Source organism: Rhodococcus sp. NPDC056516, from assembly GCF_042794655.1.
Classification (GTDB): domain Bacteria; phylum Actinomycetota; class Actinomycetes; order Mycobacteriales; family Mycobacteriaceae; genus Rhodococcus_F.
This window is the reverse complement of the sequence record NZ_JBHTTG010000005.1, coordinates 115,344-173,014: the sequence shown is the minus strand read 5'-3', so window position 1 is coordinate 173,014 and position 57,671 is coordinate 115,344. Positions and strand designations below refer to the sequence as shown.

45 protein-coding genes and 3 pseudogenes (2 of these 48 cut by a window edge) are annotated in these 57,671 nt (G+C 61.8%); 23 read left to right on the top strand and 25 right to left on the bottom strand.

The window, feature by feature from the left end:
• From ACFQ6Y_RS16620 to ACFQ6Y_RS16610, 3 genes are all read left to right on the top strand, one after another.
• Window positions 1-991, top strand: partial view of an ABC-F family ATP-binding cassette domain-containing protein gene (locus ACFQ6Y_RS16620; protein ID WP_378634716.1) — the 3' portion only. The gene continues 611 nt to the left of window position 1, outside the view; the window shows 991 of its 1,602 coding nt (coding positions 612-1,602); its start codon lies off the left edge, out of view; the stop codon is at window positions 989-991.
• Between the two features lie 50 nt (window positions 992-1,041).
• Window positions 1,042-1,485, top strand: coding sequence for a hypothetical protein (locus ACFQ6Y_RS16615; RefSeq protein WP_378634713.1), 444 nt, complete (start codon window positions 1,042-1,044; stop codon window positions 1,483-1,485).
• Window positions 1,486-1,722: 237 nt separating this feature from the next.
• Window positions 1,723-2,493: an alpha/beta fold hydrolase gene (locus ACFQ6Y_RS16610; protein WP_378635677.1), complete on the top strand. Its 771-nt coding sequence runs from the start codon at window positions 1,723-1,725 to the stop codon at window positions 2,491-2,493.
• Window positions 2,494-2,511: 18 nt separating this feature from the next.
• Here the strand turns inward: ACFQ6Y_RS16610 and ACFQ6Y_RS16605 are convergent.
• Window positions 2,512-4,248 (bottom strand): annotated as a pseudogene (locus ACFQ6Y_RS16605) (heavy metal translocating P-type ATPase); the annotation flags it as partial.
• A 1,650-nt stretch (window positions 4,249-5,898) separates the two neighbouring features.
• Between ACFQ6Y_RS16605 and ACFQ6Y_RS16600 the strand changes: the two are divergent.
• The 5 genes and pseudogenes from ACFQ6Y_RS16600 (at window position 5,899) to ACFQ6Y_RS16580 (ending at window position 13,645) form a co-directional block, all read left to right on the top strand.
• A complete protein-coding gene (locus ACFQ6Y_RS16600; protein WP_378634710.1) occupies window positions 5,899-6,159 on the top strand; it encodes a hypothetical protein in 261 nt (86 codons plus the stop codon).
• 58 nt (window positions 6,160-6,217) lie between these two features.
• Window positions 6,218-6,472 (top strand): hypothetical protein, encoded by a 255-nt coding sequence (locus ACFQ6Y_RS16595; protein ID WP_378634707.1) that lies wholly within the window; start codon window positions 6,218-6,220, stop codon window positions 6,470-6,472.
• Window positions 6,473-7,248: 776 nt separating this feature from the next.
• The gene (locus ACFQ6Y_RS16590) at window positions 7,249-10,800 is read left to right on the top strand and encodes an AAA domain-containing protein (RefSeq protein ID WP_378634704.1); all 3,552 of its coding nucleotides are present in this window, start codon (window positions 7,249-7,251) and stop codon (window positions 10,798-10,800) included.
• A gap of 167 nt (window positions 10,801-10,967) precedes the next feature.
• Window positions 10,968-12,518: pseudogene (locus ACFQ6Y_RS16585) on the top strand (S1 RNA-binding domain-containing protein); the annotation flags it as partial.
• Between the two features lie 674 nt (window positions 12,519-13,192).
• Window positions 13,193-13,645 carry a toll/interleukin-1 receptor domain-containing protein gene (locus ACFQ6Y_RS16580; protein WP_378634701.1) on the top strand — a complete coding sequence of 151 codons (453 nt, stop codon included), beginning with the start codon at window positions 13,193-13,195 and terminating at the stop codon, window positions 13,643-13,645.
• Window positions 13,646-13,866: 221 nt separating this feature from the next.
• Here the strand turns inward: ACFQ6Y_RS16580 and ACFQ6Y_RS16575 are convergent, their stop codons facing one another.
• The 3 genes and pseudogenes from ACFQ6Y_RS16575 to ACFQ6Y_RS16565 all read right to left on the bottom strand — a co-directional run bounded on the left by ACFQ6Y_RS16575 (window position 13,867) and on the right by ACFQ6Y_RS16565 (window position 15,348).
• Window positions 13,867-14,151, bottom strand: a complete 285-nt coding sequence (locus ACFQ6Y_RS16575; protein WP_378634698.1) for a hypothetical protein — start codon at window positions 14,149-14,151, stop codon at window positions 13,867-13,869.
• A 107-nt stretch (window positions 14,152-14,258) separates the two neighbouring features.
• Window positions 14,259-14,585: pseudogene (locus tag ACFQ6Y_RS16570) on the bottom strand (heavy metal translocating P-type ATPase); the annotation flags it as partial.
• A 112-nt stretch (window positions 14,586-14,697) separates the two neighbouring features.
• Entirely contained in the window at window positions 14,698-15,348 is a 651-nt protein-coding gene (locus ACFQ6Y_RS16565) for a DUF305 domain-containing protein (RefSeq protein WP_378634695.1), read from the bottom strand.
• A 212-nt stretch (window positions 15,349-15,560) separates the two neighbouring features.
• On the opposite strand from ACFQ6Y_RS16565, the gene ACFQ6Y_RS16560 reads away from it, so the two are divergent.
• Both ACFQ6Y_RS16560 and ACFQ6Y_RS16555 read left to right on the top strand, forming a co-directional pair.
• The gene (locus tag ACFQ6Y_RS16560) at window positions 15,561-16,274 is read left to right on the top strand and encodes a response regulator transcription factor (RefSeq protein ID WP_378535398.1); all 714 of its coding nucleotides are present in this window, start codon (window positions 15,561-15,563) and stop codon (window positions 16,272-16,274) included.
• An 11-nt stretch (window positions 16,275-16,285) separates the two neighbouring features.
• The gene (locus ACFQ6Y_RS16555) at window positions 16,286-17,377 is read left to right on the top strand and encodes a sensor histidine kinase (RefSeq protein ID WP_378634693.1); all 1,092 of its coding nucleotides are present in this window, start codon (window positions 16,286-16,288) and stop codon (window positions 17,375-17,377) included.
• Here the strand turns inward: ACFQ6Y_RS16555 and ACFQ6Y_RS16550 are convergent.
• A complete protein-coding gene (locus tag ACFQ6Y_RS16550; protein WP_054800678.1) occupies window positions 17,361-17,651 on the bottom strand; it encodes a YiaA/YiaB family inner membrane protein in 291 nt (96 codons plus the stop codon). The two genes, ACFQ6Y_RS16555 and ACFQ6Y_RS16550, sit on opposite strands and share 17 nt — an antisense overlap.
• A 164-nt stretch (window positions 17,652-17,815) precedes the next feature.
• On the opposite strand from ACFQ6Y_RS16550, the gene ACFQ6Y_RS16545 reads away from it, so the two are divergent.
• Window positions 17,816-19,024: a macrolide family glycosyltransferase gene (locus ACFQ6Y_RS16545; RefSeq protein ID WP_378634690.1), complete on the top strand. Its 1,209-nt coding sequence runs from the start codon at window positions 17,816-17,818 to the stop codon at window positions 19,022-19,024.
• 509 nt (window positions 19,025-19,533) lie between these two features.
• On the opposite strand, the gene ACFQ6Y_RS16540 is transcribed toward ACFQ6Y_RS16545, so the two are convergent.
• Window positions 19,534-20,940, bottom strand: coding sequence for a PLP-dependent aminotransferase family protein (locus ACFQ6Y_RS16540; RefSeq protein WP_378448832.1), 1,407 nt, complete (start codon window positions 20,938-20,940; stop codon window positions 19,534-19,536).
• Between the two features lie 137 nt (window positions 20,941-21,077).
• Here ACFQ6Y_RS16540 and ACFQ6Y_RS16535 point away from each other — a divergent pair, with 137 nt between their 5' ends.
• Window positions 21,078-22,298, top strand: a complete 1,221-nt coding sequence (locus tag ACFQ6Y_RS16535; RefSeq protein ID WP_283306920.1) for a pyridoxal phosphate-dependent aminotransferase — start codon at window positions 21,078-21,080, stop codon at window positions 22,296-22,298.
• A 77-nt stretch (window positions 22,299-22,375) separates the two neighbouring features.
• Here the strand turns inward: ACFQ6Y_RS16535 and purQ are convergent, their stop codons facing one another.
• Complete coding sequence (purQ, locus tag ACFQ6Y_RS16530; protein ID WP_050655460.1) at window positions 22,376-23,053, bottom strand: phosphoribosylformylglycinamidine synthase subunit PurQ; 678 nt, start codon at window positions 23,051-23,053, stop codon at window positions 22,376-22,378.
• A complete protein-coding gene (gene purS / locus ACFQ6Y_RS16525) occupies window positions 23,050-23,289 on the bottom strand; it encodes a phosphoribosylformylglycinamidine synthase subunit PurS (RefSeq protein WP_003945817.1) in 240 nt (79 codons plus the stop codon). The genes purQ and purS overlap by 4 nt, the downstream gene beginning before the upstream one ends.
• A 165-nt stretch (window positions 23,290-23,454) precedes the next feature.
• Between purS and ACFQ6Y_RS16520 the strand changes: the two genes are divergently transcribed.
• Window positions 23,455-24,102 carry an MBL fold metallo-hydrolase gene (locus tag ACFQ6Y_RS16520; protein ID WP_378634684.1) on the top strand — a complete coding sequence of 216 codons (648 nt, stop codon included), beginning with the start codon at window positions 23,455-23,457 and terminating at the stop codon, window positions 24,100-24,102.
• A 9-nt stretch (window positions 24,103-24,111) separates the two neighbouring features.
• Here the strand turns inward: ACFQ6Y_RS16520 and ACFQ6Y_RS16515 are convergent, their stop codons facing one another.
• The 4 genes from ACFQ6Y_RS16515 to ACFQ6Y_RS16500 form a co-directional block, all read right to left on the bottom strand.
• A complete protein-coding gene (locus tag ACFQ6Y_RS16515) occupies window positions 24,112-25,482 on the bottom strand; it encodes an Ig-like domain-containing protein (RefSeq protein ID WP_378634679.1) in 1,371 nt (456 codons plus the stop codon).
• Window positions 25,483-25,709: 227 nt separating this feature from the next.
• Window positions 25,710-26,414, bottom strand: a complete 705-nt coding sequence (locus ACFQ6Y_RS16510) for a DUF2334 domain-containing protein (RefSeq protein WP_378535379.1) — start codon at window positions 26,412-26,414, stop codon at window positions 25,710-25,712.
• Between the two features lie 125 nt (window positions 26,415-26,539).
• Window positions 26,540-27,037 (bottom strand): glutathione peroxidase, encoded by a 498-nt coding sequence (locus ACFQ6Y_RS16505; RefSeq protein WP_378634675.1) that lies wholly within the window; start codon window positions 27,035-27,037, stop codon window positions 26,540-26,542.
• 47 nt (window positions 27,038-27,084) lie between these two features.
• A complete protein-coding gene (locus ACFQ6Y_RS16500) occupies window positions 27,085-28,020 on the bottom strand; it encodes an ABC transporter substrate-binding protein (protein ID WP_378634670.1) in 936 nt (311 codons plus the stop codon).
• A gap of 277 nt (window positions 28,021-28,297) precedes the next feature.
• Here ACFQ6Y_RS16500 and ACFQ6Y_RS16495 point away from each other — a divergent pair, with 277 nt between their 5' ends.
• From ACFQ6Y_RS16495 to ACFQ6Y_RS16485, 3 genes are all read left to right on the top strand, one after another.
• Window positions 28,298-29,122 carry a sucrase ferredoxin gene (locus tag ACFQ6Y_RS16495; RefSeq protein ID WP_378634667.1) on the top strand — a complete coding sequence of 275 codons (825 nt, stop codon included), beginning with the start codon at window positions 28,298-28,300 and terminating at the stop codon, window positions 29,120-29,122.
• A gap of 125 nt (window positions 29,123-29,247) precedes the next feature.
• A complete protein-coding gene (locus tag ACFQ6Y_RS16490; protein ID WP_378535373.1) occupies window positions 29,248-30,525 on the top strand; it encodes an acyl-CoA dehydrogenase family protein in 1,278 nt (425 codons plus the stop codon).
• Window positions 30,522-31,745, top strand: coding sequence for an acyl-CoA dehydrogenase family protein (locus ACFQ6Y_RS16485; protein ID WP_378634627.1), 1,224 nt, complete (start codon window positions 30,522-30,524; stop codon window positions 31,743-31,745). The genes ACFQ6Y_RS16490 and ACFQ6Y_RS16485 overlap by 4 nt, the downstream gene beginning before the upstream one ends.
• A 131-nt stretch (window positions 31,746-31,876) precedes the next feature.
• On the opposite strand, the gene ACFQ6Y_RS16480 is transcribed toward ACFQ6Y_RS16485, so the two are convergent.
• Complete coding sequence (locus ACFQ6Y_RS16480; RefSeq protein WP_378448841.1) at window positions 31,877-33,289, bottom strand: cation:dicarboxylate symporter family transporter; 1,413 nt, start codon at window positions 33,287-33,289, stop codon at window positions 31,877-31,879.
• Between the two features lie 119 nt (window positions 33,290-33,408).
• On the opposite strand from ACFQ6Y_RS16480, the gene ACFQ6Y_RS16475 reads away from it, so the two are divergent.
• Window positions 33,409-34,995, top strand: coding sequence for an ATP-binding protein (locus tag ACFQ6Y_RS16475; RefSeq protein WP_378634624.1), 1,587 nt, complete (start codon window positions 33,409-33,411; stop codon window positions 34,993-34,995).
• Window positions 34,992-35,681 carry a response regulator gene (locus ACFQ6Y_RS16470; protein WP_003945570.1) on the top strand — a complete coding sequence of 230 codons (690 nt, stop codon included), beginning with the start codon at window positions 34,992-34,994 and terminating at the stop codon, window positions 35,679-35,681. Before ACFQ6Y_RS16475 ends, ACFQ6Y_RS16470 begins: the two co-directional genes overlap by 4 nt.
• A 44-nt stretch (window positions 35,682-35,725) precedes the next feature.
• On the opposite strand, the gene ACFQ6Y_RS16465 is transcribed toward ACFQ6Y_RS16470, so the two are convergent.
• From ACFQ6Y_RS16465 to ACFQ6Y_RS16455, 3 genes are all read right to left on the bottom strand, one after another.
• Window positions 35,726-37,840 carry a S9 family peptidase gene (locus ACFQ6Y_RS16465; protein ID WP_378634620.1) on the bottom strand — a complete coding sequence of 705 codons (2,115 nt, stop codon included), beginning with the start codon at window positions 37,838-37,840 and terminating at the stop codon, window positions 35,726-35,728.
• Window positions 37,837-38,730: a phosphoribosylaminoimidazolesuccinocarboxamide synthase gene (locus ACFQ6Y_RS16460; RefSeq protein WP_050655449.1), complete on the bottom strand. Its 894-nt coding sequence runs from the start codon at window positions 38,728-38,730 to the stop codon at window positions 37,837-37,839. Before ACFQ6Y_RS16460 ends, ACFQ6Y_RS16465 begins: the two co-directional genes overlap by 4 nt.
• Window positions 38,731-38,885: 155 nt before the next feature.
• Window positions 38,886-39,920: an ABC transporter substrate-binding protein gene (locus ACFQ6Y_RS16455; protein ID WP_378634617.1), complete on the bottom strand. Its 1,035-nt coding sequence runs from the start codon at window positions 39,918-39,920 to the stop codon at window positions 38,886-38,888.
• Between the two features lie 249 nt (window positions 39,921-40,169).
• On the opposite strand from ACFQ6Y_RS16455, the gene ACFQ6Y_RS16450 reads away from it, so the two are divergent.
• On the top strand, window positions 40,170-41,102 hold the full coding sequence (locus tag ACFQ6Y_RS16450; RefSeq protein ID WP_378634615.1) for a tyrosine-protein phosphatase: 933 nt from the start codon (window positions 40,170-40,172) through the stop codon (window positions 41,100-41,102).
• A gap of 92 nt (window positions 41,103-41,194) precedes the next feature.
• On the opposite strand, the gene ACFQ6Y_RS16445 is transcribed toward ACFQ6Y_RS16450, so the two are convergent.
• The 3 genes from ACFQ6Y_RS16445 to fepB all read right to left on the bottom strand — a co-directional run bounded on the left by ACFQ6Y_RS16445 (window position 41,195) and on the right by fepB (window position 44,275).
• The gene (locus tag ACFQ6Y_RS16445) at window positions 41,195-41,857 is read right to left on the bottom strand and encodes a response regulator (RefSeq protein ID WP_378634612.1); all 663 of its coding nucleotides are present in this window, start codon (window positions 41,855-41,857) and stop codon (window positions 41,195-41,197) included.
• Window positions 41,854-43,131, bottom strand: a complete 1,278-nt coding sequence (locus tag ACFQ6Y_RS16440) for a sensor histidine kinase (protein WP_378634608.1) — start codon at window positions 43,129-43,131, stop codon at window positions 41,854-41,856. Before ACFQ6Y_RS16440 ends, ACFQ6Y_RS16445 begins: the two co-directional genes overlap by 4 nt.
• Before the next feature lie 148 nt (window positions 43,132-43,279).
• Window positions 43,280-44,275: a Fe2+-enterobactin ABC transporter substrate-binding protein gene (gene fepB, locus ACFQ6Y_RS16435; protein WP_378634603.1), complete on the bottom strand. Its 996-nt coding sequence runs from the start codon at window positions 44,273-44,275 to the stop codon at window positions 43,280-43,282.
• A gap of 66 nt (window positions 44,276-44,341) precedes the next feature.
• Between fepB and fes the strand changes: the two genes are divergently transcribed.
• Window positions 44,342-45,577 (top strand): enterochelin esterase, encoded by a 1,236-nt coding sequence (fes, locus tag ACFQ6Y_RS16430; RefSeq protein WP_378634598.1) that lies wholly within the window; start codon window positions 44,342-44,344, stop codon window positions 45,575-45,577.
• A 42-nt stretch (window positions 45,578-45,619) separates the two neighbouring features.
• Here fes and ACFQ6Y_RS16425 read toward each other — a convergent pair whose 3' ends face one another.
• The 5 genes from ACFQ6Y_RS16425 to ACFQ6Y_RS16405 form a co-directional block, all read right to left on the bottom strand.
• Window positions 45,620-47,008, bottom strand: coding sequence for a DUF1254 domain-containing protein (locus ACFQ6Y_RS16425; protein ID WP_378634592.1), 1,389 nt, complete (start codon window positions 47,006-47,008; stop codon window positions 45,620-45,622).
• A gap of 55 nt (window positions 47,009-47,063) precedes the next feature.
• Entirely contained in the window at window positions 47,064-47,477 is a 414-nt protein-coding gene (locus ACFQ6Y_RS16420; RefSeq protein ID WP_378634587.1) for an HIT family protein, read from the bottom strand.
• A 66-nt stretch (window positions 47,478-47,543) separates the two neighbouring features.
• Entirely contained in the window at window positions 47,544-48,965 is a 1,422-nt protein-coding gene (gene purB / locus ACFQ6Y_RS16415; RefSeq protein WP_378634584.1) for an adenylosuccinate lyase, read from the bottom strand.
• Between the two features lie 55 nt (window positions 48,966-49,020).
• The gene (locus tag ACFQ6Y_RS16410) at window positions 49,021-49,626 is read right to left on the bottom strand and encodes a TetR/AcrR family transcriptional regulator (RefSeq protein ID WP_378634579.1); all 606 of its coding nucleotides are present in this window, start codon (window positions 49,624-49,626) and stop codon (window positions 49,021-49,023) included.
• 64 nt (window positions 49,627-49,690) lie between these two features.
• On the bottom strand, window positions 49,691-50,851 hold the full coding sequence (locus ACFQ6Y_RS16405; protein ID WP_378634575.1) for a pyridoxal phosphate-dependent aminotransferase: 1,161 nt from the start codon (window positions 50,849-50,851) through the stop codon (window positions 49,691-49,693).
• Window positions 50,852-51,013: 162 nt separating this feature from the next.
• Between ACFQ6Y_RS16405 and ACFQ6Y_RS16400 the strand changes: the two genes are divergently transcribed.
• Genes ACFQ6Y_RS16400 through ACFQ6Y_RS16390 form a run of 3 tightly spaced genes read left to right on the top strand, consistent with a single transcriptional unit; the run spans window position 51,014 to window position 57,465 of the window.
• Window positions 51,014-52,624: an ABC transporter substrate-binding protein gene (locus ACFQ6Y_RS16400; RefSeq protein ID WP_378535338.1), complete on the top strand. Its 1,611-nt coding sequence runs from the start codon at window positions 51,014-51,016 to the stop codon at window positions 52,622-52,624.
• A 54-nt stretch (window positions 52,625-52,678) separates the two neighbouring features.
• Complete coding sequence (locus tag ACFQ6Y_RS16395; RefSeq protein ID WP_378634572.1) at window positions 52,679-56,047, top strand: serine hydrolase; 3,369 nt, start codon at window positions 52,679-52,681, stop codon at window positions 56,045-56,047.
• Window positions 56,048-56,049: 2 nt separating this feature from the next.
• Window positions 56,050-57,465: a serine hydrolase domain-containing protein gene (locus ACFQ6Y_RS16390; RefSeq protein ID WP_378634569.1), complete on the top strand. Its 1,416-nt coding sequence runs from the start codon at window positions 56,050-56,052 to the stop codon at window positions 57,463-57,465.
• Between the two features lie 51 nt (window positions 57,466-57,516).
• Here the strand turns inward: ACFQ6Y_RS16390 and ACFQ6Y_RS16385 are convergent, their stop codons facing one another.
• On the bottom strand, window positions 57,517-57,671 hold the end of the coding sequence (locus tag ACFQ6Y_RS16385; RefSeq protein WP_378634564.1) for a hypothetical protein. It continues 655 nt past the right edge of the window; 155 of the gene's 810 nt are visible here — the last part of the coding sequence; the start codon falls outside the window, past its right edge; it ends in the stop codon at window positions 57,517-57,519.

Below are 57,671 nucleotides of genomic sequence, written 5' to 3'. Positions count from 1 at the left end.
CGACCGGGAACTGCTCGACACCGCGGAGTACACCGTCGAACTACGTCGAGGGGATCTACGCGTGTTCGGCGGCAACTACTCGCACTACCAGGAGGTCGTGACCGCTGAGCAGGAAAACGCACTCGCCACCGTTCGCGACGCCAAGGCCGATCTGGCGAAGCAGAGCCGCGAGCTGATCGACGCTCGAACAAAACTGGACCGACGTAAGCGCTATGGGCAGAAGATGTTCGAGAACAAGCGGGTGCCACTGATTATCGCGCAGGAACGAAAACGCCAAGCCCAAGTTTCGGCCGGAAAGCTGGCCCTCAACCATATCGGGAAGGTGGGCGAGGCCAAGTCCGCCCTGTCGGAGGCAGAGGAACTCCTTCGAGACGATCGCGAGATCCGCCTGGACCTTCCTGCTACAGAGGTTCATCCGGGGCAGCAGGTTGCGCGGCTCGACGAGGTGACGTTGCGGAGCGGCCAAGGGGTATCGCTCCAGATCACCGGGCCGGAGCGGATTGCGCTACTGGGACGCAACGGAATCGGCAAGACAACGTTGCTCGATGCACTCGCTGCGTCGACTCCGTTCGTTGCCTCTCGTGCGCTCCCCCAACGTCTCGACGTGTTCGACGAGGATCTCTCGGTGGCAGACAACGTCGCTTTGGCCGCGCCACACGCGACAGCCGAGGAAATTCGCGGGCAGTTGGCACGGTTCCTTTTCCGGGGAACGGATTCCGACGTGTTGGCTTCTGCGCTCTCCGGCGGTGAACGATTGCGCGCGGCGTTAGCGACGATCCTTCTGGCCGAACCCGCGCCCCAGTTGCTTCTTCTCGACGAGCCGACCAACAACCTGGACCTACCGAGTCTCGCTCACCTCACGCAGGCACTTTCCGATTTCCGCGGTGCCATGGTGGTGGTGAGTCACGATCTGCCGTTTCTGCGCGACATCGGCATAACGCGGTGGATCAGCATGGACGAGACTGGTATTCGAGACATCGATCCCGAGTAGGCCGACGGTTGTCGCCAACGGTGCTTGACGGTCCGGCCTACCGTGGGGCGATGTGCCTTCACCTCGACGCAACCGCTGCGCTGTCGCTCGCAGGTTGGGTTCGCGAAGAACCTACTCGATCGGCCTCTGCCCCAGTTCCGCAACCACTGGTCGGCGGTTGTGACCAACTCATAGTGTGGGCGAGTTCGTTCTCCGTACTTGCCAGTTCCGACGACCAGGTGTGGTTTCTCTCGGCAGAGAACTATGCCGGTGGTGTTGGCGTCAGCGATGAGGCGTTTCCCTGGAATGCGTTCCGGCACGAGAGCCTGGCGGTCGCTTCCGGGCCGGCGGAGCGCGCGGCGATCAACGCCTTCTGGTCCACTCACCTCCCGGTCCTGATGTCGGTACGCAATGGGTACGAGTACCTGGCGCTCGCACCCGACGGTCAGGTTGCCGCGGGAGAGAGCCGGAGTTCGAGGAGGTCACCATCGTCGCCGCTGATTTCGAGGCTCTGATTCGGGGAATAGCAGCAGGCGTCAGCACTGCAGACCCCTTCACCGATGCACTGCTTGGAACAGTGGGCACTGCCCCGCCGGGCAGTGACCGGTAGCTCTGAGGGAGGCCGAGTTGATGGCCCGACTGTTCGTGAAAGTCCACGGCATCCGTCGAATGTGTCCGGAGGACTACTCGAGTTCACGTGCGTAGCAACTGGCACCCATACTGGACGGGTGTTGCACGACGTGAGAAACCCGGTGGACGGTGCGCGAATCGCCTATCAGATCGTAGGCGATGGCCCACCCCTGTTGATGGTGCACGGCACGGCGTTGTCGCGCTCCATCTGGCGTGGCTTCGGGTACGTCAAGGCACTCCAGGACCGGTACCGTCTGATCCTCGTCGACATGCGGGGTCACGGACGCAGCGACAAGCCGCACGACTCCGATTCGTATGCAATGGATCTGGTGGTCGCTGACCTTCTGGAAATTCTCGATACGGAGTCTCCGTTCGAACCGGCTCACGTCCTCGGATACTCGTTCGGCGGGCGTTCGGTGATGTCACTGGCAGTAGAGCACTCCGAACGGGTGCGGTCGTTGACCGTCGGGGGCGGTAGTAGCCGACCGATGACGGGTGCGTTCGACGCATTGTTCTTTCCCGGTTGCATCGAGGCACTCGAAAGCGGCGGTATCGAAGGGTTCCTGTCCGGTTGGGGCGCTCGGCGCGGAAAACCGGTGGATCCCCAGACTGCGACCGCGTTTCGAATCAACGACGCACTCGCACTCGCGGCATACATGCGGCGAGCGGAGAAGGAGAAGGGCGTCGACGACGCGGTGCTTCAACGGATCACCACGCCGACTTTGTTGTTCGTCGGATCGAGAGATCGCGAGCGCCTACCGGATACCGAGCATCTCGCGTCGATGATCCCGGACAGTGCCTTGACCGTGATCGAGGGCGCTGATCATGCGAGCGCAGTCGCGGACTCCGAAGCTGTGCTGCGTGCGCTCATTCCGTTCCTGAGCCGTCAGTAGTCCGGCTACACCCGACTGCTACTGAGGTGTGAGCACTTTCGACTCGAGTGCAGTCACCGGTGGTTGCCGCAAGTCCAAGCGCCGCAGCAACTGCGCATTCGCGGCAACTACCACGGTGGACACCGACATCAGGATTGCTCCGACCTCCATCGGCAGCACGAACCCGACGGGCGCCAGCACTCCCGCAGCGAGGGGAACCGAGATCGCGTTGTATCCCGCTGCCCACCAAAGGTTCTGGACCATCTTCCGGTAGGTGGCGCGGGACAGCTCGATGACCGAGCTCACCGATCGCGGATCATCGCTGGCCAGAACAACTCCCGCCGACGCGATCGCCACGTCCGTTCCGGCACCGATCGCGATGCCCACATCCGCCTGGGCGAGCGCCGGCGCATCGTTGACCCCGTCGCCGACCATCGCCACGCGGTGGCCCGCAGCCTGAAGCCCCGATACCTGCGCCCCCTTGTCCTGCGGAAGCACCTCGGCGAAGACCTCGTCGATCCCGAGCGTGCGGGCAACCGAATGTGCCACGGCCTCCGCGTCTCCGGTGACCATGGCTACGCGCACACCGCGAGAGTGGAGGGCGTCGACAGCCAATACTGATTCCGGGCGGATCTCGTCGGCCAATGCCAATGCACCGATCACCTTCTCGTCACGCACCACGTGCAGAACCGTCGACCCGTCGCTGAGCCACTCTTCGGTCCCCGGGATCGGCGTGGCACCGACCGATCTCAACATTCCCGGTCCGCCGACGCCTAAGCGTGCACCGTCGACGTCCGCCGCAACCCCGATCCCGTTGTGCGCCTGAAAGTCCGAACCCGCAGTGAATTCGAGTGACAACTCCCGCGCTGCTGCAACCACGGCGCGTCCGAGTGGATGTTCACTGTCGAATTCGACGGCTGCGGCAGCGCCGAGAACTTCGTCATCGGAATACCCGTCGACACCGCGCACACCGACCACTGCCGGCTCCCCCTTGGTGAGAGTGCCGGTCTTGTCGAAGAGAACGGTGTCTACGTTGCGCATCGCCTCGAGGGCCATGCGGTCCGTGATCAGAAACCCAGCCCGAGCCGCCCGCTCGGTCGCGATCGACACGACCAGCGGAATCGCCAGCCCGAGCGCGTGCGGGCAGGCGATCACCAGAACGGTGATCGTACGGGTCACCGCGCTTTCCGGTGTGCCCCAGATGCTCCAGGCGATCGCGGTCAACACTGCCGCGCCGAGTGCGTACCAGAAGAGCAGGGCAGCGGCCTTGTCCGCCAACACCTGGGCACGACTCGACGAATTCTGGGCCTGCTCGACCAGGCGACGGATACCGGCGAGCGCGGTGTCTTCGCCCACCGCGGTGACTCGCAGCCGCAGCGCCGAGTCGGTGGCTACGGTGCCGGCCACCACCTGGTCACCGACAGTGCGCCGAACTGTCTTCGACTCGCCTGTGATCATGGATTCGTCCATGTCAGCACTGCCCTCGACCACCGTTCCGTCCGAGGGAACGCGGGCGCCGGGACGAACTATCACCAGGTCACCGGTGACCAGAGCTGTGGTGGGCACGGTTTCCACCGAATCGCCCGCCACCCGTTCCGCCTCGTCGGGCAGCAACGCGGCAAGCGAATCCAAGGCGCTCGAGGTCTGACTGAGCGAACGCATCTCGATCCAGTGGCCCAACAACATGATCACGATCAGAAGCGCGAGTTCCCACCAGAAATCGAGAGTGTGATCCACCCAGTGCAGACTCGCAGCCCAGGAGGCGAAGAAAGCAACACGGTCGGGCTTCGATCAGGGTTTACATCGGTGACCGGATCGGATGGTCGAAAAGGAAGGGCGAGGGAAGATGACCGAGACGAGGAAAGCGAGTCTCGGCTCGGACGGCGCTGTGACGATCAGTCCGCTCCGTCAGAAACGTCGGGGACTCGTCCACTCCTGCCCGTTCGTAGAAACCGGGACCGGGGAAGCCATCTGCCGGTCCGGCTATTTCCGCTGTACACCACGCCCACAACCTTCTCCCAAGCGGGACGAGTTACCGAACGGATCGCGGTTCGGAGTTCCCTCCGATACTCGGAAACTCCATTGCGGCGTTTCGCAATTGAAACAAATCGGGTGACGACAGTCTGGCCCTCGTCTACCGCGCGTGCAGTCCCCGACATGTTCACATTGGACAGGGGCCACCAGTGCTCCAGATGTTTACGGGCGCTTCAACTATCAACGCCACAGGCGGCAACGCACCGTCCTCACGCACCGCTTCTCGATGGAGTTGATGCACGGAATCCTCGACGATGATGTGGTGTGCGAGCACAAATGCAACGAACCGTTGTGCTTGCGCGTCGGCTCCGATCATCTCGTGCGGTCGACATATTCGGAGAACGTGCGCTTCGCTGTCGCGCTCGGCCGGCTATCTGGACATACTCTCCTCGACGGCACCGGGCGACCGCGTTGCGACCGCTCCCTCGCGATCTGCAATGCCTTCCGATACGGCTACGACGAAGACGCACTTTTTGCGCAAAGACCGAACCGGGCAGGGACAGGACACACTTTTCTGACGTCAGACCGGTGCGTAGTCGTCGGTGTGGGAGCGTTAAGTCTTTGGCTCCGCACCTGCCCCGGAGACCGACTTTTCGGGTGGACCTTCGACCAGAACAGGGCGATCGTGTGCGCGGTCGGTGCAGAGTCGGATCCACGTAGCGCCGCCGCCGCACCGGCACAGCAATATTTTCGTCTTCCTCGCGGGTGTTAGGCGGGGTTGCCGGCCACAAGCCGGGGTGCGGTTCGACGGTCACCGCTCCGGGTCATCACCGCGGCGTGCCGTTGGTGGAAGAGCTGGGGCGGCTGGGCGGAATTTCTTACACTGATCCAGCACACGAGATTCGCGGAGAAGTCGAAATTTTTGTCGCACTGCGAGGTGTGTCGAGCAACGGTAAGAGCGATATTCTCGGTGTCGATACCTGATCTGTCGCCGCGTGAGGTGTCATATTATTTCGATGCGGCGGTAGATCGTGTGGAGAAACGTTCGGGTACTCGTCCGCCTGAACGATTTCGAAGGATCGGCGGCTTCGTCGACCGGCATCGACGGCCCCGAAGTTCGCAGACAAGAATAGATACGGAGTAACGAACGTCTATAGTCCTCTGATGCGAATGCAAATTTATGCCGCGGGGATAATCGCTACAGCTCTTGTTCTTTCAGCGTGTGGCTCCAGCGCCGACGTCTCGGATTCCGGCTCTCCGACTACGGTCGCGTTACCCAACCCCTCGTCGAACGGAACTCCGGTCGCGGCAAGTGAGCCTGCCATCCTCAAGCCCGGCGACAAGACTGGGATCAGTCTCGGTAGCACCAGAGGGACTGCGACTCTCGAATCTATCCAGACGAATGTCCCTTGTGGATCTGGATCAGGTTTCTATCAAGCTTTGGAATTTACGGTGACCCTCGATCCGGGTACGAGTTTCATGACAGCCGCATCACTGGAACTCACCGAGATCTTGCCTGATGGAAGCCAAGCAACGTCGAAAGCGAATATTTCGATCAGCGATTGCTTGAACGAAGACCAGCCTGAGCTCGACACCATTCGCCACGGCTCAACACAGCGAGGATGGATAGTCGCGAAGACGAAACAAGATGGCGGCTCACTCTATTTTCACACGGACTCCCAGAACAACATGGACTCGATAATCGAATTCTGAACCCCCGTTCGTTCGAATCTCGAGGAAGGCACCTGCTGCCTGGAACAGGATGGTCCCCATGACCGAACTCCCCGATGCGACCTCCACGAGGTTGACCGAAGCACTGAACACCAAACCCGAGGACGTCATCGAACTCGAAATCACGTTCAAACTTCCATCGCCAACCATTAGGTTGTTCTTCCGCATGGGTGAACAGTTGGGTCTCAACAGCAAGGAACTCGCGCAGCTGGCGATCGAGGAATATGCCCGCAACCACTTCGACTCAGACCTACCGAAGCCCGAGCGCGGGTGGAGTTCAGTGAACGAGCCGTAGATGGCGAAGGCGCACCGGCGCAGCACCCCTCATCCGGCAGTCGTCCGTTCAGAATAATCGGGGCGCATCTCGGCTCGGATGGTCGATAGGTCGTTATCGAAAACCCGGGATCGACCTCTGCCACGATGTGCATGTCACCGGGGTTTCGGCGATCCCGTGAAGGGAGTTCATTGCTTTGGTGGCGCTCCACGCCACCACGGAACTCGGCACGATCACGAGGGTGCGTCCAACGGCGCATCGAAAAGCCACTCGACCACGCCATCGGGGCGTTATCGACCGGATTCGATCCAGCAGATGGTCGTATCGGCTGGTGCGGGTTCGCCGATCACCTCGAAGGAGCCGCGGCCCGACGAGTGCTTACCGGGGTGAGCACGGCAGAACAAGAGTTGGCGGCGTTCCGCCGGGAACTCGAGCTCTGATCGCCGATGACGCCGTAGGCGAGGACATGGAGTCCGGTTGCGTTGGGCGCCAGGATGACCGGGTGCCAGTAGGCGGCGAAGGTGGGCTGCGGTTTGCTTGTTCTTCTCGCCTTGCTCGTGGCCACTGCGGTTCTCTTCTCGGGTGTGATGTCCTACCCGCCCTGCCGGATACTACTTATAGTCTGTCGACCTTTAGTCATCATCGACACAAGCTTGTCTGCGTGGATGACGACGGCCGAGCACTCGCAGAGTTCGGCCTTCGAACCAGGAGCACGCACTCAGTCGCAGGACTGTAGCCGAAAGCCGCGAGTGGGAGCCGTATAAATTCTCGATCCTGACTGACGTCATCCGAAAGAGATGAAGTTTCCGGACGCACCGCGGCGGTTCATTCTGCTTGCATTTTCCCCACAGTCGGACGATGCAGGGCAAGTTCCGATGCTGATCTGGGTATTAGCATCATCACTGTCGGACCTGCTCACTATGCTCTGGTCGCACGACTCGACGAGCGGGAGACTACAGATGCGGATAATCGCCGGCAGGTACGCCGAGATCGCCAACACACGACGTGTGGGCGGACAAGGCGAGGTCTTCCAAGCAACCGACCTTCACCAAGGTGGTCGAATGGTCGCGGTCAAGCTGCTGCCAGCGACCACCGACGACATCTACCGTATCTACTTCGAGCGCTCAACCGCTGCCAACAGGAAACTGACCCATCCCAACATCGCAGCGCTCCTGAACAGCGGCATCGACACTGATCTCGGCAGCTACTACCTCGTTATGGATTGGGTGCCGGACACACTCAGCACGTGGTTGAGCAGCTTCGACGAACCGCCGGGCTGGGATGACCTCGCGGACGTTGTCGCCCTCCCACTCGCATCGGCCCTGGCCCACTCACACTCCTTGGCCGTGTTGCACCGCGATATCAAGCCGGCGAACGTGCTTTGGGATGGGACCGGCCCCATCCTCACGGACTTCGCTCTCAGCAAGGTTAAAGATCAGGTCGCCGCTACTCACGACGCCACCGTCATCGGAAGCACGAATGCTCCGTGGGCTCCTCCCGACCACGCCTCTCGGGGATCGGCCCGCTTCGACGTGTACGGGCTTGCCGCGACGCTTCTACAGTGCCTTACCTGTTGGCCGCTGCGAGACTTTCCAGATATCGCCAAGGCACTCAACGACGCCGACGTTCCGCCTGAGATATTGAACGTGCTGGCCCGCGCGATTGACCCGGATCCAGGCGTCCGCCAGGCCGACGGGCAGGTGATGTTTGTCGAACTCCAAGCAATTCAGGACACACGCAATAGTCGGTGGCGCAAAAAGAAGGTCATCTCGTTCGAGCTCTCGACGACCGCACGACGAGCACTTGAAGAGGCCACTCCAGACCAACGTCCGGAGTTTGCTGTAGCGGGCCTCCTCGGGGACGCAACCGTCGCTCTCCCCCGCCTCGAAACGGGGCCTGACGGAAAAGCCTGTTACAACGCCGACGAATTTCGACTGATAGGTGACCAACTGGAGCTCAGCATGGTGTTCACAGATCAGTACCGGCTGCTCGCAAAGTGGGCAAAGGTTACAGACTTTGAAGCCCTTGAGCGTTTTCGTTCCAACGAGGACGCCGTCCAGATCGATGGCCGTGACTTCTCGTGGTCTGCCGAGCGCCCGGCTAATCCAAAGCAGGCAGCAATGGCGGCTATTGAGGTCCGAGCCCTGCTCAATAAGGCCGTGCAGGACTTCGGTGACCGCTTCAGTGAGAGGTTCAAGCAGGCACGGCTGAACAGCTGGTCTCAGCTCATTGACGCGAAGGAGCAGCTCGAAAGGAGGCTTGAGGAGCCGATCACTTACGAGGTCGTTGGCAGGAACGGCACCGAGTTCGAACTGAAGTCTCCCGCGCCGGTCCCAGCCGCAGTTCTCGACCAAGAACGAGTGGCCAGACCAGAGGATGATCCGACGGTCCGGGGTGTCCCGGTTAGCGTTGTCGATGTTGACGGCACTGACTTGGTTGTCCGTGGCTTCCGCTCCGGTCGAGACCTGCCGCGTAATGGCGTCCTCGTCCGTGACAGGCGCCCCTCCCAAGCCACCATTAAACGTCAGAAGACAGCGCTTGCAGCCCTTCGGGAAGGCAGCTCCGCTCGTCCTCATCTCCGCGAACTCGTCCTTGAGCCTGAGGTAGCGAAATCACCCGAGCCAGTGGCCTTTGAGCCCATCACGCCGGACCTTGATGACGACAAACTCGTCGCCGTCGCAAATGCTCTCGGCGCCGAGGACATGTACCTCGTCGAGGGTCCTCCGGGCACTGGCAAAACGTCCTTCATCTGCGAACTAGTGAACCAGTACCTACGCGCCCGTCCTGGTGACAAAGTATTGCTGGTAAGTCAGATGCACGTCGCGATCGACAATGCCGTAACACGCCTATTCAACTCTGGCGTGACGGACGTCGTTCGCCTTTCCAGTCGCGACGACAAGGTCGATCCGGAAGCATCCCACCTGCTTCTCTCCAACAAGCTCGATGCTTGGACAGAACAGATTGCACGACGAGCACAACATGGTCTGTCTGTCCTCGCTGAGCGCGAGCGGATCAAAGTCGAATACATCGCGCTGGCATTGAAAGCCGAGGAGGCACGGGCAGCCCTCCGCGACCTCGCAGAACGGCGAGAAATCCTCGGTGTTATGGAGTCATCGGACCGTCTCGACAACGAGGATCTCTCTGACGAGCGGGCCACGCTTCTCTCGGACTATTACCGAGCGGCGGAACGCGCTGAAGAAGCCGCAATGATCGCCTTTCAGACCGCCCGCGAACTCGGCGAAGAACTTGGTGCTGATCCGAGCGATTCGGAACTCGCATCACTCATCGATCGTCTCGTGGGAAATCGCCCGGGCCATCAGCGGCTCCGGGAACTCTTACAAATCCAGGGTGACTGGCTGAACAGCCTGAGCGACCCACAAGCAAGCGAATCCCTTTTCCTACCCACTCAGAGAGTCGTCGCCGGCACATGTATGGGATTCCTTGCTAACTCGAACGTGCAGGAGATTCAGTTCGATCTCTGCATCATCGATGAGGCATCTCGGGCCACCGCATCCGAACTCCTCGTTCCCATGACTCGCTCAAAGAGATGGGTGATGGTCGGTGACCCGAAACAACTTCCCCCGATGGCGGAAGAAGTCTTCGAACATAGGGACCTCGTTGACGAGTTCGATCTCGACAAGTTGTTCCACAACTCCTCACTATTCGACATCCTGTTGGCCGAGGCTCCCGAAGCGTGTCGAATTCGACTTACTACCCAACACCGTATGGCCGTGCCAATCGGCCGATTGATCTCCGAAACGTTCTACGACGGTGAGCTGACGAACGCCCCATTCCCTGTCCTGGTGCCGGAATCTGTGGACGATGCCGATAGGCTCGTGTGGTTCTCGACAAGTCGGCGAAGCGACCGAGCAGAGAATCCCAAACACACCCGTGGCGAGAGTTCGTCGAACAAGACCGAGGCCCTTGAAATCGCCAAACTGGTAGCACGCCTTGAAGCGCAGACTCAACAGGGACGGGTGAGCCGCATCAAGGAGGGCCCGGTTTCCGTGTTGATCATTACCGGCTATCGAGCCCAGTGTCTGGAAATCGAACGCGCGATACGACGTCTGAACCTCATGGGCGTCGCCGTCACCGTTAACACCGTCGACGCCGTTCAAGGTCGCGAGTCAGACGTCGTGATCTTCTCGGTGACACGAAGCAATCTCACCGGCGACTTCGGTTTCTTGAACGAACGCTACTCAGGACGAATCAACGTTGCACTCTCACGCGCCCGCGAGATTTTGTGGATCGTGGGCGATTCGGAATTTGCCGCAAGCAAGGACGGCCCCCTTAAGAAGGCCCTAACCCACATCAATCGATCAGGCATCGGAAGGATCGAGTACCTGTGAGCCGAGACATCTTCGCTGTCGCCGCCCGCCGCCGCGCCCATACCTTGCCCGGCCATACCCTCCTCGCAGCAGAGCCGTGCTACATCCCCGCATCCGTCCTGACCGTCGATGTCCTCGCAGAGGAAGTCGAGGACATCGACACCGCCCAGAAATACGCTCTGGCTGCAATGCTCAACGGCATTAACACGGTCGAAGATCTTGAGCTCTTCATGGGACTCACCCCGGAAGACACCGCAATTACCGTTGCCGGCCTCCTGCGATCGGAGTTTGTCGACTACCGACCGCCCGCGCCCGGACGGCCACGCGTTCTGAGCCTGCTCCCCAACGGACTCGAGGCAGCACGAGACGCGCAGGTACGTCGGCCCAAGTCGACAACCATCCAAGTTGTTTACGACCGACTAACACGAGCCGTAACCGACTGGCGAAAGAACACGCTCATCCGTGCTGGAGCTGCCAAGCAATCCAAAGCTATTGCCCTTCCCCAAAAGACCGGCGTTGACGTCGAGAAGTCGGAACTCACTGTCCTATCGATCACGTCTGCGATCGATGGCTACGCCAGTTCCGACTTCAAGGTCCTCGGTGTCACGGGTGTGACCGAAAGTCGCAACTTCTATCGAGACGCGATCTTGCTGGTCTACAAGGACATCGACTCCAGCGCCGTACGCCTTGGAATTGAGCTGGACGGCCAGTGGAGCGAAAGTCACCTCGCCGCTCTGGAGGACGTCGATGCCATTGGCAAACTCGGGATCAGCTCGAGCGCAGAGATCAGTTACGAACCGGCAGACGAGACTGGACCAAGGCTTAGCCGCGACGAAGTGATCACGATCCAGGCTGCTCTAGCAGAAAACGACACTACGGGCCCCCAAGCTGAAAATGACCAGCTGGATCGCGCAGCGATCCGGTGGCTGTCCATGGCCGACCACCCTGCCTGTCTGGACGACGCTCTGACTGCGCCCAAACACCGACTGCTCATTATCAGTCCATGGATCACAAGCTCGGTTGTCAACCGACAGTTCGTCGGTCGTCTCGAGCAACTGGCACGCTCAGCAGACGTCACGATCTTCTGGGGATTCGGCGACAACGCGAAGACGGACCAGCATTCCCTACAGATGCTTTATGACGCTGCCCGCCGATCCCAACGACTAGCGGTGGTTAAAGTAAACGACACGCATGCGAAGATCCTGGTGAGCGACAGCTACTACGTGAAGACAAGCTTCAACTGGCTGTCCTTCCGCGGTGATTCCAGCCGGAAGTTCCGCCAAGAAGAAGGCGATTTGGTCAAGGATCAGGTATTGGCAGATCTGGCCTATGAACGGTACATGCATGAGAACTGCGGCTTCGCCCTGGAGATCGTCGGGAATTTACCCCCTCGATACTGTGAAGGCGCAAATCTCTCGATATCAGCGCTCGGACCCACACCTCCGTTGAATCCTGCTCCCAGCATCTCAGCGCCTCCTCGACCGTCACAGGCCGAAAAGAAGAAGGCGGCATTGGAAGCGCTGAGTGTCGGCGAGATCGTCTCGGGCACCATCAAGGCGATCACGAAGTTCGGCGCATTCGTAGACCTTGGTGATATCGACGGACTCATTCACATCTCACAGCTCGCTGACAACAGAGTCGACCATCCGTCCGACGTTGTGGGCGTTGGTGACGGCGTGACCGTCATTGTGCAGAAGGTCGATCTTGAGCGCGAGCGGGTCTCGTTGTCACTGAAGGCAGTCCCGCACTAAATGCAAATGGGGCGTCTGTTTTGTTGAGCGAGAGCGAACGACTGCGCGTACTCGACTTCTCGTCGAGAGAACTCGCGGGTGAACCGCAGCGATTCGAAAGGCGGACATCGCGACGAATGAGGAATCCGGTTCACCGGGCGGCGTCGCCCCGGCCGAAGAGATCATTACAGTCGCGTGGCCAGAGTCCGGGTATATACCGATCAAGTACACCCGGGTGGACTAGCAGCCCTCAACCCGACCGACCACAGCGCGGTAGTGCGACTTGCGGTGAGTGGGGCTGTCGGTGCCTGCAAGTAAAATGAGCTCACTACCCGAAATGTCGGAATAGGGCTCGTCGGAAAGCCTATTGGGCCACGGTCCAAGGTTTCAAGGAGGACCAAACTATGTCCCAGTGCACAGCCCCCGTCAGAGGCCACACCAGGGGCGGCGGCGCCAACTGCCCAGTTCACGGACGCAGTGGAGGGTACGGCTACTCGACGCCGTCGTACCCGTCCTACTCGCCACCGCCCGTCACCGCCGTTGTCAGGAGTGGAAGCTCGACGAGCAGTGGAAGTGGGCGTAGTGGAGGCCGCGCCACACGTCCTAGTTGGTCGCCTAGGACCTCAACTGCCTCCTACACGCCCCAGCAGGTGCGCGACCTTGAGCCCATACGTACGGCGGTCGTGGTCCGAACGCAGGCAAAGGATGTTTTCCTCTGCCACGCTTGGCCCGACCGTCAGGCCGACGCGAAAGATGTCTACGACATGCTCGTTAGCAAGGACGTTTCGGTGTGGTTCAGCGAGGTAGCACTGAGGCCCGGCACGGACATGCGCGTTGCTATTGACAAGGGGCTCGTGAGTTCGCGCATCGGAATCGTTCTGGTGACGCCCGCCATGCTAGAGAAACTGCGTACCGATCGAAGCATCGCGAGCAACGAGCTCAGCGCTCTGCTGCGCCGCAACCTCCTGGTGCCGGTCATGCATGGTGTGACGTTCGAGGAGCTTGACCAGGTAAGCCCTACGCTCGCGTCGCGTGGCGGTTTTAGCACGGTGGAGGAGTCCATGGAGGACATCGTCGTGAAGATCGCCGAACTCGTCGGGACGCTCGACCTCGAAGAAGCCGACGAACTCACATGAAATAGTGCAAGAACAGCATTTGGATCGCTGCGACCGTCTTCAATTTCACGAATGAGGATGGGTGGTCAACTGACGACACAAATGTTGACTGGCGCTGACAGCAAAGATCGGCGGTTGCCCGTAGGTGTAACGACTAGTGCGGTCAGGGCTTTCGCCGGCACCTGAGCCCTGGACCGCCCCGACTCGGACGAGTTTCGGGTGTTTCGGCCCAATGTCTGACGTCACCAGCTCTGTCGATAGGGCAAGGCATCGCGAAGCAGTGACGCGGCAGCACCGCCCTTTAGCGAGCAGTCGACCACGGCCTGTTCGAGGCTCAACAGCATTCCCGCTCGCGCTATGCGGTTTTGTGCGACGACCGTTGCCAGGCTCCGCTGAATGCTCGCAACCTGGCGTACAGAGGGTTCGCCTGTGGAGGTCACCTGGCTGAGCACCTCGACCAGGGCGGCGCTCCACAGGTGTACGAGGTACTGCGCCAGAGCCTTTTCGGACGGAAAGTGGTGGTCCACGTAAAACGTAATACATTTTGGCTTCAGCTTTTCCGCTGATACCGGGGTAGCGATGGGCGGAGGCGACGTTGATGCGGTTTCGCGGTTCGACCTCTTCATTCGAGACAGGTGATCGCGAGCGCGATCAACAGCATCATTCCCGGTTGCCGAGAACGGATTTCGGACACGCCACCGGTGAGGAACGGCTTACCGCCCCAGAAGTACATCACTGTGCCGAGTACCGGTGAGATCCATTCCACCAGAGAGTTTTCCGGCAAGGTGTACCCGACCAGATCAGCGAACATCGCGTCTGCCGCAACAACCGGAACTGCAATGACCAGCATGACCGCGAACAATTTCCGGAACTGTGCGACGTGATCCCCGTGACCACCGTGTGCCCCATGCTCCATCTGGCTGTGGTCCATCTGGCCGTGGTCCATCTGACTGTGATCCATGTGGCGGTCATCCCCTCGCGTGTGATTGCAGCACAGCACCAGTCAAGCCATCAGCCTCGAACGTATGCCCAGGCAGTCACCCGAGCAAGGTCACGCGGCCAAGGTCTCCCGTTCAGCTGCCCTTCAACATCGCTTCCATCTGAGTGATTTCTGCCTGCTGACAAGCGATGATCGCTTCTGCCATCGCCGCCGCCGAGGGGTCGAGCCCGTTGTCGATTTCGGTCTGGGACATGGTGATGGCGCCCTTGTGGTGCTCGATCATCATCGTCAGCCACATCTTGTCGAACTCCGCGCCGTTGGCGTCGGTGAGAGCCGTCATGTCTTCGGCCGACATCATGCCCGGCATGTCTGCCATCCCGACGCCGTGACCCGCGTGCGCCGAATCATCCATTCCTCCCATCGAACTCGACGCAGGGTCGGGGCGTCCCCACTTCGTCAGCAGTTCGGTCATCTGAGCCATCTCCGGGCCTTGCGCTGCCTCTATCTGCGCTGCAAGAGAAAGAAGTTCGGCATTGTCGGTTCGGCCTTCCACCATCCGGGCCATGTCCAATGCCTGCGCGTGATGCGGGTACATCCCTTCGAGGAATTCGATGTCGGCTGCATTGACACCCGCCGGCATCGCCGACTGTGCTGCGACGCTGGTTGTTTCGGAAGAATGGGTGACGCTCTCCCCGGAGTTGTCCGAACATCCGGCAATCAACAGTGCTGCCGCTGCCACCACTGGAACGAACCGCGCGGCGCTCCGCTTGAACGTCGAAGACATGTTTTCCACTCCCAGAAATTGAATTGATATACATTGCCCCACAACTGATTTGATCCCTGTGGGTGCTACTGCACATTTGCCACACTACCGGCGCAAGGCCGCCGAGAGACCCGATAACCGGCCCATACGATGTTCCTTCATCGAATCTTCACAGTCGAACGAAACCATCAGGCGGCGGTAACAAGGCGGCGCAGTCGACTAACCTCGGACTGATGAGCGCCGAACTACGACCGAGCGAGGAGCCTGGGCGCGTACTCGTCGTCGACGACGAACCTGCGCTCGCGAAGGTTGTCTCCAACTACCTGAGCCGAGAGGGCTTCACCGTTCGGATCGCACACGACGGTCCGAACGCGGTACGTGCGGTCCGCGAATTCGAGCCCGCACTGATCGTGCTCGACCTGATGCTCCCGGGCTTCGACGGCCTGGAAGTCTGCCGGCGGATCCGCACGTTTTCCGACGCGTACGTCCTGATGCTCTCCGCCCGCGGTGACGAGTCGGACAAGGTGACCGGACTGGCAGCTGGCGCAGATGACTACGTGGTCAAACCCTTCGGCCCCCGCGAGTTGGTTGCTCGAGTGAAAGCACTGCTCAGACGGCCACGTGCGTCGAGCATGCTGCCGGAAGCGCTGCCGACGCCACCCGGTCTCGACATCGACGTCCTCGCCCGCACCGTGCATGTCGACAACCGCCCTGTCGATCTCACTCCCACCGAGTTCGCGTTGCTCTCCGCCCTCGCTGCCCGACCCGACGCGGCCTGGAGTCGAGCAGACATCATCGCCTCGGTGTGGGGTTCGTCCTGGTTCGGGGACCAGCACATCGTCGACGTCCATGTCCGTGCACTACGCCGCAAACTCGGCGACGACGCGACCGATCCGCGGTTCATCAGAACCGTCAGGGGCGTCGGATACTCGTTGAGGTCGTCATGAACGGGGTCGTCATGAAGAAACTCGGGCTACGCGGAAAACTGCTGCTCGCGCAGCTTGTCGTCCTGTTCGTTTCCTGCCTCGCCATCGCCGCCGTTGCCATTGCCGTGGCTGCCCCGCTCTTTCACAACCACCTCATGATGGCCGGCATCGAAGACTCGAATGTACGTACCCACACCGAAGAAGCGTTCACTCAGACCATGACCATCGCACTGTTGTGCGGGATCGCGGTCGCATTGGTGGGAGCAGGCATCGCCGCGGTCTACATCGTCCGACGCATCACGGCCCCGATCACAACGCTGGCGGAGGCGGCGCAAAGCGTCGCCGACGGGAACTTCGACGTGACTATCGACAGGTCCGACGTGGATGCAGATTTCACGCGTCTCGAAACGGCCTTCGCTGACATGGCTGCACGCCTTGATCATTCGGATCGGGTTCGCAAACGACTGCTTGCCGACCTCGCCCACGAACTGCGCACTCCGGTATCGACTTTGGCTGCGTACGTGGACGGCATCGAGGATGGCGTCCTACCCACGGACACCACTTCGTGGTCGGTGATGCGTGACCAACTCGAAAGACTTCGTCGGCTCTCGTGCGATCTGGCGGACGTCTCCGCTGCCGACGAGCACGCACTCGAACTCGATCGACGGGCCGAGGATCTCGGCGATATCGTCGCCGGCGCAACGGCAGCAGCGCGGCCACGATTTGTCGATCGTGGGGTCGAATTGACGACCGTCTTGCCTCCGCACACAATCACGGCCGAGGTCGATCGCCAACGAATCGAACAGATCCTCGCCAACCTTCTCGAGAACGCGTTGCGGCACACTCCAACCGGAGGTTCGGTGACGGTGACACTCGCGCGGGGAGAGGATCACCTCTCGGTGTCCGTCACCGACACCGGCGACGGAATTCCCTCAGACCAGCTCGAATCCGTCTTCGACCGGTTTCATCGTGGTGATCGATCCGACGGTTCGGGTTTGGGGCTCACGATTGCGCGTAGCCTCGCGCTCGCCCACGGCGGCGATCTGTCGGCACGCCGAAACGAGCAACCTCTCGGCAGCACGCTGATCCTGACCTTGCCGACAGGTTTCACGCTGCCGCTTTGAACGGATCGTGTTCGGCGATCAACTTCTCGAGTCGAGCCTCGTCCACCCGAACTCTGACCGTCGATGCCTCCTGCTGATCACGAATCACCTTGGCCAACGTGAACGTGCTGGTGACCAAGAACAGCAAGGACATTCCGAGAAATCCGCGTTGCCACGCATCGATCGGAAGATAGGCAATTCCGAGGAGGGTGCCGACAAAACTGACGGCAAAGGCGATTCCGGCCTGCAGGTAGAAGGCTGCAGTGGTCTTCGAAGGTGTTGTCGGTGCGCTCATGCTTCGAAGTCTGGCCTTTCGCCGCAACACTCGGATGCGTAGTCCTACTCGAGAGCCCACGGTACTTCCCCCGGCAAAAATCAGATGCCGTCGCCCATCGTGGTGGATAGTCTCGGTTCGGTAGACGGAGATGTTCGAGAACAGTCAGACGGCAGGAGTGATCGATGACCCGCAGACATATCGCCATGGTGAGCATTCCGGCACCGGGCCACGTCAATCCGAGCCTGGCGATCATCGCGCGTCTCGTCGCCGCCGGTCACCGCGTCACCTATGCCAACGACGAGTCGATGCGTGAGATCATCGAGGCGACCGGGGCCGAATTCGCACCGTACGTATCCACGCTGCCCAGTCTCGCTCCTTCCCCTGACGACACCGAACCGGAGAAGAGCTGGGACGGGGATCTGATAGATCAGTTGACCCTGTTCCAGGACGATTACGAGTCGATGCTGCCGCAACTGCGCCGAATTTACGAAGACGATCGACCTGACCTCTTTCTTTACGACATCGCCGGCATTCCGGCACGAATACTGGCTCAGCAGTGGAACGTTCCCATCATGCAGTTGTCGCCGACGTACGTTGCCTGGGACGGTTACGAAGCCGACGCCGCACCGATGTACGACGAGATTCGTTCCGATCCGAGAGGCGTGGACCTGCTCGATCGGGAGGCCCGGTTCTTCCGCAGCGAAGGCGTCGAGGTCGATCCTCGTGAGTTCACCGGACGCCCACCGCGTGCGATCGTTCTGATCGCAGAATCTATGCAGCCCAACGCCGATCGAGTGAACCGCGACGTCTACACGTTTGTCGGCCCCGCACTCGAACCGAGCAGTCAACCCTGGGTGAACCCGGATCCGGAACGCAAGCTCTTGTTGATTTCGCTGGGTTCTGCCTTCACCGATCACCCGGATTTCTACCGCACCTGCGTCGAAACTTTCGGCGAAATGGACGGGTGGCACGTCGTCCTCCAAATCGGAAAGCAGGTACAGATCTCAGATCTCGGATCTGTTCCCGAGACTGTCGAAATACACCGCTGGGTACCGCAGTTCGCGATTCTGCAGCAGGCCGACGCATTTGTGACCCACGCAGGTATGGGCGGATCCAGCGAGGGACTCGTCACTGGTACGCCCATGATCGCGGTGCCGCAAGCCGTTGACCAGTTCGGCAACGCCGACTCGCTTGTCGACGCCGGCGTCGCAGTACGCGTCGACGGCGCTACCGTCACGGCAAAAGAGCTTCGTGAGGCGCTGACGCGCGTGAGTTCGAGTGAGTTCCGCCGACGCAGCGCAGAGTTGGCAGAAGAACTCGCAGCGGCGGGCGGCGTATCCCGTGCAGTCGACTTGATCGAAGCCGCCCTACCCGGCAGCGGGCCGAGATGACGAGTTCTACCAGTGCCAGGCGTCGCCGCCCACGTTCTTGATGGTTCGCTGCAGGACCCGTGATGGTGGTGACAAATTCTTCTTCGCTGATTCCTTGCATCCGCTCCTCCTGCAACGTCTGCTGTACCCGCGCTGCACGATCGAACTGCTCGGAGCCGGCATCAGTAGGGCGAAGGACAGTCCCGTCCTCACGCGCCCACCCCAGTTCGAGGGCAGAGTCGACGGCCTCGTCGATGACGTCAGTTGATTCGTTCGGACCGATCGTCCGTAGGAGGACGGCTCGCTCCACCCCTTCAGGGTGCAGCGAAAGTTGGTGCAGGATCCACCATTGCGGCTGAGTCACGCCGATTGCTTCGAGTGCCCCGCGCGTGCGTGCGCGAATCGCTTCGCCTGCACGCGCGGTCCAGAATCCGATCGGCTGATTCGCCGGTGGCTGCATTGGCTGTTTGGTCATGGACACGACGATAAAACCTCAATGGAAGTTCAGGTCAACCCCAAGGCGGTGAGTTCTACATATGTTGTGTGATTGCTCCGCCGATGATGCGGGCGGCGTCGGGGAATTCGCCCGGGTTCGGACCGGCGTAGTTGAGCCGCAGGAACTTTCCGGTCGGTTCCGCCGGGAACCAATCGTCTCCGGCCCCGACGATCACGCCGGCCGACCGGCAGTCCTGTACGACGCGTTCGAGATTCGTGGTGTCCGGAAGCCGAAGCCAGAGGTTGAGTCCACCTTGCGGTACGGCGTCGAGGTGAGCGTCCGGCGCATGCTCGCGCAGACTCGACACGAGGAGGTCGCGTCTGGCCTCGAGTTGGTGACGAAGCCTGCGCAGGTGCGTTCGCCAGGCCGGTTGGGTAACGACGTCAAGGGCGACTGCCTGCAGCATTCCGCTGACGTACATCGAATCTGCTTGTGTATCAGCAAGAATCCGCTCGTACGCCGGGCCGCGAGCGATCAAGCCGGCAACTCGCACCGATGGGGACACACTCTTGGTCAGCGCACGGAGGTAGACAACGTGTCCGCTGTCGTCTCGAGCGGCAATAGGGCTGGGATCGGCGGTGATGCCGAAGTCGAGCGCCGAACTGTCCTCGATCAGGAAGGCGCCGTGCCGACGGACGGTCTCGAGCACCTTGTCAGCCAATGTCGGCGACCACAGCGCCCCCGTCGGACTCGCGAAACTCGGTTGTGCGTAGAACGCCCGAGCGCCTGTCTGTTCGAATGCGCGCGAAAGCTCTTCCGGATCAGGACCGTTGGCACCACTGGAGATCGGAATGACCGTGACACCGGCCTGGGCGGCAGCAAGGATCGCACCCCAGTACGTCGGCGATTCCATGAGCAACGGACGCCCCTCCCCCACGAGCGCACGGAAGGACGTCGCAAGTCCACCCTGACTGCCGGGAAGTACAACCACGTCGTTCGGCCCCGGCGGCGTGATCCCGGCAGGAGTGGCAGAACCCAATTCGGAGGCAAACCAGGATTGCAGTTCCGGAAGCCCGGCAGCAAGTGGCCGATTGAAGACGGCGTCGGTTCGCGTCGCCCTGGTGAAGGCTGCACGAACCAGTCCTTCCGGCAACAGTTCTCGGGCCGGATAGCCGGAATGCAGCGCGATCACGTCGTTGGAGGTGGACTGCAGCGCAATAGGCAGTTGCAGCCGATAGTTCGGCGATCCGAGCGCCGCCGTCTGCCACCCGTAATCGTTGGGTCGCACGACGCGTGCGGCGCGTACGAAGGTCCCCACACCGGGACGAGCCTCCACAGCCCCCTGAGATACCAGTGTTCGCAGCGCCTTCTGCACAGTGACCGGACTCGCCCCGTGCGTGCTGACGAGCGACCGAGTGGACGGAAGCTTCGCACCTGGAGGAGCCGTCGCGATCCACTCGCGCAAAGCTGCGACTATCCGCGAACTGCTATCATTGGACATGTCGAATCATAGTAGCGCTACTCTCTCGCCAACGCCAGCGCTATCGCGAATTTTTGTCCGTTTCCAGGCCGAACCGTAAGGCGCCCTTCTCGTCCGACACACCACTCGTCCACCGAACCGGAGAGGTACGTAACCGCGTGAACACACCCATCGATCAGGCCCGCAAGCTCGAGAATGTCAGGTACGACATCAGAGGGCGAATTCTCGACAAGACCGAAGAACTCGAGGATCAGGGACACACGATCCTGCGACTCAACGTCGGCAATCCGGCCCCCTTCGGGTTCGAAGCACCGGACGAGATCATGATGGCCATGATCCGTAATCTCCCTACCGCACAGGGATATTGCGATTCTCGCGGACTGTATTCGGCGCGCACTGCGGTGGTCCAGTACTACCAGACGCGGGGTATCACCGACGTCACCGTCGACGAGATCTACCTCGGAAACGGTGTCTCCGAACTGATCACCCTGACGATGCAGGCCCTCTGCAATCCAGAGGACGAGATCCTCATTCCCGCTCCCGACTATCCCTTGTGGACGGCTTCGGTGTCGCTTGCCGGCGGTACGCCGGTCCACTACCTCACCGACGAAAGCCAAGGCTGGGCACCGGACTTCGACGATCTGGAAGCTCGGATCTCTCCGCGCACCCGAGGGATTGTCGTCATCAATCCCAACAATCCAACGGGCGCCGTCTACTCGACGGAGGTGCTGCAACGCTTCGTGGACCTTGCACGCAAACACGATCTGATGCTCTTCGCAGACGAAATCTACGAGAAGATCGTCTACGACGGCCGATCCATGACAAACCTTGCGACGATGACCGGGCGAGACGTCCTGTGTCTGACGTATTCGGGACTGTCCAAGGCCTACCGCGTCTGCGGATTCCGAGCCGGATGGCTGGCCATCACCGGACCACTCGAACGGGCGTCGAGCTTCATCGAAGGCATCAAACTGCTGGCCAACATGCGTATGTGTGCCAACGTGCCGGCGCAGCACGCGATCCAGACCGCACTCGGCGGACGCCAGTCCATCGAGGACCTGTTGCTTCCACAAGGTCGGCTGACGGCCCAGCGCGATCTCGCGCACAGCACGCTCAACAGCATCGACGGGATCAGTTGCCAGCAGGCCGACGGGGCGCTGTACCTGTTCCCGAAGCTCGACGTCGACAAGTTTGGCATCGTCGACGACGAGAGGTTCGTTCTCGATCTACTGGAATCGGAGAAGATTCTTGTCAGTCACGGTCGCGCGTTCAATTGGATCGAACCTGATCACTTCCGACTGGTGACTCTGCCGAACACCGACGACCTCGCGACCGCCCTCGAGCGCCTCGGTAACTTCCTCAGTTCCTACAGCCAGTAATCCCCGCGCACCTCCACAACCGACTGAACGCCGACCGGATTTCCGGTCGGCGTTCAGTGGTGAAAATCAGCAGGCGATCAGGCAGTGACGATCGCGTCGAGTGCCGAGTAGAACAAGCCGAGTCCGTCGTCACTGGGGCCGGTGAGAGCCTCGGTGGCGTGCTCGGGGTGCGGCATCAGACCAACGACGCGGCCGTTGGCCGAGGAGATACCGGCGATACGACGCTGCGAGCCGTTGGGGTTCTCCTCCGAGTAACGGAAGACAACGCGGCCTTCGCCCTCGAGTTCGTCGAGGACCTTCTCGGACGCCTGGAAGCGGCCTTCACCCGACTTGAGCGGGATGAGGATCTGGGCGCCGGCCTCGTAGCGTGAGGACCACGCCGTGTTGTTGGCTTCGACCGTCAACCACTCGTCGCGGCAGATGAAGTGCAGACCCTGGTTACGGGTCAGGGCACCGGGGAGCAGACCGGCTTCGCAGAGGATCTGGAAACCGTTGCAAATGCCGAGGACCGGCATGCCACCCTTGGCTGCTTCGACGACCTTGCCCATCGCGGGAGCAAACCGGGCGATTGCGCCGCAGCGAAGGTAGTCGCCGTAGGAGAATCCACCCGGGACGACGACTGCGTCGACACCCTTGAGGTCTGCATCGCCGTGCCAGAGTTCAACAGCTTCACCGCCGGCCAGGTTGACGGCCCGAGCAGCGTCGATGTCGTCGAGCGTGCCCGGGAACGTGATAACCCCGATACGTGCGCTCATGCCTCGACTCGCCTGACGGTCCAATCCTCGATCACCGTGTTGGCCAGCAGGCCTTCGGCGATCTTCTCGAGTTCGGCGTCTTCGACACTGCCGTCGATCTCCAACTCGAACCGCTTGCCCTGACGGACATCGGATACTCCTGCAAAGCCCAGGCGAGACAGTGCCCCGACAATTGCCTGTCCCTGGGGGTCGAGAATCTCGGCCTTGGGCATGACTTCGACGACGACACGGGCCACGTGCTGCTCCTCGGTACTAGTGCGCGAACCCGGAGTGAAACGCTCGGGTGATGGCCAGTTTACCGGGCGCACCCGAGATGCTTCGCATCGAGTGATCGGGGCGTGACGGCCAACACCTGTCGGACTCGCCTGCGAGCCCTTCCGCGTCGGCGCATACTCGAAATCATGCGACTGACACATTTTGGCCATTCCTGTGTGCTCGTGGAGTTGAACGGCTCGAAGATCCTCTTCGATCCCGGCAACTTCTCGCACGGATTCGAAGGCATCACCGGCCTCGACGCCATCCTCGTGACACATCAACACCCCGATCATGCCGACCCGGCTCGCCTGCCCGAACTGGCCGAAGCGAACCCCGATGCCCTGCTCTACAGCGATCCGCAGACGGCTGAAAAGCTCGGTGGGCGCTGGACCGGAGTCCGGCCCGGCGACCGGTTCAGCATCGGCGACGTCGAAGTGACCGGAACCGGCGGTGAGCACGCGATCATCCATCCGGACCTACCGATGATCGACAACACCGCGTTCCTCCTCGGCGACGCCACCAACCCGGCGCAGTTCATGCATCCCGGCGATTCCCTCTTCGTTCCCGAACAGACGGTCGACGTTCTTGCTCTTCCTGCCGCCGCACCGTGGCTCAAGATTTCCGAGGCCATCGACTACCTCCGCGCGGTGGCGCCACGTGTCGCGGTTCCCATCCATCAAGCGATCATCCGCGACGAGGCCGCCGGAATTTTCTACGGCCGCTACTCGGAAATGGCTGCCGACGGCACGGAGTTCCGCGTCCTCGATGAGGAGTCGAGCGTCGAGGTCGCCTGATTCAACCCTTCATGCACTCACATCGACGATGATCCAGCCGGTGCTCGTCCCACCGGCTGCGTCGGTGAGTGTGTAGCGGATCCGGTCGACCCCCGTCTTCGTCCCCGCCGTGTACACAACTTTGCCGCCGTCGAGTTTCACGGTACCGCCGAGAAGTGAGGTCGCCTCGACGCCGGTCACCCTGATCGAATCTCCGTTGCTGTCATGATCATTCGCGACAGCGTCGACAGTGGCTGTGCCACCCGAACTGACCCGCGCGGTGTCGAGTGCGGCGTACGGCGGGATCGGGGTTGCCGTGTACCGACCGATGTCGTCGAGTCGAGCCGAGGCTGCGTCCGCGGCATCGACGATGGCTGCGAATTCGGTGCCGTCGAAGCGCGAGAGGTCGTTGCCGTTCATGATGGTTCGGCCCTCGGCGCCGCCGCCGTGATAGTCGTCGGCATAGAAGTTGTGGCCCAACTCGTGGCGGAGGACGCGGCTGAAGTTGCCGTCGGACTCGGCGCCGACCTGCGCGTAGCTGTGATCAACCTCGAACTTCGAGTAGTAGGCATTTCCGCCACCGGACCTGCACACGACAGTCGCCTGATCGACGCTCGTCCCGACTTGATCGGACCACAGATCTTCCAACTGCTCGAGGTTTTCACAGCTGCTCGAGTACGGGTCACTGGCGGCATCGGCCCGAAGGACGACGCGACCGAGGATCGGCCGAATTCCGACGTCTCTGATCCAGATGGCAGCGGTTCTGGCCATGGATTCCTCGGCCCGATCCAAAGCAACGGCGGGACTGCCTTCGCCGTGCGCGGAGTACCACTCACCGCTCAGGTCCAACCCCACTACGAACTGCTTCACGGTTTTGCCGACGCCGGCTGCCGAAGCCGGCGCGATCGAGGCCGTCGGCCACTGAGGCTTCGCATCGATCGGCGCTGTACTTCGACCGACCACGTCGGATCCGACGAACTCGATCGAAGAACCACGATCGAAAATCGCCTGCCCACGCAGTATTCCGGCCGAGTCGACGATGGCCGAGACGATTGCGTCCGGATGCCCTTCCACGCTGCCGATGTACGAACGGGGCGCCGGAATCACCACATCGGACAGCTTGCCGCCGCTTTCTTGTACGGCCATCGAGAAGTCTGATCCCCGCAGATCCATCTTGTGCAGCCGCAGAGTGAGTTGCTCACCTTGATCGTCGACGGTTGCGGTGCGTACGCCATCACTCGATCCGCTCGATCCACCGTCGATACTGCCCGTCGGCAGCGTGTGAACCGCGCCGGCCGGAGCGGCAGACGCGAGTGCCGGAACGAACGCAGCACAGACAACTGCGCCAACAGCCACGGCAACAAGACCCTCGGCCGACTTGGAGAACACTCTTGCGCGCATGGTGAAGTCCCAACCTCGTCTACTAGCGGCACATTAACTGCACGCACTCTAGCAGCGAGAAAGCCGGCAGACTCCACTCTCCACTTCAGCGTCCGATATATCCGAATTAGCCCCTTGATGGACCACTACCAGCCAAGAAGCGGAGAAATACGAAGAGTGCGCCTGCTCGGACAACCCGGACAGACGACGCCGCCTCCCAGCTATCAAATAGTTGCCAACCGCCGAACTCAGGCAGCGCCGAGTTCTCGAGACGGCGAGTTCCACCGATACACCTGCGAGGCGGCTTCGTGAAAGAGAGCAAGATCGACGGCGTCGAGAACTGCCTGGCGCGGTCCCTCGTTTCCCAACTGCTTGGCGGTGATCGACAACCTGACCAGTCCCCCACGCTTGGCTGCGCGCCCGGCTCCGAGAACCAACGCACGGCACCACCACGGTTCGGCCTTGAAGCCCTCGCCGATACCGAAAACCCTTCCCCTCTGCAAGGTTCCACGGGTCAGATCGTGCACGGCGCCGAGGCCTGCCATCGTCCGAAAGCCGGTCTCCGGCAACACCGACATGGCACCGGGCGACGCCACCCAGCGCGGCGGTGCAAACACCCGGGTCCTGAGGCCTGCCTGTTCGAGGACCCGATCCGCAGCGAGTAGTCGCAGTTTTGCTTCGTGCTTGGACAGAGTGGCGAACTCGGCCCGACGACGCTTGGTCGCGGCCTGGTCGTAGCCGTGCAGAACGATGGCGTCGCCGTGCTCACGACGCTCACGCAGCCAGGCCGTCGTCACCGCGTCGTCGGCAAGTCGATATTTGTCCTTGAGTCGCGGCGCCACCAGGAGCGACAAACGCACACCTCGAGCGTCCATCTCGTCAGCGAATCCGGCAGCGAGATAACATGTCTCGTCTCTGATTCCGGATACCGACACGATCAGTTCTGCGGACATACTCCGATAGTGGCAGCTGTGGGTGAACAGCACACTGCCGCCGGATGATCATCCGGCGGCAGTTTCCAACAACGAGCTACCAGCTCTCGAGAAGCGCAGCTACTAATTCTTGGGAAGCGCAGCTACTAGTTCGTGGGAAGCGCAGCTTCGATCGCGGCGACGACCTCGGGTGCGTCAGGCTCGGTCCGCGGACGGAATCGGTTGACGACGGTGCCGTCCGGTCCGATCAGGAACTTCTCGAAGTTCCACTGAATGTCGCCCGCAGCGCCTTCGGCGTCGGCGGCCTTGGTGAGTTCGGCGTACAGCGGATGCTGGTTTTCGCCGTTCACCTCGATCTTCTCCAGAAGCGGGAACGTGACGCCGTAGGTGGTGGAGCAGAACGTCTCGATCTCTTCTGCGGTGCCCGGTTCCTGGCCCATGAACTGGTTGCACGGGATACCGATCACGGTCAGACCACGGTCCGCGTATTCACTGGCCAGCTTCTCGAGAGCCGAGTACTGCGGGGTCAGTCCACACTTGGATGCGACGTTGACCACGAGCACGGCACGGCCGTCGTATTCGCCCAACGAGGTGGGCACGCCACCGAGAGTGTTGATCGCGATGTTCTGTACTGGAGTTGTCATAGGTTCCAACTTAGCGACTCTCTCGCGCACTGCTCCTTCGCGCACTGCTAATTCGACGCTCCGAGAATGCGATCGAGGTCGTCCAGAACGGTGAGGCCGCCGAGCGGTCCGACGCCGGTGATCCAGTAGGACATGTCCACCAGATGCGGGTTCGGGAAGAATCCGGCGTTGTCGGCCACGGCCTTCGGCATCGTGCCGGCATCGGCCGGTTTCGCGGAGGTGACCAGGATGAGGTCGGCGTTGGCTCCGGAGACGAATTCCGGGGAGAGGTCGACGGAGATCGAGTTCTCCCAGTCGCGTGCGGGAATCGTGAGTCCAGCACATTCGAGAGTGCTTCCGGCAAACGACGTGGGTCCGTACAGCGTCAGAACGTCGTCGCGTGGGCGGATGAGCTGAGCGGTCTTGCCCTCGGTGCTGTGCTTGCTCGCCACTTCCTCGCAGCGTGCCGTGTAGTCACCGAGCAGCTCGCCCGCCTGATCGGTCTTGTTCAACGCTTCTGCGACGAACTGGACGTTGTCCTGCCACGGATCGGTCTGAGTTGCCATGTAGACGGTCGGCGCGATGGCAGCGAGCTGCTCGTACAGATCCCCGTGCCGTGTTTCCGTGCCGATGATCAGATCCGGGCTCAGCGCGACGATCTTCTCGAGGTTCGGTGCCGCGACGGTTCCGACCATCTCGATCTCCGCCGCCTTCTCACCGAGGTACGCCGGAACGCCCGTCGTCTCGCTGAGTACCGCGGTGCCCACGGGAATCACGCCCAGCGCTACCGACGTGTCGAGCTGAACCGGCTCGAGCACGACAACTCTCTGCGGATCCATCGGCACTTCGGTGGTTCCGCGGGCGTGGGCGACCGCGTGCACGGCGTCGGGCTGCATCCCAGGGTCATCAAGATCGTCACCGCCACAAGCAGTCGTAGTTGCCACGATGGCGGCGAGGACAAAACCACCCAGCACGTGCCTCGTACGCGAGTTACTTCGCTTCATTCACACACTCCTGTCACCGACTGCTTCCGACCGTCACAGCCACGCGTATTCACCACGGCTGAGCAAAGGATTCACCATCCAATAGTCTGGTGAGCCTAACCTACGAAACTGGAGCCTTTTCGTGTCTTCCCTCCCCTGCCACAGCGACGGTGTCGTGGGGAAGGCACCTGTGCAGTGCCTTTCGGAATTTTTCGCCAATCCTCAAACCAGTCGACGCCCTCACGCCTGTACACGGCAGTCGTCGACTGCCGGCGAACCTATGGTTGGTCGCGCCGGCATGACACATCTGTGGGTGTTGATCGAGCACCCCGGGCCCTGGCCGGCGTCCGCTCCGGACGACGTTCTGCCAGACGCGCTCACCGAAAAAATCTACTCAGCGCAGGGTCGTATCCGCGTTGTGCTGATCCGGCGTCCCCGCAACCGCCAGGTCCTCACCCCGACGTGCGTTCTCGCATGGACGGACGGCACGCGCCACTGGATGAGGGAAGGGTCGGTGGACCGATACGAGAACCTGTCGGCACTACCGTTCGAATCAATGGCCACCGGAGTGGAGCCCGCCTTCGGCCGCTCCCGTACGGAACCGCTCTTCGGAGTCTGCACACATGGGAAAAAGGATGCGTGCTGCGCCGAACTCGGCCGTCCGGTTGTAGCGGCGCTGGACGCGGCCCAGATCGCGGACGTGTGGGAGTGCAGTCACATCGGTGGAGATCGTTTCGCCGCCAACATGATTGCGTGGCCCGCCGCAGTCTATTTCAGCCGACTGGACGGCAACTCTGCGATGGATGCAGCCGAGAAGTACCTGAACGGAGAACTGTCCCTGACGCACCTGCGCGGCCGGGCAGCGCTGTCGCAGGCCGCTCAGGCCGCCGAGCACGCTGTCCGGCGCGCCACCGACATTGTCGCTTCGGGCGCACTCGAGAGTGTCACCGAGAGGGTGGACGGAGTACGCACGACTGTCGATCTCCGGTTGGGATCGAGAGACTTTCGCGTGGCCGTACGTCCCGGCCCTCCAGGGCAACCGTTCCGACATGATTGTGGTTCCGGTGGCACCGTCGAATGGAACGGATGGATCGTCGAGCATCTTCACGAGCAATCGCACTGACCACTCAGTTTCGGTACGACTGCCCGGCAGGCCATCGAACCGAGATTTGCGCTGAGTGACAACACTTCGAATCAGGTCGCGATGAAGGATCGACGCCCCTGGTGATTACAGCTTGCATTCTTCCCATGACCACCGCACTGACGCCGAATGCCGTAGCCCGGTCTGCAGATCCGATCAAGAGTGAGGTCGACTACGAAACACTGGCAGAGAAATTCCGTCCGATCTTCGAGGACATCGCACAATCCGTCGTCGAACGCGAACGCGACCACGTGCTTCCGTTCCAACAGATCGACGCACTCAAGAAGGCAGGCTTCGGCGCCGTTCGGGTGCCGACCACGCACGGCGGATCCGGCGCGAGCATCCCACAATTGATCCGTTTGTTGGTCGAGTTGTCGAGCGCCGATTCCAACATCACCCAGGCATTGCGCGGTCATTTCGCGTTTGTCGAAGACCGACTGGTCGCCGACCCCGGAACTGAACGCGATACCTGGCTCCGACGCTTTGCCGAGGGACAGTTGGTCGGGAACGCGTGGACCGAAATCGGCGATGTTGCATTGGGCGAAGCCAACACCAAGGTCTCGCCCGCACCCGATGCCGATCATTTCCTGGCGAACGGGGCCAAGTTCTACAGCACGGGTTCCATTTTCGCCGACTGGATCGACCTGTACTCGCAGCGCACCGACACTGGCGCATTCGTGATTGCCGCGGTCGAGGCGAGGCAACCCGGTGTCACACACAGCGACGACTGGAACGGCTTCGGCCAGCAGACGACGGGGTCCGGCTCATCCGTCTACGAGAATGCGATTGTCCAGCCGGAGAACATCTTCGACTTCTCGACGCGATTCAAATACCAGACCGCGTTCTATCAACTGTTCCATCTGGCCACTCTCGCCGGCATCGCCAAGGCTGCGACAACCGAGATTTCTCGCCGAGTTGCCGCTCGCACTCGCACCTTCAGTCACGGCAACGCTCCACGGTATGCGCAGGATTCACAGATCCAGCAAGTGGTCGGTGAAGTGTCCTCTGCCGCCTTTGCAGCCGAGGCCGTTGCACTGCACGCCGCGCAGTCGTCCCAATGGGCCTACGAAGCCGCGTTCTCCGGCTCGCCGGAGGAAGAGAAGGCCGCCAACATCGCGGCCGAAATCGATTCAGGGCGAGGCCAGGTCGCCTCGATCGGACTGGTCGTGCCGGCCACGGCCAAGATCTTCGACGCACTTGGTGCTTCCGGAGTGAGCCGGGACCTCGATCTCGATCGGTTCTGGCGCAACGCCCGCACCGTGGCCAGTCACAACCCGGTCGTCTTCAAATCCAAAGTTGTCGGCGACTACGAAATCAACGGAACCGAACCGATTTACGTGTGGGCCATCGGGACTGCACCGACAGAAAAGGATGTACAGGCATGACCGTGACCAGTGAAACCGAAGTCTTCGTCGGCATTCCCGACACATCCGAGGGCTGGATCGACCGGGCTCGCGAGGTGAGCAACATCCTCGCCGTCGACGCACTCGCGCGTGATCGAGCCTGTGAACCGCCGTTCCGAGAAGTTCAGCTACTCAAGGACAGTGGTCTGGTGACACTGCTGGGTCCGGTCGAGTTCGGCGGCGGCGGGCAGCGATGGGAGACCGCGTACAAGGTGGTTCGGGAGATCGCCCGCGCCGACGGCTCCATCGGACAGTTGCTCGGATACCACTACCTGTGGGCCTGGGCTGCCAGATTGGTCGGAACCGATCCGCAGATCTCCGCTGTCGAGGAGCTGTACACGAGCAACCGATTCTTCTTCGGCGGCGCGGTTAACCCTCGAGACACCGACCTCACCGTCGTGGACCGCGGAGACACCCTGGTATTTAACGGCGTGAAGTCGTTTTCCACCGGCGGCCGAGTCACCGACCTCACCGTGCTCGAAGGAATCATCGACGGAACTGCGACGCATGTGTTCGCAATCGTGCCGACTGCTCAGGACGGCATAGTCTTCCGCGGAGACTGGGACAACCTCGGGCAGCGCCTCACCGATTCCGGCAGTGTTGAGATCAACGACATCGAGGTCGACTGGGCAAGTGCAGCAGGCTTTGTCGACAAGGAATTCCAACCCCTCGTCTACAACACCCTGAACTTCCCGGCGATCGAGATCGTGTTCGCGAACTTTTATCTCGGGATCGCCCGTGGCGCGCTGGACACTGCAGCCGAGTACACCCGAACCCGTACGCGTCCATGGCCGTACGGAGGTGACAACCGCGAAATCGCGACCGACGAGTGGTACCTCCGTGAGGGCTACGGCGACTTGCAATCCAAGCTGTGGGCAGCGGAGGCCTTCGTGGACCAGGTCAGCCGCGAGGCCGACGCCGTACTCCACGCTGCTCGCGAAAACCTCACCGAGCAGGCTCGCGGCGACCTCGCCGTACGCATCGCGGCCGCCAAACTCCGCGCCGCCGACGTGTCCTTGGAGATCAGCAACAAGATCTTCGAACTGACAGGCGCCCGAGCCACTTCCAACGATGTCGGCCTGGACATCTACTGGCGCAACATTCGGACGCACACCCTTCACGATCCGCTCGCGTACAAGCGCCGTGAAGTCGGTAGCCAGTACCTGACCGGCGAGATTCCTGAACCGACCTGGTACACATAGCGGCCACGAACAGAAAGAGACCGTCGCACGGTTGGTGCGGCGGTCTCTTTCATCGTTACGACCAGGATCACTGATCGTAGATCGGGTTCCGCGCTTGCAGCGCAGTCAAACGTTCAGCAGAGCGCACGGATCTAGTGATGGCTCACAAACGACTGCTTGGTGCCGGTCGGAGCCGTCTCGAGTTTGTGCTGCTCCTCTTCGTCCTCGTCGTCGAGCATCGTCGCCTCGTTGAACGGGATCTTCCCGTCGAGTACCTCGATGACGCGTTCCTTGTCGATCGTCTTGGTCCACGCGCCGACCAGGAGAGTCGCGACCGCGTTGCCCGAGAAGTTGGTGATCGCTCGCGCTTCCGACATGAAGCGGTCGATTCCGACGATGAGCCCGACGCCGTCGAGAAGCTCGGGGCGATGGCTCTGCAGTCCGCCGGCCAGTGTGGCCAGACCGGCGCCACTGACTCCGGCAGCACCCTTGGAGGCGATGATCATGAACACCAGCAGCGAGAGCTGTTCACCGAAGGCGAGCGGCTGTCCCATGGCGTCGGCGATGAAGATCGACGCCATGGTCAGGTAGATCGCGGTGCCGTCGAGGTTGAACGAGTAGCCGGTGGGAACGACGATGCCGACCGTGGTGCGCTCGACGCCCACGTGCTCCATCTTGGCAATCAGACGCGGCAGTGCCGATTCGGAGGACGAGGTGGCGAAGATGAGCAGGTACTCACGGGCCAAGTACTTGACCAGCTTGAAGATGTTGAATCCGGTGACCGCGCGCAGCAGCGTTCCGAGAACACCGAAGACGAAGATCAGGCAGGTCAGGTAGAAGCCGATCATCAGGGTTCCGAGCTGAACGACGGCGTTCAGACCGGTCTGGCCGACGACGCTGGCGATGGCTCCGAAGGCGCCGATCGGGGCGAGCCAGAGGATCATCGTCAGGATCTTGAACACGAGCTTCTGGATGTATCCGACGGCCTTGAGGATCGGCTCGCCCGACTTGCCGAGCGACTGGATCGCGAAGCCGACCAGAAGGGCGACGAACAGAGTCTGCAGCACGCTGCCGGCTGTGAGGGAGGACAGCATCGACGTCGGGATGATGGACGCGACGAAGTCCCAGGTGCCGCCGGCACTGTGTGCCTGATCTGCAAGCTTGGCCACAGAGGCCGCGTTGGGCGTGATGTTCAGGCCACTGCCCGGGTTGAGCAGGTTGCCGACGCCCAGACCGATCGCGAGTGCGATGGTGGACATCCCGATGAAGTAGGCGAGTGCGAGGCCGCCGACCTTGCCGACCTTGGCCGCTGCTCGAACCGAGCCGATGCCGAGCACGATGGTGCAGAAGATGACCGGGCTGATCATCATCTTGATCAGGCTGACGAACAACGTGCCGAGTACACCGACGGACTTACCGAACTCGGGTGCGAGCCAACCGACGAGGATGCCGCCGATAACCGCGACGATGACGCTCATGTAGAGCCAATGCGTCTTGTCGCGCTTTGCCTTGGTGCCCTCGGGCTGTGGGGAACCGTCTACTGTCCCTGTTGCCGTGCTGCTCATGGGGTGTCCTTTGGATCGGATATCTGTGAAGTGATCGGGATCACTTCGAGTCGTGGAGAATTCTTGTTGCAAACAGGTGGGCCCGGAAGTTTGTGTTCATTACGTTCAGGAGGCGCTCGATGGTCGAACGAAAGACCGGCCGACGTATGAGCGTCGCCAGGCAGATCCTGATCCTGCAATTGGCGTTGTTGGCGCTGGTCATCGGCGTGGGGGCCGCGCTCGCAGTTGTCGACGAACGCCGAGACAGCGACGACGCGATCCGCAGGCAGGTGAGCTCGATAGCGCAGACTCTCGCCCTGTCGGATTCGACGGCGGCAGCCCTCACGAGTGCAGACCCGACCGCGATTCTGCAACCACAGACCGAGAAAATCCGACAGGCAACTGGCGTCGATTTCATCGTGGTGATGGCGCCGGATCGCACTCGGTTCACCCACACGAGCCCGGAACTGATCGGTCAACTGTTCACCGGGAACATCGACCGCGCACTCGCCGGCGCGACCTTCACGGAGACGTACGCCGGGTCGCTGGGGCCGTCGATCCGCGCAGTCACTCCCGTCTACGATTCCGGCGGAACCCTGGTCGGTCTGGTTTCTGCCGGTGTCACCCGCGAACAGATCAGCAAGCAGTTCGCCCAAAGTGTTCCGGTCATCCTGTTCGTTGCTGCCGGCGGTCTTCTTGCCGCGCTCTTGAGTTCGCTTCTGGTGAGTCGGCGCATCAGGCGACAGACCCTGGGCATGGCTCCCGACGAACTCCGCACCATGTTCGAGCACCACGACGCCGTCCTGCACAGCATCGGTGAGGGTTTGGTGGTGATCGGCCAAGGCCGGGGCAAGGACGCGAAAGTGGACATCGTCAACGACGAAGCACGTCGACTCCTCGACCTGCCGGAAGGACCTGTCCCGCTTTCGTCCATCCCCGAGACCTTGCGAGTCGACGACGCATCGCCCGCCAAGGATCAAGTGCACCTCACCGACAAGCGTGTGCTGGTGGTCAACCAACACCCGGTTGAGTGGGAGGGCAACAGAATTGGCACCGTGCTGACAATTCGCGATCACACCGAACTTCAGAACGTACTCGGAGAATTGGATTCGGTGCGTAGTTTTGCCGAGTCGCTTCGCTCGCAAGCGCACGAGAGCGCAAATCGTCTGCACACGATTATCACGATGGTCGAGTTGGGGCGAAACGAAGACGCAGTGGCCTTCGCCACCAACGAATTGCGGGTGTCTCAGCAGCTGATCGATCGTCTGATGAATGCGGTTCACGAGCCGGCGCTGGCCGCACTGTTGCTCGGAAAAATGAGCGAAGCGGCCGAACGCGGGGTCGACCTGACCATCACGGAAGACACCGCACTCGGTCCGGTGCCTTCACTCAATGCACGCGAGTTGGTCACGCTGGTCGGCAATCTCGTGGACAATGCTATTGACGCATCACGCGCGAGCGAGTCTCCGTGGGTGGAAGTGACGGTAATGGAAGAGGATTCGATGATGGTTGTTGCCGTCGCCGACAGCGGCCCGGGAATGACACCCGAAGCTCTCGAAAAGGCCAAGGGCCGTGGCTACTCCACAAAATCCGGCTCTCGCGGACTCGGACTCGCCCTGGTCTCTCAAGTGGTGAAACGGCACGGCGGCACGCTGTCCAGTGAACCGGCGATGGGCTCGATGCTGGTGGTCCGCATCCCGCTGCGCGAAGCGGAAGCACCCCGATGATTCGCGTCCTGATAGTCGACGACGAACCGTTGATCGCGCAGGCGCACCGTTCCTACGTCGAGCGCGTGCCTGAGTTCGTGGTCCACGGTGTGGTTCATTCCGGGAACGCCGCCGTGCGTGCAGTTACGGCGGCCAACGCCACCGACCAGCCCATCGACCTGGTCCTGCTCGACATCGGGTTGCCCGACGCCAGCGGCCTCGACGTGGCTTCCGCCCTCGGTGGGTTGCGCCCGAGTCCGGACATCATCGCGGTTACCTCGGCGCGAGATCTCGAGGTGGTTCGAAGCGCCGTGGCTCGTGGGATCGTCCTCTATCTCCTCAAGCCGTTCACTTTCGCAGCGTTCCGCGACAAGCTCGAGCGCTACCTCGAATATCGTGCAGCGCTTCCCGCCGGAGAGTCTGCGGTCAGCCAGCACGACATCGACCGCGCGATGTCCGCACTGCGAACGTCCGACGATCGAGCAGCGGCACCGAAAGGCTTTGCGTCTCAAACGCTCGGACTCGTCGCCGCGTCCGTCCGGGATTCGGAAGGTCCTGTGACTGCGGCAGAGGTGGCAGCCTCGGTCGGAGTGTCCCGGGTGACAGCCTGGCGCTACCTCGAAAAACTGGCAGACGACGGCATGCTCACCCGGGAGACCGAGTACGGGCGCGCTGGGCGCCCTCAGGTTCGTTACCGCAGAACCTGAGAGTCACCGAACCTGATAGTCACCGAACCTGATTGATACAGAAGCTAGTTCGCGCCCACGGTGTCCAGCACCCAGGCGAACTCGAACGCGACCTCTTTCCACTTCTCGTAACGACCGCTGACACCGCCGTGTCCGGCGCTCATCTCCGTCTTGAGAAGTAGCGGAGCGTCACCGGTCTTCGTGGCCCGCAGTTTTGCGACCCACTTGGCCGGCTCCACATACAGGACACGGGTGTCGTTGATGCTCGTGATTGCGAGAATCGCGGGATAGTCCTTGGCTTCCACGTTCTCGTACGGGCTGTACGAGCGCATGTAGTCGTAGACATCCTTGTTGTGCAGCGGATCCCCCCATTCGTCCCACTCGATGACCGTCAACGGCAGCGACGGATCGAGAATCGACGTCAACGGGTCGACAAACGGAACATTGGCGAGAATGCCGGCAAACAGTTCCGGAGCGAGGTTGGCGACAGCGCCCATCAGCAGTCCACCCGCACTACCACCGTCGGCAACCATACGATCAGCGGCTGTGACACCGGTGTCGATCAAATGCTTTGCGCAAGACACAAAATCGGTGAAGGTGTTTTTCTTGGTGAGCGTCTTGCCGTTTTCGTACCAGTGACGGCCCATCTCGCCGCCGCCGCGCACGTGTGCGACCACGAAAACGACACCGCGATCGAGCAACGACAGCCGCGCAACCGAGAACGACGGGTCGATGCTCGCCTCGTAGGAACCGTAGCCGTACAGCAACAACGGCGCGGGACCTTCGGGTGCACCTATGCGCCTCACGATCGAGAGCGGAATGCGGGTGCCGTCGTCGGCCACTGCCCAGTCGCGGCGCTGCTCGTAATTACTTGCATCGAAGTCACCGAGAACGGGCTGCGACTTACGCAGCGCCAGTTCACCACTGGCGACGTAGTAGTCGTACACCTGCCCGGGCGTGATGAAGGACGTGAAGCCGAGCCGGATGGTGGGCTGCGCCCATTCCGGGTTGGACCCCATTCCGATGCTGAAGAGTTCTTCGTCGAAGTCGATCTCGTGACGTTCGCCGTAGCCGTCGGCCGTCAACGGCCACACAGCGACACGAGTGAGAGCCTCGCGGCGGTAGCTCAGGACGAGGTGTCCGGCAAAGGCTTCGGCTTCTTCCAGCCGAACGTCGGCGCTGTGCTCGATCAGCGTCGTCATGTTCGTCGGATCCGATACCGGAGCTTCCACCAACACGAAGTTCTCGGCCTTGACTCCGTCGACGACGTCGTTGTGGAGGATGAGGAAGCGGTCTTCTCCCCCGATCACCGCGTGTTCGGCCCCGTATTCGACGCCTTCGCGACGCGGGATGATGACGCGGAAGTCGCCTTCCGGATTCGCCGATTCCAGCATCCAGCCTTCGCTGGTCACCTTGGACCCGACCCAGATCATCAGGTACTTCTCGCTGCGAGTCGAACCGACGGATACCCAGTAACGCTCGTCGGGCTCGTGGAAGACCGAAACATCTTGGCTCTGCGGCGTTCCCAGCTTGTGACGCCACACGGTGTCCGGACGCCAGGAGTCGTCGACGGTCATGTAGAAGACGTGACTGTGGTCGATTGCCCAGGTGGCACCGGGTGCGGTGTCGGGAATCTCGTCAGCCAGCATTTCGCCGGTCTCGAGGTTCTTGAACCGCAAGGTGTACCGCTCGTCGCCGACGATGTCGACCGAGTACGCCAGCAACGTGCCGTCCTCGCTGATGGAGAACGCGCCGAGTGAAAAGAACTCGTGCCCTTCGGCTTCGACATTGCCGTCCATGAGGATCTGCTCGCCGGCCAGCTCGACGCCAGGCGTCAGGTTGGGCGGAGTCCAGTCGTCCTCACCGGAAATGGGGCACCGGCACTGGACGGTGTACGACTTGCCTTCCACGCTGCGCGAGTAGTACCACCACTTGCCCATGCGTGTGGGTACCGACATGTCGGTTTCCTGCGTCCGCGACTTGATCTCCTGGAAGATCTTCTCGCGCAACGGCTCGAGAGCGGCTGTCTGCTCGTCGGTGTACGCGTTCTCGGCTTCGAGGTACGCGACTACCTCGGCATTGTCCTTGTCCCGCAGCCACTCGTAGTCATCGACGAACGTGTGTCCGTGATGGGTACGTTCGGTGGGGACCTTCTTTGCGACCGGCGGGACGAGGCTCATGCGCTGGGACCGACCCAATCGTCGAAGGACAACCCGGAAATGCGTTCGTACGCCTCGATGTAGCGTGCGCGAGTCGCATCGACGATCTCCTGCGGCAACGGCGGCGGAGTCGTGTCCGAGCTTCGATCCCAACCGGATTCGGGGCTCGTGAGCCAGTCGCGGACGAACTGCTTGTCGAAACTGGGCTGCACCTTGCCTGCCTCGTAACCTTCGAGGGGCCAGTAGCGGGACGAGTCGGGGGTGAGCACCTCGTCGGCGAGCACGAGGTTTCCAGCGGAGTCGAGACCGAATTCGAGCTTGGTGTCCGCGAGGATGATTCCGCGATCGGCCGCGAAGTTGGAGGCGCGGGCGTAGACGTCGAGAGTGTCCTCGCGAAGCTGCACGGCCAGCTTCAGGCCGACCTTCTCCACTACCTGCTCGAAGCTGATGTTCTCGTCGTGATCGCCGAGAGCCGCCTTGGACGCCGGCGTGAAGATCGGGTCGGGCAGCCGCGACGCCTCGACAAGGCCCTCGGGCAGCGCGACGCCGCACACTGCGCCGGTGTTGTTGTAGTCGACCAGGCCGGAGCCGGTGAGGAAGCCACGGACGACGCATTCGACGGGAACCATGTCGAGGGAGCGCACGACGAGAGCCCGGCCGAGCACCTCTTCCGGGATGCGATCGTCGTCGGGCTCACCGGCCAGATGGTTGGTGCCACCGAGGACGTTGAAGAAGAACACGCTCATCGCGGTGAGAACGCGGCCCTTGTCCGGGATCGGTGTGCTGAGCACGTGGTCGTAGGCCGAGATCCGATCACTCGCGACAAGCAGCAGATGCTCGTCGTCGATCGTGTAAAGGTCACGGACCTTGCCACCGGCCAGATGAGTGTAGGAATCAAGTGTAGGACGCACCCGGTCACCCTATCGGGCGTTCGCAGTTCGTACAGAACCCCGGTAGCCGGGACAGGTAAGCGTCCTCGCCGTTCGGAGAGCTGTCCGCCCTGCTCATCCGGATATGCAGGTGGCCTCTCGCCACTGGGCGAGAGGCCACCGTCACAGTCGATGAACTACTGGTTTGCGGGCAGCTTCGACAGGCCCTCGTCGATCGAATCCAGCGTCAGAAGTGCCGTCTGATAGGTCGCTGCCAACGAATGCTGAACCTGGACGACGTTGCCGGCCTTCACTGCGGGCAGTTCCTTCCACAGCTCGGAATTGACCAGTTCCTGAAGCTGCGGAGACATCGAGCCGTCGGCGTTGAGGCCGTAGACGATCACGTCGACATTTCCGAGATTCTCGCCGATCTTCTCGATGGATACCTGTTCGACGTGGACGTCAGCCGGGTCGGCAGGGGTGCCGGGAAACTGCAGGCCGAGTCCGTCGAAGAGGTTGGTTGTGTACGAAGACGCGTACTCGCGGGAGAACGTTCCAGCCTCGGGCTTGCAGACGTTGCACACGCCTCCGAAGGTGACCGAGCCGAGCTTGTCCTTGTACTTCGCGGCCAATTCGGAGGTGCGAGCGTCGTACTCGCCCTTGAACTCACCGTAGGTGTCGGAAACATTGGCGGCGTCGGCGAACTGCTCGCCCAGCACTCGCCAATCAGCGGGAACCGTCGGCCCCAGGAAGACGACCGGAGCAGCAGCCTCGAGCTGAGCCATGTCCAACTGACTTTCGACTCGAGCGGGAACGCCCATGATGATCAGATCGGGCTCGGCAGCGACGATTCCCTCGTAGTTGAGCTGGGAGACGTTGCCGTCGGGCGCGACCTTGGGCAGAGCTTCGTAAGCGGCCTTGGTCTTGTCGTCCATGTTGCCGAGTTCACGGGTCCACTCACATACCGCAGCCAGGTTCGCTCCCGCCTGAATCAGCGGCAGAACTGCGTATCCGCAGGCCACGATCCGCTGCGGGTCGCTCGGGATCTCGATGGATCCGTTTTGTGCTTCGAAGACACGGGTCTGCGAGCTCGCGGCTGTCGTGGACGATTCAGACGACGCCTCCTCCGAGTTGCTGCAGCCGGCGACGCCGACCGCCAGCGCAGCTGCTGCACCGATCACCACTGCGCGGCGAAACCGCGACAGACCTTGAACCCGCATGTTGAACTCCATCTGAACGCACCGGACTACTCCGGAATGATTTGGTGAGGCTAACCAATATCAGGGCGGCGAGAGTTTGCACAAACACAGGTCTCGAGGAATGAACTGCGCCTCCCGAGCCGCTCACGCTCAGAGCAGCACGCCTCCCACTGAGAGGGAGCAAAGCAAGATTCCTCTCGAATCGGACACTCGAACTCGCTACCTTGCCTTCGCGATACCTCATCGACTCGCCACTCTCACCGCTCGACGAAGGGCTCACACATGTCCCGATCCACGCGCACCTGCTCACTACGGTCTGCCGCGGCCATTGCCTTGACCAGTAGCTTTCTCTTCACCGGTTTCGGCGCCTCGATCGCACAGGCCGAACCTGCCCCCTCGGCTCCACAATTCGGCTCACTGGATCTAGGCTCCAGCAGCTTCGGCAGTGCCGAGCAAACTCCAGATGCCCCCCGGCTGACCGGGATCGACAACTTCCGCGATGTCGCAGGCACCGGCGCCGGATACTCGGGAACTTTCGGTCTGCCCGTGAACAAGGGAGTCTTCTACCGCGCGAACGCGATCACGCCCAAGGGCGATGACATGAGCGTTCTCGAAAAGCTTGGACTGACAAAGGTTTACGATCTGCGCACGGCACCCGAGATCGCCAGCAAGCCGGACGTCCTGCCCGACGGTGTTGCGTACGAGAACATTCCGATCCTGTCCGGGAACATCGCCGAGATGGTCGCGAAGATCAAGTCCCCCGAGGACTCACGATCGATGATGCAGGACATGAACCGCGCCTTCGTCACCGGAGCGACGGAGCGAGCCGGGTTCGCGCAGTTGCTGACCGGCCTCGCGGAAACCGAAGGTGCACAGGTCTTCCACTGCACTGCAGGTAAGGACCGCACCGGCTGGACGTCCTTTCTGCTACTGAGCATCGCCGGCGTCGACCGCTCGGTGATCGTGAACGACTACCTGCTGACAAACGAGTACACCGCCGAGGGCATGAAGGCCACGCGCGCGGGCATCGCGGCGAGCTTGGGCGAGCAGATGGCCGTCAACATGGAGCCTCTATTGGGTGTCGAGGCAAGCTATCTCGATGCCGGCCTCGCCCAGTTGGACCAGACCTACGGGTCGGTCGATCGCTATCTGACCGAGGGTCTGGGCCTGAGCGAGGCGACGGTCATGACGCTCAAAGCCAAACTGCTGGGCTGAGCGACACAGATGCCCCGGGTTCGACGAGGGACCGAACCCGGGGCACTGTGCTTCTCTGCCCGTGCCGTGCCGGATGCGCAGCGTCCCGTGCGTCAGCGAGATACGGCGATCACGTTGTTTCGGTACGCCCAGATGACGATCTGCACCCGGGTTCGCACCTGTAGCTTCTTGCAGATGTTGCTGATGTGCGACTTCACCGTGCTCTGCTCGAGGCTGAGGGAATCTGCGATGTCGTTGTTCCCCAAGCCTTGTGACAGCAACTGCACCACATCCATTTCACGCGCGCTGAGACCGTGATCCGATCCGGAGCGCGCTGAGGACATCGGTACCGGCTTGCGCCTCGCGAACTCCACGATCAGTCTCGACGTCAATCTCGGTGAAAGCACCGAGCCACCCTCGGCGACGGTCAACACGGCCGACGAGAGCTCTTCTGGATCGGCGTCTTTGAGCAAGAACCCTGCGGCGCCGCTGTCTAGCGCCTCGAAAACGTACTCGTCGAGATCGAACGTGGTGATCACGATGACGCGGGTCGCCGGAAACTCGGCAAGAACCTCCCTGGTCGCAGTCAACCCGTCGCCGTGCGGCATTCGGATATCCATCAGTACGACATCCGGACGCAGTGCACGCACCTGCTCGTACGCCTCGACTCCCGTCTTGGCATGCCCGACGACGCGAATCTCGGGGTGCCCGGAGAGAAACAGCTCGAACCCCTGCCGCACCACCTGCTGGTCGTCCGCAATAAGGACATCGATCATGCGTTGATCCTCCCGTTCACCGGCACCAGTGCCTGCACAGCCCACTCACCTTCCGAATTCGGTCCGGCGTCCAGTTGACCACCCATGAGCGTCGCGCGTTCGCGCATTCCCACAATTCCGAGGTTTTGCCCGTCGGAGGCCGGGCGAGAATTTCCGAGAGTATTGATCACCCGCACCCTCACCGCGCCGGCTTCCCGGCTCAGGCACACCTTGGACTCACTGCCCGGCGCATGGCGAAGGACGTTCGACAAGGCTTCCTGCACGATGCGGTAGCACGTCAACTGAACTCCGCTGTCCAGGTCGTCGAAGCGGCCGACTTTCTCCAACGAGATCGACGAGATGGTGCGCCTGCAGTCATCGACCAACTCGTCGATGTCGGAGACCATGGGCGTCGGGAAGTCGGGGTCTTCTTCGCCCAGGCGAAGGATCCCCACGATCTGCCGCAAGCTGTTGAGGGCCCGCTGACCCTGCTCGATGACGCCACCCAGCAGGGCTTGCGCTTGTTCGGGATTGCTCGAGAAGAACTTGTCGGCGGCACGGGCTTGGATGATCATGCCGGTCATGTGGTGAGCCGCGACGTCGTGCAACTCACGTGCCATGTCCTGCCGTTCGGCGACAACGGCATTCGCGATCTTGCGTTCGCGGTCCCGGTGCAGATCCGCTACCGCCTGACTGTTCTCCACTGCTTGCTTTCGCAGACGCGCGACGATCTTTCCCATGGCGGCGACGACCAGAAAACTCGTGACGGTGTTTGCCGCCGGCTCGAGGAACAGGTGGGGCAACTCCCCCACCTGAACCTCTGCGACCGTCAGCCCGTCCCGCTCGGTGAGATACATCGCCAAGATCACGTCCATCGCCATTCCGAGGACCAGCAGTCCGACCAGGCGCATGCCTGTCACCCGGATGGACACTGCCATGATCGCGAACCAGAAAAGCGGCGTGGCCCCGAGTGATCGACTCCCGAGGAAGAGCATCAATCCGCCGGATCCTGCCAACGTCAGGAGGTAGTACGCGATCGGGTACCGACGGCGCGTACACGCCACCACGGTCAACACCGTCAGGAAACCCATGATGCCGACGACGGTTCCCGGATCGCTCAGCACTCGATTGCTCGTCTCGGGTTCAGTCTTGAGACTGGCGAGACCGAACACCCACGGCACACTCAGCAGGCCCACGATCACGGCCGCTGTAGCCGGGTTGTTCAGGTTGAAACGTCCCCACCCTCGCGATGCCAGGGCTTGCCCCGAGACATACTGACCAGCCGAGTCGAACATCCACTCCCCATTCCGCATCCGATGATTGACGTTCATGGTGGCATGCGCGCACCACTTGGTCCCACATTCGGCGAACGTGAAGGGAATGTTCGATTCTCGGCTACAACCAAAGGACTAGTTCGAGGGCAAAAGTACTAGTACTTATGGATCAGCTGAACTGCTCGACCAAGCGGTTCACCATGTTGGTTGCGCTGTAGTAGTCGAGACGGAAGGTATCGAGTCCCACGGCATAGACTTGGTGATCACGAATTGCCGGATGCTGCGCCAACAGGGGAAGTGCCTCGACCGCATTCACCGCACCGTCGTCGGCGCTGACCAAGATCAGGGTGTTGCCCGCCATACCGTCGTAGAGGTTCTCGGCCGAGACCTGAATGATGTCCTTGCGCTTACCCATGGATTCACTGCTCTTCGCAGACTCGGGAATGTCGGCGACCGTGAAACCCATCGCCGTGAGCAACTTCGCCTGCCCGGACTCGTGCGTCCAGATATTGGCGCCGCTGCCGTCCTCGTAGTAGACCAGCGCAGTGGTCGGCTGGGGGGGAAGTGTGATCTTGGCCTTGGCGGCCTCTACTGCGCTGTCGAACTTCGCGACCGTGGCCGAGGCGTTGTCTTCGAGACCTGTCGCTTCGCCCAGCACAGCGGCTACTTCCTGCCAACTGCTTCCGCCGTAGTCCACCACGATTGTCGGAGCGATGGCCGTGAACTGTTCGTACAGATCGACGACGGAGTCGCCTCCTGTCGCCGAGACGACGATCAGGTCCGGATTCTGAGCCAGAACGGATTCCGCATTCGCGCCGCCCATTGGCAACACGGCAAGTCCGCGTTCTTTTGCTATGCCGCCCCACTGTGTGAACAACCCCTGCGCATCCGACACGTCGGTATTCGGTCCAGTCGATGCGGTAGCGACCACCGGTGCGTCGATCGACAACAGCGTGCCTGTCAGCGTCACACTGGTCGAGACGATCCTCTCCGGCTTCGACGTAATCTCCACCGGCCCTTTCGGTGTCTCCACCGTGCGCGGCCAATTACCCTGCGATGCAGCCGAATCAGAATCGGAATCGGCATCCGCAGAACTACACCCGACGAGGGCGAACCCTGCCACCAAGACTGCGGCGAGCACCTTCAAGGTGCGCGATTTTTTCATTGTGACGCCCACTGGCGGACCACTCCTCGAATTCAAAAGCCCATCAAATTAGGTTAGGCTGCGCTCATGCTAACTCAGGCGGTGACTGAATTGTCCGCTACCCTCGCGGCCTCGCCCGACATCGAGACGTCCTGGAATCGGATAGTGCAACAGGGCACGCCCGTCATCGAAAGTGTTGATACACAGACTGTTCGAGTCACCTTCTTCTGGCGTCAGCCCGAGGAGACGGAGATCGAGCGCGTCTACCTGGATGCAAATTCGCTGACCGACCATCACGCGGAACAACTGAGCGTCATGCAGCGGATCGGCGACAGTCCGGTGTGGTTCTACACCGCCGAAGTCTCGAACACCTGGCGCAGCAGTTACAGCATCATCCCGGTACCGAAGTCCGTAGTCGACGAGTTCGACTATCCGGGAGCAGGCAAGGAGGACACGACCCGCCGCACCCGCTGGTTGGGGCTGCTCGAACACCGCATTGCCGACCCACTCAATCCGCTCTCCGCGGGCGTGGACACAAGACGTTCCGTCGCCGAGATGCCCTCAGCGCCGGTCCAGTTCGGCTGGGATGCTCCGGCTTTCAGGAATTTCGTGCGGGTCGACTGGAACAGCTCGACTTTGAGCGTCGAGCGGCCGGTGTGGATCTACGAGACCGTCGACGACGGATTGACACCTCTCGAAGAACGTCCACTCGTGATACTTCTCGACGGGCGCCACTGGGCCGAGGTCATGCCTGCCGGCGCCGCCTTCGATCGTGCGGTCCAGACCGGCAAGCTGAAATCCTGCGTTCTGCTGGCTATCGATTCCGTTGACAATCAACGCCGTTCGCAAGAATTGCCGTGCAACCGCGAATACTGGAGCGCAGTCGTCCACGAACTACTCCCGCAAGTACGCGCCGTCACACCCTTCTCGTCTGATCGAATGCGAAACGTGGTCTCGGGGCAGAGCTTCGGCGGACTGGCCTCGATGTTCGCAGCACTCGAGTTTCCCGAACACTTCGCGCTGGTCGCCAGTGGATCCGGTTCATTCTGGTGGCCGACCGGATTGAAGCGCGGGGAGGACGGTCCGCCGGGTGGAGACATAGCCGCACGCGTCGAGCGCGACGGCGCACCGGACGGCTTACGCGTTGTCCTCGAAGTAGGTAAGCACGAGGCCGACATGGTCGGGCACAGCGCAGCCGTCGCCAGGGCGCTGGAGGCAGCCGGAGCGCAAGTGTCGTACCGAATTTTCGACGGTGGCCACGACTGGTTGTGCTGGCGCAGTGTTCTTCTGGACTCCGTCGTCGAACTGATCGGCAGTCCGTGAAATAGGTACGATCTCAGGGCATGTGATCTGGGTGCGTGCGATCTAGGCCGCCGTGATGTCACCCAGTTTCCACGTTCGATCGAAATAAGGTTCGAGAGGTCCGTAGAAGCGGAAATACGAGAACCAGTGCTGACCCGGAATGGTCTGAACCCAATTGGATTCCTTCCCTTCCGGAGCGGTCGGTCCATAGTAGAGATCTACCGAACCATCGTCGTTGACAACAAGATCGGGATCTCGCGAGCCACGGTCGCCTCGCCCTTGTTCGTTGTCGATCAGGCACCGCGTGTCGATCGAGTAGACCGTCGCGGACCAGAACAGCTTTGCCGGGACATCGGCAGGTACGTGGAGTGTGTAGCTGTTTCCGCCGTCCAACCAGTTGCCGTCGGCGTCGGAGTAACTACCCAGATATGCCTGACCGAGTCCAGGCGTCGTACTCTTCATCGCCTTGGAGAAGCTGACTGCCTCGTAGAACCACGACGCGCGTTCGTAGAACTCGTCATAGTTGCCGCCTCGCTGAGCGGAGTTGTCCAGAACAATCGCCAAGTCCCACTGACGATCCGGCCAGTAGCGCGAACCGGGGAAGCGTTTGACGAACGCATTCGCCTGAGCGAACACCTCCCCCACTTCGACTGCCCGCTGCAAGATCTTCCGCAAGCGATCATCCGGGGCAAACGGTTTGCCCTTCTCCATCCCCAACTGCCGAAGCCACGCCATCGGGAACCGGTCGCGCTCTTCGACAGGTTCGTCCTGCACGATGTCGTGCAAAAGTTCCCAGTACCGAAGGTCCCGCGGCTGAATTCCGCTCCAGGGCTTGCCGTCCGGTGAGACCAGTCGTGTGGGAGTCGGATTCTCGCGATCGGAGTAGGGGTACACCCGGACAGCGTCGACCAACTCACCTGAGCGCACCGGGTCGGGATCGAGCGTGCGGAGGCCGAACATGATGTGCATCATCGGGGAGTGGACAACGGTGTATTCACCTGTGTCCTCGGCACTCTGGCCTGGGCCGACTACCAGGGTCTTGCCGCCATTGCCTGCATCGGGGCCCATCTCACCGAGCACCGCGAATTCTCGTTGCCAGAAATCTGCGATGCCCCCCGCGGTCGGCCCCGGCGGCAACTCGATCACCAACGGACCCGTCGTACCGAGATCGAAAAAATTCAAGATGTACGGCGTCGTCGCGTTGGCGGTGATCAGGCCTAGTCGGTCACGATAGGAGCGGTAGACGACGATATCGGACGCAGTTGCTCCGAAGATGTTGGTATGCACGTCCATCCACTGCGCCCAGGACACGATGGGGATGGCCCACAAGTACGCCTGCACTGCTGTCTGGAAGTCGAGTTCGTCGAACACCGTTGCGATGTTTTCGCGAGCGGGAAGCTCTCCGTCCCTGGGGACAACTCCGGAGGAATACGTCAGTTCGATGTCGGCCATAACCAGATGGTGCGGGGAGAAACCTCGGCGCGAATCACCCGCGCCGGGTGAACCGCTAGTTCAGTGCGTCGCGAATGACAGCTGCCGTGCTGTCGAGAATTGCCCGATTAGGTGTGCGAGGTAGTGCGCGCAGGCCGAAGCCGTCGCCGCGATTTCGCGGAATGACGTGCAGATGAACATGGAAGACTTCCTGCCCCGCAACTGCTCCGTCGGAGAGGTGCAGATTCACTCCGTCGATGGGGAGAGACCCAATACGCATCGCCGCGGCGATCTTCTGCGCGACCGCAAAGATCCTGGCACCGTCGTCGGCATCGAGCGTGGACAATCCGCTGGCGTGACGCTTGGGCACGACCAGGAGATGACCGGACGTGAACGGCCGGATATCCATGAAGGCAAGGACATTCGCGTCGTCGTAGACGACACTCGCCTCGGCCTCACCGGCGATGATGGAGCAGAAGATGCAGTTCATGGTCTCCGCCCCTGTGTGCCTTTTTGGTAGTGGTGACTACCAGAAAGGCGCACGGGGGCGTAGCCCTTACAGAATCGGCGACGGCGCGTATGCCGCAGCTTCGGGGTTGGCGTCGACAAGTTTCCGGACCTCGGCGACAACGGCGTCGACCTGAGCAGACGCGGCGCCGACAAAGGCTGCCTTGTCGGCCAGAGCCTCGTCGAGTGCGGCGCGGTCGAGCGGCAGACGGTCGTCGGCGGCGAGGCGATCGAGCAGATCGGGCTCCTTGCCCTCTTCACGCATCGCGAGTGCAACTGCGACGGCGTTCTCCTTGATCGCCTCGTGCGCGGTCTCGCGTCCGACGCCGGCGCGCACGGCAGCCATCAGCACGCGCGTCGTGGCGAGGAACGGCAGGTACCGCGTCAGTTCCTTCTCGATGACGGCCGGGTAGGCACCCATCTCGATCAGGACGGTCAGGAAGGTCTCGAACATGCCGTCGATCGCGAAGAACGCGTCCGGCAGAGCGACGCGACGCACGACGGAGCAGAAGACGTCGCCCTCGTTCCACTGTGCACCCGCGAGCTCGGCTGCCATGGAGCCGTATCCGCGCAGGATCACCTGCAGTCCGTTGACGCGCTCGCACGAGCGGGTGTTCATCTTGTGCGGCATCGCCGAGCTGCCCACCTGGCCGGGCTGGAAGCCTTCGGTTACCAGCTCGTGGCCGGCCATCAGGCGGATCGTGTGTGCGAACGACGACGGGCCCGCACCGACCTGGACGAGCGCGGAGATGACGTCGTGATCGAGGGAACGCGGGTACACCTGGCCGACGCTGGTAAGTACGTGCGCGAATCCGAGGTGCGCGGCGACCTTCGCTTCGAGCTGATCGAGCTTGGCCGCATCGCCGTCGAGGAGATCGAGCATGTCCTGGGCGGTACCCATCGGGCCCTTGATCCCGCGCAGCGGGTAGCGGTCGATCAGCTGGCGCAGACGTGTCAGCGCAACCAGCAGCTCGTCGGCGGCCGAAGCGAAACGCTTGCCCAAGGTGGTGGCCTGAGCTGCGACGTTGTGTGAGCGACCGGCCATCACGATGGACGTGTACTCGGCAGCGCGCTCACCCAGGCGGGCGGCGACGGCGATGCCGTGGTTGTAGACGTGTTCGAGTGAACGCACGATCTGCAGCTGCTCGACGTTCTCGGTGAGGTCACGGCTGGTCATGCCCTTGTGGACCTGCTCGTGACCGGCGAGTGCATTGAATTCCTCGATGCGCGCCTTCACGTCGTGGCGGGTGACCCGCTCGCGGTCCGCGATGGACTCGAGGTCGACGTTGTCGATGACGCGCTCGTAGTCGTCGATGGCGTCGGCCGGAATGTCGATGCCCAACTCTGCCTGCGCACGCAACACCGCCACCCACAATTGACGCTCGAGCACGATCTTGTACTCGGGAGACCACAGAGCGACAAGCTCAGGGCTGGCGTAACGGTTGGCAAGGACATTCGGGATGCGGCTCACGAGGCCTCAGTCTAACGGGGGCCAAGCAGTGCTGTTACCCCCGATAGAGACCGAGCTAGACCGGCGGCGCCATCACGTCGATCGATTCCAAGAGCATTCCCCTGGCCAACCCCCGTGGGTCCGGGTCGTACTCCCCCAGAGCCGTGATCATCGCGCCGTCGACCATCGCGACGAGACGACGCAGTTGCCCCTCGGGAGCCGAGCGGCCCGAGCGTCGAAGCGCATCGGTCAACAGGTCGTCGAGCTGGGCGCGTAGGCGCAACTGCACGTCACGAAGTGCGGGATGACGGGCACACGCGACGAATCGTTCGTAGCGCGAAATCAAACGCTCGCGGCTCTCCGGACGCTTCTCCTCGTCGCCGAGCAGCAGTTCGACCAACAGTTCGACCGTTGATTCGGCGCCCCGCCGACGTTGGGTCACCGCAGCCACTCTGGCACGCATTGCTTCCATGTCGGCGTTGCCGTTGAGCTCGACGGCGCACGCGATCAGATCGTCGAGTGAGTCGAAGTAGTACGTCGTCGAAGCCAGTGGAAGGTCGGCCCTGGTTGCCACCGCTCGGTGACGAACGGCGTCGAACCCGCCCTCCAGCAATAGTTCAGCAGCGGACGCCACCAGAGTTTGGCGACGTCGTTCGCCCTTGGGCGTAGCTGCAGAAGACACCACGACATCGTGCCAGCAGAGGGCACCTCCGCATGGCGAAACAGCTCGAAGACCCTGCTGTTTGTTACCCGAGCCACTTCTCGAGGCGAATCAGCGCCTCCTGGATGTCGGCTGTCGCACCCGCGAACGAAAGTCTGACCATCCGGTTTCCGTGGACGGTGTCGAAATCGATTCCGGGTGCCAACGCGACCCCGATATCTGTCAGCAACCGCGCACACCACGCGGTGGCGCCCTCGTCGCCACACAGATGGCCGATATCCGCGTAGACGTAGAACGCGCCGTCGGCAGGGGCCAACTCCGTGATGCCCAGTTTCGGCAGTCCGGTCAACAGCAGTTCACGATTGACGGCGTATCGCTGAACGTGTCCGTCCAACTCGACCTTCGCCTCGTCCGAGAACGCCTCGATCGCGGCGTACTGCGAGATCGCGGGCGGACACACCGTCATGTTCGACGCGAGTCTCTGCAGCGGGCGTCGCAGGTACGTCGGCACCAACATCCACCCGAGTCGCCAACCCGTCATCGAGAAGTACTTGGACACCGAGCCGATCACAACTGATTCGCGCGAGGTCTCCCAGGCGCTCGACGTGTGCTGATCGCCGTACCCGATGCCGTGGTAGATCTCGTCCGAGATCAGAAGGGTGCCGTGCTGCTCGCACCACGTCGCCAATGCAGCGAGCTCCTCGGGCGAGATCACCGTGCCCGTGGGATTTGCGGGGCTGGCGACGATCAGACCGGCAGGCGGCGACGGCAAAGCCTCGAGCATTTCCACCGTCGGCTGGTATCGAGTTGCCGGCCCGCAGTCGAGTTCGACGACGTTGCAGCCGAGAGCGGCAAGGGTATTGCGGTACGCGGGATATCCGGGGCGAGCAACCACCACGGTGTCGCCCTCGTCGAACGCGGCGAGGAAGAGCAAGGTGAACGCCCCGGACGAACCGGTCGTCACCACCACGTCTTCGGCGTCGACGGCGATTCCCGAGTGCTCACTGTGGTAGCGCGCAATAGCTTCGCGCAGCGGCAGGATCCCGAAAGTCTCGGTGTATCCGAGTAGTTCGGTGCCGAGAATCTCTCGCGTCGCACGTAGTACCGGTGCGGGAGCGGGCGTCGACGGTTGACCGGCAGCCAACGTCAGAACGTCACCATGTGTCCGCTGACGTTCGGTCGCGGCCTTCCATACATCCATGACATGGAAGGTCTGGATATCTGATCGACGAGATTCTGAGCGCACACTCCGACGGTAGCCGAACCGTGGTGCGGCAAGAAACGACGACCACCCATTGTGACGATCCGACAGATTCAGGCACTCAGCATGAGTCGATTCAACGAGACCTGGGCCACGTCACTCGCGCAACATTGATCAACGACATCCTTCGATCAAAAGGTGCATCAGATGAAAGCTCGCTCAGTGCCCACCGCGGCTCTGGTCACGATCGGCGTTCTCACGGTTGCCTCGTGCGGAAGCACCTCTGATCCTGGCGGCAATTCTTCCGGCGATTACGCGAAGGACGGCAGCTTCACGACGATCGTGAACACCGACCCCGGGAACCTTCATCCCCTGATCACCAATCTGACTGCCACGCAGGCGATCAACAGCTATACCAACGACTCGTTGTTGGCCATCGACCCCAAAACCCGCGCAGCGGGCCAGTATCTGGCCGAAAAATGGAGCGAGAACGGAACTTCGCTGAACTTCACCCTCAAAAAGGGGATCACGTGTGAAGACGGCACGACCTTCACTGCCCAGACCGCAGCGAACAACATCAACTGGGTCGTCGACAAGACCAACGGCTCGCCGTGGTTGGGAGCATCCGTACCCGAAACTGCGGTAGCAACCGCTGACGGTGACGAGCTCACGATCAAGACAACGGAACCCGCGCCCTTCCTCCTCGAACGCATCGGCGCTCTCAAGTTGGCGTGCCAGGCAGCGCTCGACGACCCTGCCAGTGTTCGAGGCAGTAGCAACGGAACCGGACTGTTCAAAGTCACCGAAGTAGTGGCCAACGATCACGTCACCCTCGAACGCCGCGACGGATACAACTGGGGACCGAACGGCGAAACCACATCGGACACGCTCGGAGTGCCCAAGACGGTCACGATCAAGGTCGTGACCGACGCCGCGACGACGGCGAACCTGGTCCTCACCGGAACGGTCAACGCGGCCCCGGTTGCCGGCTCGGATATCGAACGTGTGGAAGCTTCCGGCCTTGAATCGATGACGTCCAACACCCTGAGCGGACAGTTCATCTTCAACCACAATGCGGCTCTCCCCACCAAGGACGAGGCCGTACGCACCGCACTGGTGCAGGCGATCGATCTCGACGATTACACAGACATCAACACCGGTGGCAAAGGCTCACGCGCTACGGCACTGGCAGTAGTCGATCCGCGGGCGTGCGACTTCGACAGCGTCACCGGTGTAGTTCCGAAGTTCGACATGGCCGCGGCGAAGAAGACTCTCGCGGACGCCGGTTGGAAGCCCGGATCCGACGGCGTCCTGACCAAGGACGGTCAAACGCTGCAATTGACGGTCATCTTTGCCAACTACCGCGACACCACTTCTGCAGCAGCAGAATACGCAATGAAACAGTGGCAGGAGCTCGGCGCGAAGGTAGAGCTTCGCGGAGGTGACAACAACTTCATCATCTCCAACACATTCGCGGCAAAAGACCTGACGTCATGGTCGATCTCGATCGGACTGACCGTCCAGAGCGACACCCCCAGCATCTTCGTTCCGTACTTCGCCGGCCCCACCCCACCGTCGGGTGTCAACTTCGCATCGATCGACAATCCGAAGTACACCGAACTGGCAGCGAAGGCCTCGGTTCTGCCCGGGCAGGAATCCTGCTCGGTGTGGAAGGAAGCGGAACAAGCACTGTTCACCTCGTCCGACGTCATTCCGGTGTCCACATCGCCGAACTTCATGTTCTTCAACGGCGCGACGGCCCTGTATGCACCGATTGGCGGCACCCTGGCCGGCCCTGGCATCCGCGTTCTGAAATAAGCCGGAAGACAAAGCTTTACGTCTGCATCTATTTCTCCGATTCGAAGGATCTACATGACTGACCGTCCATTTGTTCTCGACGACCTCCACCGCGTGGTCACACCCACTGAAACCGCAATCTCTCCCGACGGCACCGTGGTCGTCTTCGTTCGCTCGGAAATTGTTGCCGGAAAGGCAACTACATCGCTCTGGGCGGTGTCCCGCGATTCCCAGGCTCGCCGCCTCACTGCGGGGCCCGCGGATTCGGCACCTCGGTTCTCTCCGGACGGAACCTCGATTGCCTTCCTCCGTAAGGTCGGAGACTCCGCGCAGCTGCACCTGATCCCGCTCGCCGGCGGCGAGGCCGAAACCCTCACCACAGCAGCATCACTCCCCCTCGGTGCCGGCGCAGCGGCCTGGAGCCCGGACGGAAAAGCCATTGCATTCGCCGCCGTGGTCTCACGTTCGGACTCCACCGATCCGAACGCGCCCATCGTCACCGACCGACTCGGATACAAGGTGGACGGTGCCGGTTGGCTCGGAACCTTCCGGCGCCACCTGCACACCGTCGAACTGGAAACGAAGGCAGTTCGACGCCTCACCGACGGTGATTGGAATGCAGACGTTCCGTCCTGGTCACCGGACGGCAAGGCTCTCGCCTTCACTGCGAATCTTGAACCGGACAGCGATCTGAACCTCACGTTCAGCGCCTACCGAATCCTCGTCGACGATCTGTCGGTTCCGCCGCAGCAACTCGGCCACGCCACCGGGGTGCAGGGCTCGACGCTCTGGCACCCGAACGGAGATTCGGTTGTCGCCATCGGCACCCCCGAGGTCCGTGTCGGAACTGCAGACCTGATCCGTCTGTCAGTCCCCGGCCCAATCGAGACACCGGTCGACGTCACCCTCACCGCTCATCTCGATCGCAACGTGATGCCCGGCGCACCCGGTTACCCCGGTGGCACACCGGCACTGTCGAACACCGGCGACGAGATCGTGTTCTGCCTGCGCGATCGCGGATGGACGCATCTGTACGCCGTCGACATAGAAACCGGCACCTCCCGCTCCCTCGTCGCCAATCCCAACGAGGTCGTCGCGGCGCTCTCCGTTGCCCGTGATGCGCGCGTCGCCTCCGTCATCGTCACCACGCAGCAGTCCTTCGGTGAGGTCGCACTCGTCGATCTGGACAGCGGCGCTGTCACCACGCTGACGAAATTCACCGCAGAAGCACTCCCCGAAGTGACACTGTTTGCCGCCGAGGAACGCGAGTTCACCATCTCCGACGGCCGTACCGTACACGGTTGGTTGCTGTCCGCTCCCGAAACCGATGGCGCCGCACCACTTCTGCTCGACATTCACGGTGGGCCGCACAACGCATGGACGGGCGTTGCCGACACCTATCACCCCGCCCACCAGGTTCTCGCAGCGCAGGGTTGGCGCATCTTGACCCTCAATCCACGTGGATCAGACGGGTACGGCGAGGACTTCATGTACGCCGTCAACGGCGCCTGGGGCACCTCGGACCAAGCTGACTTCCTCGAGCCGATCGATGCTCTTGTCGCCGAAGGACTTGTCGATGGGGACCGACTGGCGATCACCGGGTACAGCTACGGCGGATACAGCACCTGCCACCTCACCTCACAGACCGATCGCTTTGCCGCGGCTGTGGCCGGCGGGCTGATCTGCGATTTCAACGCCATGGCCGGAGTCTGCGATTTCGGTCCGCACCTCGCCTCACTGGCCACCGGAACGACTGTCCCCGAGAACTCCGCCAAACTCCTGGCTGCCTCGCCCCTCGCCTCCGTGAAGAACGTGGTGACTCCGACGCTGATCCTGCACGGAAAGTCGGACGAGCGGTGCCCGCTGGGTCAAGCCGAGGCCTGGTTCGCCGCGCTGCGCCAGCAGCATGTCCCCACCCGTCTGGTGGCGTATCCCGGCGCAAGCCACGGTTTCCTCGTCAACGGCTCGATCGCACACCGAATCGACTACAGCACACGGCTCATCGAGTGGGTGAAGCGATACACCTCGGCGAAGCTGCCCCAGACCGGCCTTGCCAACGCGTCTGCCGGAGCCGATGCATGGAAGCGTTCACTGGACGTACTCTGTGAGCGTTACGGCGTCACCGGTGCTCAATTCGGTATTCTCACACTCGATTCCAGCGGTAAGGAAATCACCCGGACGACTGTGGCTTCCGGCGTGATCAATGCAGACACCGGGGTCGAGGTCTCCACCGACTCCCTGTTCCAGATCGGATCCATCACCAAGGTGTGGACCGCGATGCTGGTCATGCAGCTGGTCGACGAGGGCTTGCTCGACCTGGACGCAACCGTCCGGTCGATCCTGCCCGACTTCGCACTGCAAGACGAGGAAACAGCCGCCCGCATCACGGTTCGCGCACTTCTGAACCATCGCAACGGAATCGACGGTGACCTCTTCATCGACAAGGGTCGCGGAGACGACGTCGTCGAACGCTACGTCGAGGGCCTGCGCGACTTCCGTCAGGTTCATCCCCTCGAGGACGGCTTCGCGTACTCGAACTCCGCGTACGTCCTTGCAGCTCGTATCGTCGAGGTTCTTCGCGGCGGCATCTGGGACGACATCCTCAAGGAACGGATCATCGATCCGCTCGGCCTCGAGCACACACTCACGTTGACCGGAGATGCTCCGAGATACTCTGTGGCAGCAGGACATACGGGAAACTCTGTCGTGATGCCCGTCTGGCCGATCACGCGCTCGATGGGGCCGGCCGGCTGCATCACTGCCAGCATCGGAGATCTACTCACGTTCGCCGAACTCGGACTCCTCGAAGGACAGAGCGTCGACGGCGTGCGGATCGTGTCGGAGGAATCGGCCGCCGCGATGCGTACACCCGAGATCGACATCAGCGATCTGTTCCCGGACAAGTCGGGTTGGGGCTTGGGCTGGTTCCACGAAACCTGGTCGGGCGAAGAAATTTTCGGGCACGACGGCAGCACCATCGGGCAGCATGCCTATCTGCGTATCTTCCCCCGCCACAATGTCGCGATCGCGCTGCTGACCAGCGGCGGCAAAGCAGACGGCCTCTACCGCGATCTCTTCACCGAAGCCGCGGCCGCGTTGGTCGGACTCGAACCTCCGCAAGCCCTGGCCCCGAACCCCGCGAGTGTGGAGTCGATTCCGGATTCGGTTCTGGGTAAGTACAGCTCGGGCGGAATAGCAATCGAGTTCCGTCGTGGAGAGTCCGCTGACGAAGCCGTGATCACCGTCATCGGCGACGTCATCCCGAATCCCGAGGAAGACGAAACAGCTCCGAAGAAGCCTGCAACGGTAGCCACTCTCGTACCGTCACAGATCCCGGGAACCTGGACCACCCGTCAACCCGGGGCCGCCGGTTGGACGACGGTACGGCCGCACCGAGACGGCGTGTACGTCGGATTCCGCTTCCTACCACGGGTCAACGCGTGACGATGACCGATACACCTACCATTGCGGAAACACAGAACACCGAAATACAGAACGCCAGCGAACTCGAGGAATCAAAGATGCAAGAACAGCTTCAAGAACTCGTCGATCAGTGGAGGGTCGAGGCAAACATCCCCGGCGTCTCGGTCGGTATCGTGCACGGTGACAAGGACATCGTCGTCACCAGTGGCATCGAAAGCGTCGAAACCCAGCTCCCGGTCACCGACAAGACGATGTTCATGATCGGCTCCACCACAAAGGTGTTCGCCGCAACAGCCGCGATGGCACTCGTCGAGGACGGACTGCTCGACCTCGACACCCCGGTGGTCGAGTACGTCCCCGAACTGACCTTCGCCGACGAAGAAGCCACGCGCACAGTCACGATGCGTCATCTCCTGACCCACACCGGCGGATTCACCGGCGACGCGGGCCTCTCGGCAGGCTGGGGCGAGGACGCCCTGGGACGCTCGGTTTCACGGCTGAACGAATTGCGACAAGAGTTCCCCGTCGGAGAAGTCTTCTCCTACAGCAACTCCGGATTCGTTCTCGCCGGACATGTCGTGGCCAAGATCAGCGGACTGACCTTCGAAGAGCTGGTCAAACAACGCGTGCTGGACCCCCTCGACATGAAGAACTCGGCGTTCCTGCCCTGGGACGTGATGACCCACCGGTTCGCACTCGGTCACTACATCCGCGACGGTGTGCCATTCGTATCCAACGAAACCGGACTGGACCGCGGCATGATTCCCTGTGGTGGAATGTGGTCCTCGGTGCGAGACCAACTCGTCTGGGCACGCTACGCGCTGTCGGGCGAACGCCCCGGCGAAGGCCAACCACTCGACGAGTCCACCCGGTTGCTGATGCAGAAGCCGCAGCGTCCCGCAGCGATGATGTTCGAAGAAGTCGGCCTGGGATGGCTGCTGACTCGGTACGGAACCACGCAGGTAGTGCGGCACGGCGGAAACGTCAGCAATCTCCAGGTCTCCGAGTTCATGACGGTACCCGAGAAGAACTTCGCCGTCACCGTGCTGACCAACGCACTCGGCGGCGGAATCGGCAAGAAGATCGTCGACTGGTCCATGGCCAACCTCACTGAACTACCCGCGCCGGCATCCCTCGACGTGGTCGAGCCCGAACCCGCTGCCGTCGATGCAGTCCTGGGCAAGTATCAGGCAGGCTCGCTGACGATGACCGTCGCCCCCGGTGACGAGGGAATCGGCATCCGCATGGGCAGTGCGCAGGACCTCGGCGAATACGAGGACATCGTCTGGCCGCCGGCGATCCCGATCGCCTTCGTCAACGACCATGACTTCGCTGCTCGCGCCGACACCACCCGGGCGTTGGGCCGCTTCGTCACCGACGAGACCGGGCGCGCCGTGATGCTCGAATTCGGCGGGCGTACCGCCAAGCGAGTGGCGTGATCCTGTAGACGGGTGACGCGGTCCGAACAGGTGCGATCGATCTCTTCGGTCTCACCGGACCGCGTCACCCGTTTTTGCGTCTGCGGGCTGCCGACCATTGTTCGGTTCTGGCAGAACATCGACTTTGGTGACAGTGAGAAAGGCGACCAGCGCGACGATCGCGATCGTGAAGACAATGCTCACCACCGTCGGCCCGAATCCCAATC

What these genes read in the sequence shown, in the direction of transcription:
- ACFQ6Y_RS16615 (WP_378634713.1), top strand. Translation starts at nt 1,042, where the DNA reads ATGTGCCTTCACCTCGACGCAACCGCTGCGCTGTCGCTCGCAGGTTGG.
- ACFQ6Y_RS16595 (WP_378634707.1), top strand. Translation starts at nt 6,218, where the DNA reads ATGACCGAACTCCCCGATGCGACCTCCACGAGGTTGACCGAAGCACTG.
- ACFQ6Y_RS16590 (WP_378634704.1), top strand. Translation starts at nt 7,249, where the DNA reads ATGAAGTTTCCGGACGCACCGCGGCGGTTCATTCTGCTTGCATTTTCC.
- ACFQ6Y_RS16565 (WP_378634695.1), bottom strand. Translation starts at nt 15,348, where the DNA reads ATGTCTTCGACGTTCAAGCGGAGCGCCGCGCGGTTCGTTCCAGTGGTG.
- ACFQ6Y_RS16560 (WP_378535398.1), top strand. Translation starts at nt 15,561, where the DNA reads ATGAGCGCCGAACTACGACCGAGCGAGGAGCCTGGGCGCGTACTCGTC.
- ACFQ6Y_RS16555 (WP_378634693.1), top strand. Translation starts at nt 16,286, where the DNA reads ATGAAGAAACTCGGGCTACGCGGAAAACTGCTGCTCGCGCAGCTTGTC.
- ACFQ6Y_RS16550 (WP_054800678.1), bottom strand. Translation starts at nt 17,651, where the DNA reads ATGAGCGCACCGACAACACCTTCGAAGACCACTGCAGCCTTCTACCTG.
- ACFQ6Y_RS16545 (WP_378634690.1), top strand. Translation starts at nt 17,816, where the DNA reads ATGACCCGCAGACATATCGCCATGGTGAGCATTCCGGCACCGGGCCAC.
- ACFQ6Y_RS16540 (WP_378448832.1), bottom strand. Translation starts at nt 20,940, where the DNA reads ATGTCCAATGATAGCAGTTCGCGGATAGTCGCAGCTTTGCGCGAGTGG.
- purQ (WP_050655460.1), bottom strand. Translation starts at nt 23,053, where the DNA reads ATGAGCGCACGTATCGGGGTTATCACGTTCCCGGGCACGCTCGACGAC.
- ACFQ6Y_RS16520 (WP_378634684.1), top strand. Translation starts at nt 23,455, where the DNA reads ATGCGACTGACACATTTTGGCCATTCCTGTGTGCTCGTGGAGTTGAAC.
- ACFQ6Y_RS16515 (WP_378634679.1), bottom strand. Translation starts at nt 25,482, where the DNA reads ATGCGCGCAAGAGTGTTCTCCAAGTCGGCCGAGGGTCTTGTTGCCGTG.
- ACFQ6Y_RS16510 (WP_378535379.1), bottom strand. Translation starts at nt 26,414, where the DNA reads ATGTCCGCAGAACTGATCGTGTCGGTATCCGGAATCAGAGACGAGACA.
- ACFQ6Y_RS16505 (WP_378634675.1), bottom strand. Translation starts at nt 27,037, where the DNA reads ATGACAACTCCAGTACAGAACATCGCGATCAACACTCTCGGTGGCGTG.
- ACFQ6Y_RS16500 (WP_378634670.1), bottom strand. Translation starts at nt 28,020, where the DNA reads ATGAAGCGAAGTAACTCGCGTACGAGGCACGTGCTGGGTGGTTTTGTC.
- ACFQ6Y_RS16495 (WP_378634667.1), top strand. Translation starts at nt 28,298, where the DNA reads ATGACACATCTGTGGGTGTTGATCGAGCACCCCGGGCCCTGGCCGGCG.
- ACFQ6Y_RS16490 (WP_378535373.1), top strand. Translation starts at nt 29,248, where the DNA reads ATGACCACCGCACTGACGCCGAATGCCGTAGCCCGGTCTGCAGATCCG.
- ACFQ6Y_RS16485 (WP_378634627.1), top strand. Translation starts at nt 30,522, where the DNA reads ATGACCGTGACCAGTGAAACCGAAGTCTTCGTCGGCATTCCCGACACA.
- ACFQ6Y_RS16480 (WP_378448841.1), bottom strand. Translation starts at nt 33,289, where the DNA reads ATGAGCAGCACGGCAACAGGGACAGTAGACGGTTCCCCACAGCCCGAG.
- ACFQ6Y_RS16475 (WP_378634624.1), top strand. Translation starts at nt 33,409, where the DNA reads ATGGTCGAACGAAAGACCGGCCGACGTATGAGCGTCGCCAGGCAGATC.
- ACFQ6Y_RS16470 (WP_003945570.1), top strand. Translation starts at nt 34,992, where the DNA reads ATGATTCGCGTCCTGATAGTCGACGACGAACCGTTGATCGCGCAGGCG.
- ACFQ6Y_RS16465 (WP_378634620.1), bottom strand. Translation starts at nt 37,840, where the DNA reads ATGAGCCTCGTCCCGCCGGTCGCAAAGAAGGTCCCCACCGAACGTACC.
- ACFQ6Y_RS16455 (WP_378634617.1), bottom strand. Translation starts at nt 39,920, where the DNA reads ATGGAGTTCAACATGCGGGTTCAAGGTCTGTCGCGGTTTCGCCGCGCA.
- ACFQ6Y_RS16450 (WP_378634615.1), top strand. Translation starts at nt 40,170, where the DNA reads ATGTCCCGATCCACGCGCACCTGCTCACTACGGTCTGCCGCGGCCATT.
- ACFQ6Y_RS16445 (WP_378634612.1), bottom strand. Translation starts at nt 41,857, where the DNA reads ATGATCGATGTCCTTATTGCGGACGACCAGCAGGTGGTGCGGCAGGGG.
- ACFQ6Y_RS16440 (WP_378634608.1), bottom strand. Translation starts at nt 43,131, where the DNA reads ATGTTCGACTCGGCTGGTCAGTATGTCTCGGGGCAAGCCCTGGCATCG.
- fepB (WP_378634603.1), bottom strand. Translation starts at nt 44,275, where the DNA reads ATGAAAAAATCGCGCACCTTGAAGGTGCTCGCCGCAGTCTTGGTGGCA.
- fes (WP_378634598.1), top strand. Translation starts at nt 44,342, where the DNA reads ATGCTAACTCAGGCGGTGACTGAATTGTCCGCTACCCTCGCGGCCTCG.
- ACFQ6Y_RS16425 (WP_378634592.1), bottom strand. Translation starts at nt 47,008, where the DNA reads ATGGCCGACATCGAACTGACGTATTCCTCCGGAGTTGTCCCCAGGGAC.
- ACFQ6Y_RS16420 (WP_378634587.1), bottom strand. Translation starts at nt 47,477, where the DNA reads ATGAACTGCATCTTCTGCTCCATCATCGCCGGTGAGGCCGAGGCGAGT.
- ACFQ6Y_RS16400 (WP_378535338.1), top strand. Translation starts at nt 51,014, where the DNA reads ATGAAAGCTCGCTCAGTGCCCACCGCGGCTCTGGTCACGATCGGCGTT.
- ACFQ6Y_RS16395 (WP_378634572.1), top strand. Translation starts at nt 52,679, where the DNA reads ATGACTGACCGTCCATTTGTTCTCGACGACCTCCACCGCGTGGTCACA.
- ACFQ6Y_RS16390 (WP_378634569.1), top strand. Translation starts at nt 56,050, where the DNA reads ATGACCGATACACCTACCATTGCGGAAACACAGAACACCGAAATACAG.